This window comes from Microbacterium sp. NPDC057741, assembly GCF_042798735.1.
GTDB lineage: Bacteria > Actinomycetota > Actinomycetes > Actinomycetales > Microbacteriaceae > Microbacterium.
On record NZ_JBHVJW010000002.1, the window covers coordinates 730263 to 787311 of the forward strand.

A 57049-nucleotide genomic window follows, 5' to 3' on the forward strand; every position below is an offset into this window, starting at 1 on the left:
GAGCGGAGGCGCACGGGCCGTTGCCGGTCGTCGTGGATCGCGTCGAGGCGATCGCGGCACTGCTGGACGAGTGCCGTGCCGCGGCGACCGCGCCCGTGCTGGTCGCCGTCGTCGCCGTGCCCGGGATCGTGCGCGCCGACGGAGAGATCCGCGACGACCAGGGGCCTGACGGCGGAGCGTTCCGCGCCGCGCTGTCCGACCGGCTCGGCTGCCCGGTGCGCATCGAGAACGATGTGAACCTCGCCGCGCTCGCCGAGTTGTCCGGCCCGATCGGTGCCGAGCAGCAGGGCTTCGCGCTGCTGCTGCTCGATGACGGGCTCGGCGCGGCGTACATCATCGACGGCGCGCTGCACCGCGGCGTCTCCGGCATCGCCGGCGAGGTGAACTACCTGCCGCAGACGCCGCTGCCGACCGGGGCTCCTGTGCTCGGTCACGCTGTCACCGCCGACCTGGCGCTGGTCGCCGGGCGTGATCCGTCGCTGCCGCTGCCGGTCCATCTCGACGACGCCGCGGCCGGCGACGACAGCGCGCGGGTGATGGCCGCCGAGGTAGCGCGCCGGCTCGTGCTCATCGCCGGGTCGATCACGCTGGTGCTCGACCCGGGGCTGATCGTGCTCGCCGGCGATGCCGCGCATCCCGTGCTGTTCGAGGCCGTGCGCGCCGCCGCTGAGGAGTTCGACGCCCAGCTGCCGCTGTCGTTCGCACTGTCCGCCTTCGGTGCCGAGGCGCCGCTGGTCGGCGCCGTGTCCGAGGCCACCGACGCGCTGCGCGCCACGCTCTTCACCCGAATAGTCACACCCGAATCCAGCAGAACGTAGAGAAGCCCGTGCCCGTACCCCTCACCGATCGCCTCGGCCTGCCGGCCGGGACCCGAGCGATCATCCTCAACGCCGACGACTTCGGCATGTGCCGTGCCGCGAACCGGGCCATCACCGGCCTGCTCGCGGACGGTCACCTCGACTCGACCACACTGATGATGCCCTGCGCCTGGGCGCCGGATGCGGCGGCATTCGCGGCATCCCGCACCGACCTCGACATCGGCGTGCACCTCGTGCTCACCAGCGAGTGGACCGGATACCGGTGGCGGCCGCTGACCGGCATCCGCTCCTCCCTGGTCGACGCCGACGGGTACTTCCCGCACACGTCGCTCGAGGTCGAGCAGAACGCGACGGAGGCGGATGTCGCGGACGAGATCGCCGCGCAGCTCGCGGCCGCGCTCGCCGCAGGCATCGACGTCACGCACCTCGACAACCACATGGGCTCGGTCTACGGGCTCGAGACCGGTCGAGACTTCCTGGCGCAGGTGCTGCCGCTCGCCGCCGCTCACGGGCTGCCGTTCCGACTGCCGCGCTACGGCACGGGGCTCGAGGTCGACCCGGCCATGCAGCCGCTGATCGATGAGGCGGCGGCCGCCGCGGATGCCGCGGGCGTGGTGATCCCGGACCGCAGCTGGACCCACCCCTTCCCGCTCGCCGGCGAGGGCACCGACCAGGAGGAGACCTACGAGCAGGTGCGCGACGGGTTCCTCGAGCTGCTGCGGGCCGTGCCCGCCGGGGTGACCGAGATCTTCCTGCATCCGATGGTGGACGACGACGAGCTGCGGGCGACGGTGGACTATGCCGCGCCCAAGCGCGGACACGAACTGCGTCTGCTCACCGATCCGGCGGTCGCCGAGATGATCGTCGCCGAGGGGCTGGTGCGCGTCGGCTGGCGCGACCTGCGGGAACTGCAGCGGGCATGAGCCTCGTCGCCGGCATCCGCGATCGACGCCTCGAGGGGGCGCCGACGCGCGCGCAGAGCATCGCCTTCGGGGCATCCGGATTCCCGATCCAGTTGATGTCGCAGACGTTCTCCGCGTTCGTCGTGTACTTCTACGTCGCGCACCTGGGTGTGCCGGCGGGGTGGGTCGCGGTGGCGATGATCGCGCACGGTATCCTGAACGCCGTGCTGAACCCGGTGGTCGGCGCGCTGTCCGACCGGCTGCGCACGCCCTGGGGGCGGCGCGTGCCGTGGATCGGGCTGGGGATCGTTCCGCTCGTGGTCGCGTTCGCGCTGATCTGGATGCCGCCGGCGCTGCCCGTCGGCGGACTCATCGCCTGGTTCATCGTGGTCGTGGCCGTGTACGACGTGGCGTTCGTGGTCGTCGTGCTGAACGTGTCCGCGCTGTTCCCCGAGATCTTCCGCACCACCGCGGAGCGGGCCTCGGGGAACGTGCCGCGGCAGATCTTCGGCATCCTCGGCATGGTGCTGGGCACCGCGATCGCGCCGACGATCTACGGCTCGCTGGGCTGGTCTGCGATGGCCCTCATCCTCGGTGCGGTGTGCCTGGGCGTGCTGGCATGGTCGTTCGCCGCGGGGATGGTGGAGCGCTCCTCTCCCGCGTCGTCGTCAGACGTCGAGATGTCGTGGCGCGAGCAGCTGAAGTACACCTTCGCCAACAGGGCGTTCGTGCCTTACGTGCTCGGGTCGCTGATGGTGCAGACCTCGGTGGCGATCATCATCGCGGCGATCCCGTTCTACGTGAGGTATTCGCTGCACGCCGCCGAGGACGAGGCCAGCATCCTGCTCGGGGCGATCTTCGTGGCGGCGATCCCTTCGATCATCGGCTGGAGCTGGTTCGTGCGGCGCACCTCGCCGCGCACGGCGGTGCTCGTGGGTGTGGCGATCTTCGGGGTGGCGGTGCTGTGCTTCCTCTGGCCCGCCACCGTGATGGGCGCTGCGCTGGTCGGCCTCGCGGTCGGCGTCGGCGTGGGCGGTCTGCTGCAGCTGCTCGAGATCATGCTCGGGCAGATCATCGACGACGACGCGGCGCGCACCGGGCATCAGCGCGAGGGCGTGTACTTCGGCGTGAACGGCTTCGTGGTGCGCGGGTCCGTGGTGCTGCAGGCGATCGTGGCAGCGTGGGTGCTGACCGCCTCGGGCTTCGACGCGTCGCTGGGCGATGCGCAGCCGACGCCGGTCGATGGAGGCATTCGGGTGATGCTCGCGGTCGTGCCGCTCGGTTTCACTGCGCTCGCATGGCTGTGCTTCTGGCTGTATCCGATCCGGACGCGCGATGCTCAGGCCTCTGTGGCGGCCTGAGCGGCTCAGCCGAGCTGCTTGACCCGGCGGCGCTCGAAGAGGCGCAGGTGCGGGCGCTCCTCGACCTTCGTCGCGCCGTCGGCGATCCAGCCGTGGCGTTCGTAGAAGGTCGCGGCGCGCTCGTTGCCGTCCAGCACCCACAGGTACGCGACCGGATGCCCGTCAGCCTGCAGCGACTGCTCGACGGCGGCGATCAGCGTGTGCCCGACGCCGGTTCCGAAAGCATCGGGATGCGCGTAGATGCCCCACAGCTCACCGGCATCCGCGATCTCGTCCTCGCGCGGATCGCCGAACGACGCCCAGCCCAGGATGCGACCGTCGACCTCGGCGACGATGGTGCGGGACCGCTGGCCCTCGGCGCGCCGGTGCGGTTCGAGCAGGCGTCTCCAGCCCTTCGCCCGCTCAGTGATGGAGAGGTCATCGAGCACGGGTTGCGGCAGCAGCCCCCGGTATGCCGCCTGCCACGACCGGACGTGCACGACCGCGATCCCGTGCGAGTCGTCAGGGGTGGCGGGGCGGATCAGCACCCCGTCATCCTACGGCCGCCCCGGGCGAAGCCGTGGCCGCGAGCGGCTACGCGGCGCGAGAGCGCGCCCGCAGAGCACAGATGCACGGCCCGGGAACACCTGCACGACGGATTCCGGCGTTCGGCCGTGCATTCGTACCCGAGTCGTGCATCCGTGCCGACGCGGGCGTGCAGTTTCGGGTCAGGCGTCGCGACGCGGGCCGGCCGACGGCGCGACGGTGAAGATGTGCGGGGCCAGGTACCCGGCATCCGCGAAGGCGCGCTCAACGGCTTCCGTCACGGCCGCGACCGAAGCGTGCGCGACAAGCGCGATCGCGGCTCCGCCGAATCCGCCGCCGGTCATCCGGGCGCCGAGCGCGCCGGCATCCAGCGCCGCGGCGACCGCGGCGTCGAGCTCGGCGACCGAGATCTCGAAGTCGTCGCGCATCGACGCGTGCGACGCGGTGAGCAGGTCGCCGATCGCGCGCGGGCCCTCCGTCCGCAGCGCGGCGACCGTGTCGAGTACGCGCTGGTCCTCCGTAACGACGTGCCGCACCCGGCGGAAGGTCACGTCATCCATCAGTTCGGCCGCCCGCGGGAGGTCGTCGACCGACACGTCGCGCAGCGCGGGCACGCCCATCAGGGCGGCGCCGCGCTCGCAGGCATCCCGTCGGTCGCGGTAACCACCGGTGGAGTGCGCGTGCTTCACGCGCGTGTCGATCACGAGCAGTTCGAGTCCGGCATCAGTGAACCCGGTCGGGATCTGCTGCGTCTCGAGTGTGCGGCAGTCGAGGAACGTCGCCGCGTCGGCGATGCCGAGCATGGACGCCATCTGGTCCATGATCCCGGTCGGCGCGCCGACCGCCTCGTTCTCCGCCCGACGCCCGGCGCGCGCGAGCGCGACCGGGTCAAGGCCGAGCGACCAGAGGTCGTTCAGAGCGGATGCCACCGCCCCTTCGATGGCCGCCGAGGAGGACAGCCCCGCGCCGACCGGCACGTCGGAGGCGATCGCGATGTCCACACCGCGGATGCCGGTGGCGGAAGGGGCGATCTCCCGCAGCGCCCAGGCGACGCCGAGTGCGTATGCCGACCACTCCGGCACGCGCAGGTCACCCTCTGAGGGGAAGAGCGAGGACAGCTCGCCGAGGCCCACCTCGACCGGTTCGTCGGCGAAGGTCGACGACACCCGGATGCGGTCGTCGTCGCGCAGCCGCGCGGCGGCGAAGGTGCGGTGCGGGATGGCGAAGGGCAGCACGTAGCCCTCGTTGTAGTCGGTGTGCTCGCCGATGAGGTTCACCCGGCCTGGGGCCGACCAGATGCCGTCGGGCTCGGCGCCGAGCAGCTCGCGGGCGTCGGTCAGTGCGGACATGGGGACTCCTTGCGGGATCTTCACGAGGGGGCGGAATCTGCGGAATCCGGGGGGTGCGGATGCCGCGTCTTCCGACCCCTCGTGAGGTGGGACGAGTTTCAGGGGGCGGGAACCGAGGCGATCGCGTCGCGCAGGCGCGCGGCGGCGTCCTCGGGGAGGATCTCGGCGGTCCACGCGGCCATCGCGGCCTCGGATCCGGCGAGGAACTTCAACTTGTCCTCGGCGCGGCGCGGGCTGGTCAGCTCGAGGCGCATCCGGATCGTCTCGCGACCGACCCGCACCGGCGCCTGATGCCAGGCGGCGATGTACGGCGTGGGCGTCTCGTAGAGCGCGTCGACGCCGCGCAGCAGCCGCAGGTAGAGCGGGGCGAGCTCGTCGCGCTCAGCATCGGTCAGCTCCGAGAAGTCGGCAGCGTGGCGGTGCGGCATCAGCTGCACTTCGAGCGGCCAGCGTGCGGCGAAGGGCACGAACGCCGTCCAGTGATCGCCCTGCAGCACGACGCGCGTCGAGGCCTGCTCCGACTCGAGCACCCGGGTGAACAGATCGGGCGAAGCCACGTCGAGCAGCCGCTGCGTGCGCGGAGTCACATAGGGGTAGGAGTAGATCTGGCCGTGCGGGTGCGGCAGCGAGACGCCGATCGCCTCGCCGCGGTTCTCGAACGGGAACACCTGCTCGATGCCCGGCAGCGCCGACAGGGCGGCGGTGCGGTCGGCCCACGCCTCGATGACGGTGCGGGCGCGGACGGGGGACAGGGTGCCGAACGACCCGGAGTGCTCGGGGCTGAAGCAGACCACCTCGCACCGCCCGACGCTGGTGCGTGTGCGGCCGACGCCGATCGAAGTCAGGTCGTCGAGTCCCTGCGGCGCGTCCGCTGCTGCGGGCGCCGTGCCGACGGCGGATGCCAGGGCGGGGCCGAACGCGGGGGAGCGGTTCTCGAACACCGCGACGTCGTACAGCGACGGCACTTCGGAGGGGTTCGTGGGCGACTGCGGGGCCAGCGGGTCCGCGTCGGCACCCGGCATCAGCACCCGGTTCTGGCGCTTGGTCGCGAAGGTGATCCAGTCGCCGGTCAGCACGTCCTGCCGCATTGTCGCGGTCTCGGGGCGCGGATCGAGGCCGCGGGTGTCGATGCTGCGCGCGGCGGGCAGCGACGTGCCGGGGTCGTCGAAGTAGATCAGCTCACGGCCGTCCGCGAGGCGGGTGTCGCGCGCGATGACGCCGGCGCCCAGAGTGCGAATGTTCACGTCAACACGGTACCGTGCCCTCCGTGGTAACGTCAACACCGGAAGAAGGGGGACACGGATGCCGCAGCCGCAGCGCGTCTCGATGGCCATGGTGGCCGCCCGCGCCGGTGTCTCCGGACAGACCGTCTCGCGCGTCGCCAACGACAGCCCGAAGGTCGACCCCGAGACCCGGGTAAGGGTCGAGCAGGCGATGGCCGAGCTCGGCTACCGCCCCAATCGCGCCGCACGGGCGCTGCGCACCGGCCGCACGCACACCCTCGGACTCGTCGCGCAGACGCTCTCCACCGTCGGCAACTCACGGATGCTGCAGGCGGTGGCCGAGTCCGCGGCATCCCGCGGGTACGCGCTCACGGTCGTGACCCTCGGCGCCGCCGGGGACATCGCCGAGGCATTCGACCGCCTGCACGACCAGGGTGTGGACGGCGCGGTCGTGCTGAACGAGGCCACCGTGCTCGCCCGCGACGCGGCATCCGCCGGCCTGCGCCTGGTGGTCGTGGACTCCCCGCCCGACGACCGCTTCACCGTGATCGGCACCGACCACGCCGCTGGTGCGCGCCTCGCCACCGAGCACCTGCTCGCGGAGCACGGGCGAGTGCATCATCTGGCCGGTCCGGCCGGGTCGTACGCGGCGGACGAGCGCGAGCGCGGCTGGCGCGCAGCGGCACCGGACGCACCCGCGCCGCTCCGCGGCGACTGGTCCGCCGCATCCGGCTACGCGCAGGGTGGCGCGCTCGCCGCGGACCCGGACGTCACAGCGGTGTTCGTCGCGAACGATCAGATGGCGCTCGGCCTGCTGCGCGCCCTCGCCGAGGCGGGCCGGCGCGTTCCCGAGGACGTCGCGGTGATCGGATTCGACGACATCGCGGATGCCGCGGACTACAGCCCTCCGCTCAGTACGATCCGCCAGGATTTCGATGCGCTCGGTGAGCAGGCCGTGCGGGCTCTCGTCGCCGCCATCGAGGGGGTCGAGGCATCCGACCCGGACCTTGCGATGCCGGAGCTGGTGCTGCGCGCGAGCGCCTGATCCAGGGCCGGCCGAAGCTCAGCCGATGCGCAGCACGATCGCTCCCGGCATCCGACGCACGATCGCGCCGAAGGGCCACCTGCACAGCGCCGCCGCCTCGGAGGCATCCACGATGCGCGGGTCGATGGTGTGCACGACCCCGCCCTTCCAATCCAGGTCTGCGAATCCTGCGGCAACCACGTTGCGGGCCCAATTGGTGGTCGTGCCCCAGGGCAGTCCGATCAGGATCGTCTCGCGGCCGGGCGATGGCACGACTGCGACGGGTGTCGTGAACGCCGTTCCGCTCTTGCGTCCGCGGTGGTGCACGGTGGCGTAGAGCGGGAACCACCTGCGCCCCGACATGGCCAGTGCGAGCGGCTCGAACGCCTTCTGCAGTCCGTGACTGAATGATCGCGCCATGGTCAGAACTCGAGCATCACCTTGGTCGCGCGACGCTCATCCATCGCCCGGTACCCCTCGGCCGCCTCGTCGAACGGCAGGGTCAGGTCGAACACCGCGCCGGGGTCGATGCGGTCCGTCATGATCAGGTCGATGAGGTCGGGCAGGAACCGGCGCACCGGGGCGGGACCGCCGTGCAGGTGCACGCCGGAGTAGAACAGTTCGCTGCCGTCGATGGTCACGCCGTGCGAGACGCCGACGAAGCCGACGTGCCCGCCGGCGCGCGTGGCACGCATCGCCTGCTGCATCGACTCCTGGGTGCCGACCGCCTCGATCGTGGAGTGCGCGCCGTAGCCGCCGGTCAGCTCCTTGATGCGGGCGACGCCGGCGTCACCGCGCTCCTCGACGATGTCGGTCGCGCCGAAGCCGCGCGCCAGCGCCTGCCGGTCGGCGTGACGCGACATCGCGATGACCCGCTCGGCACCGAGCTCCCGCGCCGCGAGGACGCCGAGCAGTCCGACGGCACCGTCGCCGACGACGGCGACAGACTTCCCCGGCCCCGCCTCGGCGGCGACGGCGGCGAACCATCCGGTTCCGAGCACGTCGGATGCCGCAAGCAGACTGCGCGCCTGCGCGTCTGTCGGAGTCCCTTCGACCCGCACCAGGGTGCCGTCGGCCCACGGGATGCGCGCGTACTCGGCCTGTGTTCCGATCGAGCCCATGCCGACGACATGGATGCACCGGGACTGGTAGCCGGCCCGGCAGATCTCGCAGGTGCCGTCGGATGCCATGAACGAGCCGACCACGAAGTCGCCGACGCGGATGTCCTGCACTCCGTCGCCGATCTGCTCGACGACGCCGATGTACTCGTGGCCCATCCGCCGCGGGCCCTTCGGGGTGTCGACTCCGCGATACGGCCACAGATCCGAACCGCAGACGCAGGTCGCGGTGACGCGGATCACGGCATCCGTGGGTTCGACGATCGAGGGCTCGGCGACGTCCTCGACGCGGACGTCGCCGGGGCCGTACATGATCACTGCGCGCATGCTTCTACTTCACCACTTCCCGGGGCATTCCGGCGAGAAATCCAAAGCGAACATGATCGATCACGTTAGAACGCAAATCGCCTTGAAATGAACAGAACCCGTTGCTAATCTCCTGATCTAGACGCCCGTTCGCCCGGGTGGGTAACGCCGTTCGAAGGAGATCCCGTGACCAGTGCTGCATCACCATCGGCCAGCGCTCTGCGCAGTGGGTCCCGTGATGCGCTGATCGCGTTCGCCGACCGGCTGCTCAGCGGCGCCGCTGCATGGGCCTCACCGAACTTCGCCCGCATCACCCCACCCGGAGACGCCGGCGGCTACGGCACCGCGGTCGACGGCCTCGAGGGGTTCGCACGAACGTTCCTGCTCGCCGGGTTCCGCATCGCAGGCGCGCGCGGTGAGGGCGTCGACCACCTCATCCGCGACTACTCGCGCGGCATCGCCGCCGGCGTCGACCCCGAGGCCGAGGACCGCTGGGTGCGCCTCGACGAGCACCCGCAGGCCAAGGTCGAGGCGGCATCGCTCGCCGTCATCCTCGACATGACACGTCCCTGGATCTGGGACCGCCTCGACGCGACCACGCAACAGCGCGTGATCGACTACCTGGCCCCGGCCGTCGGCGATCACACCTACCCGCGCAACAACTGGCTCTGGTTCCGCGTCACCGTGCAGACCTTCCTGCGCTCGGTCGGCGGGCCGTGGAGCGCCGATGACATCGCGGCCGACCTCGCCCTGCACGAGTCCTTCGTGCGCTCCGGCGGCTGGCTCTCCGACGGTGACGATCGCGGCTACGACCACTACGTCGGATGGGCCCTGCACCTGTATCCGGTGCTGTGGTCGCGGATGCAGGGTGCCGATGAGCTCGGCGCGAACGAGCGCATCGGCCGTGACGTGGCCGCGCTCGACCGCTACCTGCAGGATGCCGTTCATCTCGTCGGCGCTGACGGGGCACCGCTCTTCGAGGGACGCAGCCTGATCTACCGCTTCGCCGCGGCCGCGCCGTTCTGGGCCGGTGTGCTCGCGGGTGTTCCCTCCACACCTGCCGGAACTCTGCGCGACACTGCGATGGGCATTGTCGCCCACTTCGAGGAGCACGGCAGCCCCGACGACGACGATCTGCTGACGATGGGCTGGTTCGGCCCGTGGCGCCGTCTGGCGCAGAACTACTCCGGCCCGTCGTCACCGTATTGGGCCTCGAAGGGCCTGCTCGGAGTGGCGCTGCCGGCCGATCACCCGGTGTGGGCCGAGCCCGCGCAGCCGCTGCCGGCCGCGGTCGCCGACGACCTGCGGGTCGTCGAGGCCGCGGGCTGGATCGTCTCCGGCACCGCCTCCGACGGGATCGTGCGCGTGATCAACCACGGCGCCGATCACGCCTCGCCGGGAGCGACCGTCGGTGACTCCCCGATCTACGCACGGCTCGGCTACTCGACCGTCACCGCACCACTGCACGACGGTCGTGCGTGGGGCGAGCCGCTCGAGCAGTCCGTCGCGCTGGTCGACGCCTCCGGCCGAGGCACGCACCGCGCCGGGATGACGCTGCTCGCTGCGCGCACCGATGGCGACACCGCGATCGCCGGCTCCGCCGCTCACGCGCACTGGATCGCCCCGGACGCGGTCCAGGTGCGGCACGGCTCCGGCATCACCGGCGACGTGACCCTCGCCGGGCACCTCACCACCTGGTCGATCGTCCGCGGCGCCTGGGAGGTCCGCATCGCGACCCTGCACGACCTCGAGCCGAGTGCGGATGCGCGCGAGCTGCGCGTCGGCGGCTGGCCTGTGGCAGCCGAGGCCGTCGCAGGATCCAGCACGGATGCCGCGGCCACCGCATCCGCCGACGGGATCGTGAGCACCCTCATCGCACTGTCCGCCGACGGCGCCCCCGAATTCGTGCGACGCGACGGGGCGAGCCCGCTCGGCGCCCAGGCCGTCGTCCCCGTGCTGCACTTCCCGGTCCGCGTCGGCGAGCCCGTCGTCACCGCCGTCCACCTCGGGGCCGACGCACCGGCATCCGCCCCGCGGGTGGTCGTCGACGGAGCGCAGGTCACTGTCGCCTGGCCCGACGGCGCGCGCAGCGCGCACGACCTCGCCCCGGCATCCGCCGCCTGAACAACAGCACCAGGCATCCCGAACCCCGACCCGAACACCGATTCCCTCGCGGAACATCCGCCATCGCAAAGGAGCACCACAGCATGAACCGCAAGATCCTCGCCGCGGGCAGCATCGCCGCTGTCGCGGCACTCGCCCTCACCGGCTGCAGCGGGTCCTCGGACACGCCTGCCGAGCCGTCCGGCCCGGTCACCCTTACGCTGTCGGCGTGGAGCATCGACACGACGCCCGAGTTCCAGGCGCTCGCCGACGCGTTCCACGAGAAGAACCCCGACATCACGATCAAGCTCAAGGAGTACGACGCGGCCGAGTACAACACTCTGGTCACCGCCGACCTCGCCGCCGGCTCCGGACCCGACATCATCACCCAGAAGGAGGTCAAGGCGCTGACCACCTTCCAGGAGGGCGGCCAGCTGCTCGACGTCTCCGACGTGAAGCTGCCCGACGGCATCGGCGGCGCCGACTCGTACAAGGTCGACGGCAAGGCCTACGCGGTGCCCTACCGCCAGGACTCCTGGGTGCTCTACTACAACAAGGCTCTGTTCGACGCAGCAGGCGTCGCCCAGCCCGACGGCAGCTGGACCTGGGACGACTACGCCGCGGCGGCGACCAAGCTGACCAAGGGCGACGCCAAGGGCGCCTACCTGCACCGCTGGCAGTCGACCGTGCAGGGCTTCGCCAACGCACAGGACGACGTCAGCCCGCTGAAGGGCGAGTACGAGCACATGAAGCCGTACTACGACCAGGCGCTGAAGCTGCAGAAGGAGGGCGCGCAGGTCGACTTCAACACCTCCAGCGCCAACCAGCTCACCTACCAGGGCGAGTTCGGCAAGCAGAAGGCGGCCATGATGCTGATGGGCACCTGGTACACCGGCACGCTGATCGCCCAGCAGGCATCCGGTGAGGCCGACACCTTCGAGTGGGGCATCGCGCCCGCGCCGCAGAAGGACTCGTCGACCACGGGCACCGACAACACCCCGGTGACCTTCGGAGACCCGACCGGCTTCGGTGCCAACGCCGCGCTCGACGGTGACAAGGCCGCTGCCGCGAAGAAGTTCCTCGGCTTCGCCGCCAGCGCCGATGCCGCCAAGGTGCTGGCCGGGATCGGCATCACTCCGGCGATGATCGACGACTCGATCATCGACACCTACTTCAGCGTCAAGGGCGCTCCGAGCGACGATCTGTCGAAGTTCGCGTGGTCGACCCACGAGGTCCACGCCGAGAACCCGACCTCGTCCAAGACCGCGACGGTCCAGGGCATCCTGAACGACATGCACACCGCGATCATGTCGGGCTCCACCCCGGTGGATCAGGCCATCAAGGAGGCGCAGGACCGCGTCGCCAACGAGGTCGGCTGACCCGAGGCCCCGACCGCGGGGCCGGCCCTGCAGGGCCGGCCCCGCACCATGCCCGCACTACCCGAAAGAGTCATCATGACCGCCACCGTCACGCCGGACGCCGGCAGGGCCGCGCGGCCGGGAGGCCGACCGGCGAAACGTCGATCTGCGCTGCGCCGCCGCAACACGCTGATCGGCTGGTCCTTCATCCTGCCGAACTTCCTGGGCTTCGCCGCGTTCACCCTGGTCCCCGTGATCGTGCTGTTCTACATGGCGTTCACGAGCTGGAACATCTTCGGCAAGGCGAACTGGGTGGGCTTCGCGAACTTCCAGCGGCTGTTCGGCGACGGCAGCTTCCGGACCGCGTTCTGGAACACCATCTACTACTCGGCGATGCACATCCCGCTCACCATCGTCGTCTCGCTGGGCCTCGCCCTGCTGCTGAACAACAAGCTCCGCGGGGTCGCGTTCTTCCGCACCGCCGCGTTCTTCCCCTACATCACCTCCATCGTCGCGATCGCCGTGGTGTGGAACCTGCTGTTCAGCCCCGACTACGGCCCGATCAACGCCGTGCTGCGCGCCATCGGCGTCGACAACCCGCCCGGATGGCTCACCTCGAAGGAATGGGCGATGCCCGCCGTCGTGATCGTCAGCACCTGGCGCGACATGGGCTACTACATGATCCTGTTCCTGGCAGGCCTGCAGACCGTGCCGCGCGAGCTGCACGAGGCCGCCAGAATGGACGGCGCGAACACCTGGCAGCGCTTCACCAACGTGACCCTGCCGAGCCTGCGCCCCACCATGTTCTTCGTCACGGTCATGCTGACCATCAACTCTCTGAAGATCTTCGATCTGATCCTGGTCATGACCAACGGCGGTCCCGGCCAGGCGACGCTGGTGCTCTCGCAGTTCATCTATCGCAAGGGCTTCGGTGAGAACCAGTTCGGCTACGCCTCCGCGGCGGCGGTCGCGCTGTTCTTCATCTGCATCCTGGTGACGATCGCGCAGTTCCTCTGGAACAAGAGGAGGAGCGCCTGATGACCGAGACCCAGCTCATGGTGACCGGGCAGCGCAAGCTGCGCCGGCTGTCTGACCCGGCCCCGGCGCGACGCGTCGGCGAGCGCGGCGTCGGCCTGCGCGTCGGCCGGTTCTTCGGCTACGTCGCGCTGATCGTGTTCGCGATCGGACTGCTCACGCCGTTCGCGTGGATGGTGCTCAGCTCGCTGAAGACGCCCAACGAGGTGTTCTCGATCCCGGTCGTGTGGTGGCCCGAGACGTTCGTCTGGCAGAACTACATCGACATCTGGTCGAAGTCCGACATGCTCACCTGGATCCGCAACACCCTGGTGCTGTCGGTCGTCGTCACCTTCCTGCAGGTGCTGACCGGCTCCTTCGCCGCCTACGGATTCTCGCGCATGCGGTTCCGCGGCCGCGACATCCTGTTCCTGGCCTACATCGGCACGATCGCCGTGCCCTGGCAGTCGTACATGATCCCGCAGTTCATCCTGCTGTCGAACCTGAAGGTGTCGAACACGCTGTGGGCGATCATCCTGATCCAGGCGTTCGGCGCATTCGGCGTGTTCCTGATGAAGCAGTACTACGAGACGATCCCCGAAGAGCTCAGTGAGGCCGCCCGGCTGGACGGACTCAGCGAGTACGGCATCTGGCGGCGCATCATGATCCCGCTGTCGGTGCCCGCGATCGCGAGTCTGACGCTGCTGACGTTCGTGAACACCTGGAACGACTACCTCGGGCCGCTGATCTACCTGCGGGACCCGAACCTGTGGACGATCCAGCTCGGTCTGAAGAGCTTCGTCTCGAACCTGTTCGACACGAACTATGCCCTGCTGTTCACCGGACTGACGATCTCGGTCATCCCGATCGCGATCATCTTCCTGCTCGGGCAGAAGTACTTCGTCGAGGGCATCGCGACCAGCGGCATGAAGGGGTGACCGCATGATCCGCGTCGTGCACGACACCTGGGCGTCCATCCTCGGGGTGCTCTATCTCGGGCTGATGGTGAACCTGCTCGTGCTCGTCGCGGCATCTCCGCTGGTCGTGCTGCTGATGACGACCGACCCGGTGCACTCCTGGCCGCTGCTGGCCGTGGTCGCGCCGCTGGCGGCGCCGGCGCTCACCGCCGCCTTCGGCGCGTTCCGCGCCCACGGCGAGGGCGAGACGCAGGTCGTCCGCGCGTACTGGCGCGCCTGGCGCGCCACCGTCCGGCGGGCGCTGATGATCGGCGCGATCGTGGTCGCACTGGCCGTCGTGCTGCTGGTCGATGTGCGGATGCTGGCGGAGACGGATGCCGCCGCAGTCGTCGTCCCCGTGCTGCTCCTGCTCGTCGTGCTCGCCACGGTCACCGGGCTGCTCAGCCTCGCCGCGATCTCGGAGGTGCCGGATGCCCGGCTGGTGGACGTGCTGCGCGCGTCGGCCGTGCTGGGGGTGCGCCGATGGTACTTCCAGCTGCTGTCCTTCGCGGTGCTGGGGGTGCAGTTCGGCGTGTTCGCGACGATGCCGGCGATCGCGATCGGCATCACGGCCGCTCCGGCGCTGTACGTCGTGTGGGCCAACAGCAGGCACTGCCTGCGGCCGGTGCTCGATCTCGATGAGGCCCCGGCGCCCATATCCGCTCGTTGAGCGAGGAAGCCTGCGACCGAGCCGAAACGCCGTCCCCGCCGGTCGCGTTGAGCTCGCTGCGTTCGCGGGACGACCGGGGCGGTCTCAGGCGCTGCGGACCAGGTCGGCTGCGCGCACCGAATCGCGTGGCGGCTCTCCGGCGACGTATGCCTCGAGCTCATCGAGGGCCGCGTCGGTGAGCCGGCGGGTCTCGGTGCCGAGCGAGCCCGCCAGATGCGGGGTGATCGCCACGTTGGGCAGGTGGCGAAGCCCGGAGTCCGCGGGCAGCGGCTCGGGGTCGGTCACGTCGAGGATCGCGTCCAGGCGCCCCGTGCGGCATTCGGCCAGGAGTGCGTCGTGGTCGAGGATGCTGCCGCGGGCCGTGTTGATGACGGTGGCGCCGTCCGGAAGCAGGGCGAGCTGCTCGGTGGAGATCATATGGAACGTGGACGGCAGCGACGGGGCGTGCAGCGAGAGCACGTCGGCCTGCGTCAGCATCTCGTCCAGTGGTACGAGGGTCGCCCCGGCGGCAGCGACGGTCTCGGCGTCGGCGAAGGGATCGGCGACGAGAACCCGGATGCCCGTCAGCGTGCGCAGCAGGTCGACGACGCGGCGGCCGATGCGGGAATAGCCCACGATGCCGACAGTGCGATCGAGGTTGCCGATCGAGTGCTGCCGCAGTTGGTCCCCCCAGACGGTGTCGCCGGGATCCGATGTGCACAGGCCGGGGAGGACGCGCTTGCCGGCGAACACGACGGCGGCCAGGGTGAACTCCGCGACAGGCACCGCGTTGGCCTCGGCCGCTGTGGTGATCAGGATGCCGCGCTCCCAGAACTCCTCGGAGATGTGGTGGCGCACGCTACCGGCCGCGTGGAACACCGCGCGCAGGTGCGGCATCCGCGCCAGCAGGGAGGCGTCGAAGCGCGGGGCGCCCCACGAAGTGATGAGCACCTCGATCTCGGCGATCTCGGCGCTCAGCGCGGGGTCGGAGAGGTCGGCGATGTGCATCGGCGACGGGACGTCTGCCAGGGCCGCGAAGCGCTCGCGCCGGCTGTCGTCGAACAGCAGCTCGAATGCCTCAGTGCTCATGACCGCGTGTGCCCGGGGCCGAGATGTGGCCATGTGTTTCTCTCCATCGAGTGGCGTGAGGAAGCCGCTTGCGTAGTGCGGTGTTCTCAGTGAAGACTGATTCTCGAACATTTGCAACCTGTTCGAAACCATTAGTTCTTAATCGAACATTCCTGATCATTGGCGGGAGAGGCATGCTGATCCGACGTGGGGCACTGCGCGAGCTCTGGGTGCGAAACGGCCGCGCAGATGGACCGCTGCGCGCGCCGATGGCATCCGATCGCCTGTTCTGGGATGGCGTGGACCCGGGCATCCGCTCCCTGCTTCTGACCGAGTCCGACCGCGTGCGGGCGGACACCTGGCCGCAGCCGCTGCTGTCGCAGTGGGCGGCCTACGCGCGCACGGGTGATCGATCGGTCTACGAGAGGGCGAACTTCACGCGCAACCGGCGGGTGCGTCTCGCGGTGCTCGCCGCCGCGCTCGAACCCAGCGAGGAGCGCCTCGCCGAGGCCGCCGACGGGCTCTGGCTCAAGGCCGAGCAGACCACCTGGTGCTGGCCCGCTCACGACGACGCGTTCGCCCGAGGGCTGATGGTGCCCGACGTCGGTCGTCCGTACGTCGACCTCGGCGCGGGGGAGGACGTCGCGCTCGTCGCCTGGTCGGTGCTGGTGCTGGGGGAGCGGTTGGACGAGTTCTCGCCGGGGCTGCGTGAGCGGCTGACATCCGAGGCGCGCACCCGTGTGCTGGAGCCGTTCGTCGAGCGGCGGGACTGGCGTTGGGAGGGCACCGAGGAGCACGTGCACAACTGGGCGCCCTGGATCCATGGCAACCTGCTTCCGGCCGCCGTCGCATTCGCCACCGGCGAACTTCGGGAGCAGGTCATCGCGCTGTGCGTGGACGGCCTGGATCGCTACCTGGCGCAGCTGCCCGCGGACGGCGCGATCGACGAGGGGTTCGGATACTGGTGGCAGGGCGCCGCCCGCGCATTCGACGCACTGGCGATGTTGAACGACCTCAGCGGCGGCGCGATCGCTGCGGCGATGGACTCGGAGCTCGCCGGACTCGCGGAGCTGGCCCTGTTCCCGCGGCGCATGCGACTGGGGCCCGGCTGGTTCGCGAGCTTCTCCGACGCAGCGGCCCGCGTCGAGCCGGGCGTGCCCTGGCACGCACTGTTCCGCGCGGCCCGGCTGTGCGGTCTCGACGGCGTGGCCGCTTTCGCCGCTGCGGAGCGCGTCCGGCCGCTGTGCGGCCTGGACGACGGTGTGCACGCCGGGCTGGGACGGATGCTCGCCGAGCTGGGAGATCAGGCTTGGGCCGCCAGCCACGACGGGGCCGCGGAGCCTGCCTCGGCATCTGTGGATGCCCGGGAGTCGGTGCTGCTGGAATCGATCGGCCTCGGCATCCGTGAATCCCGCGGCCTGACCGTCGTGGCCAAGGGCGGCCACAACGGCGAGAACCACAATCACAACGACCTCGGCTCCATCTCGGTCGCCGTGTGCGGCATCCCGCTGCTGCCCGATCTGGGACGCGCGACGTACAACGCGCAGACCTTCTCGGAGAGTCGCTGGGAGCTGTGGAACGTGCGCAGCGACTGGCACTCGGCACCGATGCCGCGCGGCATGCGACAGCTGCCGGGCGCGGGGTGGAGAGCGCCGCTGGCCGCTGTCGAGGACGGCTGGACGATCGACCTCGCGGACGCCTATCCGGACGGCGGGCCGTGGCTGCGCACGGTCGCGCTTGCAGACGGCGTGCTCCGCGTCGTCGACGAGGGTGGAGCGGTCGCGGATCCCGCGACGCGCATCGTGGTGGTCTGCACCGGGGTGCCGGTGCCTGACGGCGGTGGGCTGCGCGTGCCGGGCCGGGAGGGGGCGCCGGATCTGCTGCTGACCTACGACCCGGCGGGCATCGAGATCGAGACCGTCGAGGTTACCGATCCGCACCTGCGCACGTCGTGGGGCGACACGGTGTCGCGAGTGATCTTCGATCCCGCATCCGGGAGTCGATGGGAGATGAGAGGGGAGATCCGATGAGCGATGATGCATCGAAGCCCGTGTTCGGAATCGCCAGGCGCGAGCGGATCATGGACGAGCTGCGCGTGTCCGGAGCGGTACGCGTGGCCGATCTGGCACGCGAGTTCGACGTCTCGGAACTGACGATCCGTCGTGACATCGGTGAACTCGCCGATCGCGGCCTGGTCACCCGGGTGCATGGCGGAGCCACGCTGCGCAGCCGTCTCGACACGACCGTCACGCCGCGCGCGACGATCGAGGCGCCCCGGTACAGGGTCGGAATGGTCGTGCCCTCGCTGAGCTACTACTGGCCGCAGGTGGTCATAGGCGCCCGTGCCGCGGCGACCGAGCTCGGCGTGCAGCTCGTGCTGCGCGGCGCGAGCTACGAGGCCGCCGATCAGCGCCGCCAGATCTCCTCGCTGATCGACTCCGGCGGGTTCCACGGGCTGATCGTCGCGCCCGAGAATCAGGGGCCGGACGGCTATGCCCTGCTGAACTGGCTGGAGAGCCTGCCGGTCCCCGTGGTGCTCGCCGAGCGCCGAGCGCCCACCTCTCTGGCGCTGACGAGCCTGGAATGGGTCACCACCGATCACGTGTTCGGCGGAGCGCTGGCGGCATCGCACCTGGCCTCGCTCGGGCATCGGCGGGTCGGCATCCTGACCTCGCGGCAGTCGCCGACATCCTGGCAGCTGCGGCGGGGGTGGGCGCGGGCCGTGGAAGAGCTCGGGCTGGAGTCCGAGATCGATCTGGACGCATCGCTGGACTACATGGAGGGACCGGAGCGCGCCGCGTTCGCGGACGACCTGCTGGAGCGGGTCAGGAGCGCCGGAGTGACGGGCATGCTGATCCACTCCGATCCGCAGGCGCTGCTGGTCGAGCAGCACATGATCGACAACGGCCTGTCCGTGCCGGGTGATCTGTCGATCATCGCGTACGACGACGAGGTCGCCGAGAACGCGTCGCCGCCGATCACGGCGCTCGCCCCGCCCAAGCCGCACGTCGGCCGGCGCGCGGTAGAGGTGATGCTCGCGCGACTGACAGAGGGCCCCGACCGTCCGGTGGAGCGCGTGCAGGTCGTGCCCGTGCTGCATCAGAGGGAGTCGACGGCGCACGTCGAAATTCGTTGACCTGCGGCAATAGTTGAGAAAGCGCAACTAATGATGTATCGTTGACGCAGATCAACTTTCTATGCAGGAGAACCCCCTTTTGAACTCCAAGACACCACACTCCACGGCTGAGAAGCGCTCAGCCCGCGAGATCTTCACCGCGATCTCCGGCCTCATCGTCGGAATGTTCGTCGCCGTGCTCTCGGGCACGGTCGTGTCGACCTCGCTTCCCGTCATCGTTGCCGACCTCGGCGGCACGCAGGCCCAGTACACCTGGGTCATCACCGCGAGCCTTCTCGCCACCGCGATCTCCACCCCGATCTGGGGCAAGCTCTCCGACCTGCTCGACCGCAAGATCCTCGTGCAGCTGTCGCTCATCCTGTTCACCGTCGGCACCGTCATCGCGGGCTTCTCGCAGAACATCGACATGCTCATCGCCATGCGCGTCGTGCAGGGACTCGGCGTCGGCGGTCTGATGTCGCTGGTGATGGTCGCCGTCGCGCTGATCATCTCGCCCCGTGAGCGCGGCAAGTACATGGGCGTCGTCGGCGGCATCATGGCCTTCGCCACCATCGGCGGGCCGCTGCTCGGCGGTTTCCTCACCGACGTATGGGGCTGGCGCTCCAACTTCTTCGTGGGCGTCCCGTTCGCGATCGTCGCCCTGATCCTGCTGCAGTTCACGCTGCACCTGCCCAAGCCCGCGGCCAAGAAGGTCTCGATCGACTACCTCGGCGTCGTGCTGCTCGCGGTCGGCGTCGCCGGCCTGCTGATCTGGGTCTCCATGGGCGGCCAGCAGTTCGACTGGGACTCGAGCACCAGCTACGCTCTCGCCATCGGCTCGGCCGTTGCGCTCGTCGCGTTCGTGATCGTCGAGTTCTTCGTCAAGGAGCCGATCGTCCCGATGTCGCTGTTCCGCAACCGCACCTTCACGTTGTCGGTGCTCGCGTCGATCGCGATCGGTGTCTCGATGTTCGCCACCTCGGTGTTCCTCGCGCAGTACTTCCAGCTGGCGCGCGGCGCCACACCGACCGAGTCGGGTCTGATGACGATCCCGATGATCGTCGGCCAGATGGGTGCGTCGATCATCATCGGCCAGCTCGTCAGCCGGTTCGGTAAGTGGAAGGGCTGGATGCTGCTGGGCTCTGTGCTCACCCTTGTCGGCGTGTACCTGATGTCCACGCTGAAGTACGACACCCCGTACGCCCTCGTCGCGACCTTCATGTTCGTGCTGGGTGCGGGCCTGGGCATGGTGATGCAGAACCTGACCCTGATCGTGCAGAACGACACCCCGGCGCAGCAGCTCGGCGCCGCCTCGTCGGGTGTGAACTTCTTCCGCACGATCGCCGGCACCATCGGCGTGACCATCATGGGATCGGTTCTGGCCACCAACGTCAAGGACTACATCGTCGACGGCTTCGCCGGCTTCAAGCCCACCTCCCCGGAGGAGCTCGAGGCACTGAAGATGCTCGGCTCGGGCGACGTCCCGAAGATGGCGGACCTGCCCGACTCGATCCGCAACATCGTCGAGTCCGCGTATGGCAGCGGCATCGCCGACGCGTTCTTCCTGGCCGTCCCGCTGGCCGTGCTCGGCATCATCGCGATCGCGTTCATCAAGAACAAGCCGCTGTCGACCAAGAATGCCGCCGAGGAGATGCTCGAGCAGGCTGAGGAGTCGGCGATCGAGGTCGCCGAGGCCGAGGTCGGGTCGTACACCCCCACCGGCAGCATCCGCACGATCTCCGCGCAGGACGCGGCGCCGTCCACCGGCTCCGTTGCCGTCCTCCAGCGCGAGGACGAGGACCAGAGCCGCTGACATGGTCACCGCAGGCACCACGCCGGCTTCGGCTGACGTCGACGAGGCACTCGCCGAGTTCCAGGGGCAGCTGAACCTGATGTTCGCGAAGGCTCGCACTCTGTGGAAGGAGTCTGCAGCTCGGGTGCATCCCGAGCTGCAGCCCTCCGGCTACAAGCTGCTGACGTTCGTGGCCCGCTCCGGCGGCACGAACGCGCACCAGCTCGCCGAGTGCTTCGAGATGGACAAGTCGGTCGTCAGCCGTCAGGTGCGGATGCTGGAGGACCTGGGCCTGCTGGAGTCCCGTCCCGACGAGCACGACGGGCGGCTGCGGGTGCTGACTGCCACTCCGGATGCGACGGCGGCGCTCGCCGCCGTGCGTGCCGACCATGCCGAGCGGATGCGTGCGGCGATGATCGAGCTGGAGCCCGGCGAGATCGAGATCGCCTCGAAGGTGTTCCGGATCCTGGCCGAGGCCTGAGACGTAGGCGAGATCCGGTCGAGATTCCTCCGAGACCCCGAGTTCCCGGCGAGACCCGTGTTCAGCACGGGGGTCTCGCGTGGAACTCGGGGTCTCGTGCATCCGTCGCAATAAACTGGCGGGGTGAACGACCGGCTTGATGACACTGCCCTCGGCGAGGCCGTCGCGCGCATCGAGGCCGAGCTCGGGCGACTGTTCGCCCGCATCCGGGTCGGTTGGCGCGAAGCCGCCGCGACCGTGCATCCCGAGCTGCAGCCGCTCGGATACCAGGTGCTCGCGTCGATCGCGAGCGGCAAGGCGACCTCGGCAGGCGCCATCATCGAGCGCCTGCAGACCGACAAGTCGACGATCAGCCGGCAGGTGCGCCAGCTCGAGGAGCTGGGGCTCGTCGAGAGCGTTCGCGATCCCGACGACCGGCGCGCGCGCCGGCTGGTGGCGACCCCGCTCGCGCAGGAGCGGGTGACCGCGGCGCGCGCCGCCTACGAGGCGCGCCTCGCGGATCGACTGCGCGGCTGGTCGCCCGCCGACCTCGAGCGCGTCACCGAACTGCTCGACGCGCTCGGGCGCTGACCGCCGCCCGCACCGCTGCTCCGGTCGCGATCCGGCACAGGGCGCGGGCGTGTGACTGTGCTCGAATGCGACGCGAACGCGAGGATCAGCCCCGCAGCAGCGCGGGGATGCCTGCCAGGTAGCGCTCCTCGTCGAAGTCGTCGAACATCGTGCGCTGCAGCGCGAACCCAGGGATGAGCGCCAACACGACCGGCGTCACCTCGCGTGCCCAGTCGGCGGGATCGACGCCGTCGGGCAGTCGTGACGGATGCGCCCGCGCCCACGGCTCGAGGGTCGCCGTGATCGTGTCGCGCATGCCGCCGATGGTGTCCTGGATCATCGTGCGCAGCTCCGCGTCGACCGTCGCCTCCGACCAGACCTGCACCAGCGCGGGCACGGGAGCGTGCTTGCGCACCCCGTCGATGAGCAGCGCCGCGATCTCGGCTGGCCCGACGGGATGCTCGGAGGCCGCAGCCGTGAGCTCGATCTGGCGTTCGCCGATCACGAGCGCGGCGACTCCGCGGATGAGCTCGCGCTTGCTGGGGAAGTAGCTGTAGATCGCCCCGGTCGACAAGCCCGACTCGGAGATGATGTCGGCCATCGACGTCTGCTGGTACCCGGTGCGGATGAAGCAGCGCAGGGCGGCCTCGAGGATCGAACGACGTCGTTCCTCGCGTCTGCTGTCGCTGATCTTCGGCATCCCGACCTCCGTTGACAAGCCTAGGACAGCAAGCGCATCATAAAAAGAACGAACATTCGTTTTAGGAGGAATCATGTCCACGGCATCCGCACCGTCCCGCACCCCCTGGGTGCGCGCGATCGCCCTCGGAGTCGGGCTGTCGCTGATCGTCGGCGGCATCCTGCTCGCGTTCGCGTGGCCGTCGCTCACCGCGAGCGCGAAGGACCTTCCGGTCGGGATCGTCGGCCCGGACGCCTCGGTCACGCAGGTCGAGAAGGCCGTCGGCGAGAAGGCCGACGGCGCGGTCGACCTGATCCGTTACGGAGACCGCGACGCGGCCGCCGCGGCGATCGAGCACCGTGAGGCCTATGGTGCCATCGTGCTCGGCGACGCACCGACCGATGCGCCCGAGGTGCTCAAGGCCACGGCCGCGAGCTCCCAGGTCGCCGGCGTGCTGGACGGCCTCGCAGCGCAGCTGCAGAAGCAGATCGACTCGCAGATCCGCACGCAGGTCGAGCAGGGCGTGCAGCAGATGCAGACCACGATGGGGGAGGCGCTCACGGCGGTGATGGCGGGCCAGAAGCCGCAGCTGCCGCAGACACCCGGTGCCTTCGAGATCCCGACCGTGACCGTGAAGGTGACCGACCTGGCCCCCTACGCCGACTCGGATGCGCAGGGCATCGGCCTCACCGTCTCACTGTTCCCGATGGTCATCGGCGGCGTCCTCGGCGGAGTGCTGCTCTCGCTCACTGTCGCCGGCGCGTGGCGCCGGATCACAGGCGTGATCGTGTACTCGGCATCCGCCGGGCTCGTGCTCACCGGCATCCTGCAGACGTGGATCGGCGCGCTGCAGGGCGACTTCTGGACGAATGCCGGGGCCGTCGCGCTCACGATCGCCGCGATCGCGTCGACCGTGACCGCGCTCTCCGGGCTGCTCGGCCGCCCTGGCATCGCGCTGGGTGCGGTGTCGATGATCCTGTTCGCGAACCCGTTGTCGGCGGCGAACGTGCCGGTCGAGTTCCTGCTCGACCCGTGGGGCGCTATCGGCCAGTGGATGCCGCCGGGCGCCGGCGCCACGCTGCTGCGCAGCCTGTCGTACTTCCCGGACGCGGACGTCTCATTCCAGTGGCTGCTGCTCGGATGCTGGACACTCGCCGGGCTGCTGCTGACCGCGCTCGACCCCGCCGGTCGTCGCATGGCCAGGAAGGTCACCGCCGGGGCCCCGGCATCCGCTTCGGTCCCGGCCTCCGCTTCGGTCCCGGCCTCCATTTAGGTCCCGGCCCCACTTCGACGGCCGTTCCGGTCGCCGCCTGGTTGCTGCTTCTCCGGCTCCGGTCTCACTCTTCGCGGGTGTTTCGCCCGAACACCCGCAACGAGTGAGACCGGAGCGGGGGGTGATCACGTCGGCGGGAGTCGAGCTCCTCAGGACGATTCGCGGACGTTGATCGTCGGAGTGAGCTGGATGCGCTGCGCCGGTGCGCCGTCGCGATGCTCCAGGCGCAGCCGGCAGGCCTCGAGCGCCCGGCGTCCGACCTCACGCTTCGGCGGCGCGATCGCCGTCAGCGGGACGCCCGCGAACGAGGCGATCTCGTCGTCATAGGCGACGATCGCGAAGTCCTCCGGAACGCGCAGGCCGCGATCTTCGACGACCCCGAGCAGCGCGACGGCGAGATCATCCGGCAGCACGATCGCCGAACGGATGCCCTGCGACAGGCAGTCCTCGAGGAATGTGCGCAGCACGTCGGAGGTCGATCCGTCACCCCAGCGCGGCGACGGCGCCGTGGCGACGGGAGCCGTCCGCATGCCGTGCCGGCGGGTCGCGCGGGCGTGTCCGAGTGCGACCCAGGGGGCGGTGGCCGTCTCGCGCAGGAGCAGACCGACGCCGTCGTGGCCGCGCTCGGCGAGGTGGTCGACCGCCAGCTCCGCTCCGAAGCTGTGGTCGGAGCGGACCGAGTCGATGCGCAGTGACGTCGGTGCCCCCTCCGTGGAGCGCTCGACGAGGACGACGGGCGTGCGGATGCCCGAGATCGCATCCCACGTCGTGCTGTCCTCGACGCCGGGGCGGGCGGTGATCAGCATGATCGCATCGACGTCTCCGGCGGCCAGCCGGGTGAGTTGATGGATCTCCTCGCGCGGGTCGTAGTTCGTGGTGCCCAGCACGATGCGGATGCCGGCGGCGTGCGCGGCCTCGCCGGCACCACGGATCATCGGAGGGAAGTAGTAGCCGGCATCCGGCACGATCAGCCCGACGGTCGCCGCAGGGCGAGACGAGCTGCCGATGCCTCGTGATCCAACGGCCGGAGCATCGGCCGTCTCGGGCAGAACCGCGCCGCCGTGCACCCGGCGGATCAGTCCGCGGTCGGCGAGCACGGCGAGGTCGCGACGGATCGTCATGCCGCTCAAGCCGGTGCGGAGCGCGAAGTCCGCGACCTCCATGCGTCCGCGGAGGACGATCTCGCGCAGGATCCGCTCTCTGCGTTCCTCGGCGATCATCGGCTCACCATAGCGTCTTCCATCCGCTCTCCAGGGCCTCAGGGATTCCGGGCGCAGTACGGGGGCGGCCCGCATGCGAGCCGCCCCCGTGTCCAGTCGCCTCAGCGGCAGGTGACCCCGGAGTAGGGCGTCACCGTGGTCGTGCGTGCCCCCGAGCCGGTCGAGGCGACCACCGTCGCCTCGCCATCGGCGAGTCCACCGCGGATCTTGAACGATGCGCGGGTGTCCTTGCCCGGGTTGAGCTTGACCTTCAGATCGTCGCCGAGCGCGGTGCCCACCGTGACCGAGATCGGCACGGCGCCGGTGTTCGCGACCGTCACGTGCACCCACGCGTTGGGGCCGCGGCACTCGGTGAGTACGCCGGTCGTGGTCGGCACGGCGCTGCCCGTGAGCTGCATCGCGAACAGGCTGAGGCCCTCGCCGGTGACCGGGCTGCCCTGGGGCAGCGTCACGCTCGCCACGGGCTTGCCGGACAGCGGGATCCTCTGTGCGAACACCGATGCCGGGGCCTGCACGGTGGAGATCGTGCCGCCGATGTACGGCTTCGTGCGCTGCAGGTGCGTGGCACCGCTCGCGAGCAGGGTCGTGTCCGCGGCATCCGTGGTCGCATCGCTCCACAGCGGCAGCGAGATCGCGACCTTCTCGCTCGTACCGTCCTGATAGTGCACGGTCGCGGTGCCCGCGGTCGCGGTTCCGGCAGAGAAGCCGGCGACGACGAGCGCGTCGCCCTCGCCGTTCAGCGCGACCCGCTGGCCGGCGGCCTTCACCGCGTCGGGAGTGCCGACGGGCGTCGGATGCCAGCCGATCTCGGTGTCGAAGGCCGCGGCCTTCTCACCCACGACGAGACCGGCATCAGCAAGCGACTCAGCGGAGAACGCACGCAGATCGGTCGTCACGGCACCGTTGCGCGGGTTGGCCTTCGAGGCCACCGCGGTCTGGTTGACCAGCTCTCCGAACGGCAGCGGCGTCACCTCGACGCCCTCGCCCTGATAGGCGCCGATGTTCGGCGTGGTCGGGATCGGGTTGCCGAAGAAGTCTCGTTCCCCCGCATCCGCGATCTGCGTACCGGCGCCCAGCAGCGGCGAGCCGACGGCCAGACGGTATCCGGGCAGCGCGCGGGTCTGCTGGCCGCTGCCCGCGGCGATCAGCTGCGGGTCTCCGACGACCGGGTTCGTCTCTGTCGCCGCAGGCTGGATGCCGCCGAAGTACGCGTTGTTCGCATACACCGCGTTCGCGGTCTTGAGCGTTCCGCCTTGCGCGATGATGACGTTGTTCTTCACCTCGCGCGGAGCGTTCATGTCGTCTTCGAACGGCCGGTTCAGGCACGAGAACGTGTTGTTGTGGATCAGGTGCAGGCCGGGGCCGCCGCTGGAGCCGGCGAGGCGGCAGTCGTCCTGCGAGACGTTGTAGCGCAGGATCGTGTTCGTCGGCGTCGAGGCGGTGCCGCAGCCCGAGATGCAGTCCAGATAGAACCCGCCGGCGTTGCCGTAGGAGTAGTTGTACTGGAAGGTGCAGCTGCCCTTGATCTTCATGTCGCAGTCCCACGCGGTGGAGTCGTAGGTCGACCCCACGCTGTTGCCCACCACGTTGTACTGGAACAGCGGATCCACGGAGTTGTACGGCCACATGCCCGCGAAGTTGCCCTTCAGGAACGGGTACTCGCCGTGGCCGAGGTCGATCGCCGAGTTGTACTCGATCACCGGCTTGTCGGAGTTGTGGACCACGATGCCGTCGCCGCCGACGTCGCGGATGTCGTTGCGCGCGATGTAGACGTCTTCGTTGTAGTGCTTGGTGGTGTCCGGTGCCGAGAGCTTGATGCCGCCCGCGGCAGTGTCGTTGATCACGTTGTCCGTGACCGTGATGCCGTCGAACCAGCCGACGCCGTCGCCGAGCACGGAGATGCCTGCCGATCGCGAGAACGCCGTGCCCTGGGTGGTCTTGTCCGACCAGCCGGCGACCTTCTCGACGTGGTTGCGTGTGAGCACGGCCCCGCTGCGCTTGGTGCCGTCGTTGATCTCGTACAGGATGCCGACGCGACGCTGGTCTGGCGTGCCCGGGTTGATCACGTGCATGCCGTCGACGGTCCAGTTGCTGACGTTCAGCAGGTGGATGCCTGCGAGTGCGCCGCCACCGTTGATGGTCGCCTCCGCATCCCCGTCTCCGTACGGCGAGACGGTGATCGGCGCGGTGCCGAGTCCCGAGCCGGTCGGAGCGAAGGTGCCGACGCACTCGGAGCCGCGCTTGAACCGCACCGACTGCCCTGGCTGGAACGGCTGCACATCGGCGAGTCGTGCGAGCGAGGTGAACGGCGACGCCGCGGTGCCCGCTCCAGGCCCCTCAGCGGCGCAGTCCACGTAGTAGACCGTGTCCGAGACTTCGACGACGTGCGCGGCGATGCTGCCCTCGGCGGTCGCGCCGAACAGCGACTCCGCCCGGGCTGTGATCGCGTACTCGCCGGCCTTGGTCCCCGCCGGCACGACGAAGGATGCGGTCGCCCGGCCCCTGTCGTCCGCGTTGACCACGACTTCGGAGCCGGCGAAGCCGACGGTCACGGGGACCTGCGGGTTCGCGCCCTCCACGGTCACGGCGACCGGGGCCCCTGGCGCGAGCAGCGACAGGTCCACGTCGTCCGGAGTGATCGTGAGGGGCTGGGCGAGGTAGGCGTCGCTGCAGTTGATCCGCAGATCGGCCCAGTCGGCGTGGTCGTTGCCGTTGCCCTCGGGGCCGGGCTCGACGATGAGCTCGACGGTGCTCGCACCCTTCAGATCGACGTTGAGCCGTGCCGCCGGGTCGGTGCCCTTGCGCTCGATGCGGTACTTCTCGGCCCCGTCGATCTTCACCACGAAGTCGACGCGGCCCTTGCCCGCCTGACTGTCATCGATGCCGAGGTAGCCGAGCAGCTGGGTGCACTGCTCGGCGACGTCGTAGACGATGCGAGCCGGGGCGTGCGTGCCGAGACCCTTCGGGTACTGGACGCCACGGATCGACTGGATCGTCCGCGCGGTGTCCGGCACCGCCTGCGCGCCGTTGTTGTAATCGCGCTCGACGGGTCCCCAGCCGTTGGTGGCGGATGTCCAGTCGAGATCGCTGGCGTAGTGCACGGCGCCGGCGAGGCCGTCTGCACCGGCTTCCGCGGCGAGGGCGGCGGTGGCGGGGGCCGCGGTCAGGCAGAGCGCACCGACCGCTGCCGCGGCCAGCAGCCGCATCCGTTTCTTGGGCACGGGATTCCTCCTCGAATCTCACGATCCGCGGTCGGGGCGACGGCGGTTGACGCCATCGTGTCAGCGGCTGTGCTCTTCATGGGGCGAGGTGAACAGATATGAACATGCCCGCACCGGCAGCCGAGGCTTGCGCTCGCGACGGGAACCTGGTTTCATATGGGAAAGCGCTTACCCGTTCGGGTCGACAGAGCGCACGACTTCCACCGAGGACAGGACAGACACATGGCGACTCGCGAGATCGGCATCATCATGAACGGCGTCTCCGGACGCATGGGCTACCGGCAGCACCTCGTGCGCTCGATCCTCGCGATCCGCGACCAGGGCGGCATCGAGCTCTCCGACGGAACCCGCGTGACCGTCAAGCCGATCCTCGTCGGTCGCAGCGAGGCCAAGCTCGCCGAGCTCGCCGCCAAGCACGGCATCGAGGACTACACGACCGACCTCGACGCGGCGCTCGCCGACCCGCAGTGGGAGATCTACGCCGACTTCCTCGTCACCAAGGCCCGTGCCACGGCCATCCGCAAGGCCATCGCCGCAGGCAAGGCGATCTACACCGAGAAGCCGACCGCCGAGTCGCTGGAGGAGGCCGTCGAGCTCGCGCGCCTCGCGAACGAGGCCGGCGTCAAGACCGGTGTCGTGCACGACAAGCTCTACCTGCCCGGTCTGCAGAAGCTGAAGCGCCTGATCGACTCCGGATTCTTCGGCCGCATCCTCTCGGTGCGCGGCGAGTTCGGCTACTGGGTCTTCGAGGGCGACTGGCAGCCCGCGCAGCGGCCGAGCTGGAACTACCGCACCGAGGACGGCGGCGGCATCATCACCGACATGTTCCCGCACTGGAACTACGTGCTGGAGAACCTGTTCGGTGAGGTCAAGAGCGTCTACGCCCAGGCAGCCGTGCACATCGCCGACCGCTGGGACGAGAACGGCGAGCACTACGACGCCACGGCTGAGGATGCCGCATACGGAATCTTCGAGCTCGAGGGCGGCGTCATCGCCGAGATCAACTCCTCCTGGACCGTGCGCGTGAACCGCGACGAGCTGGTCGAGTTCCAGGTCGACGGCACGCACGGCTCGGCCGTGGTCGGCCTGTTCGGCGCGAAGATCCAGCCGCGCAACGCCACTCCGAAGCCCGTCTGGAACCCCGACCTCGAGGACACCCACGACTACGACGCCGACTGGCAGAACGTCCCCACCAACGACGTGTTCCTGAACGGCTTCCGTCAGCAGTGGGAGGAGTACCTGGAGTCGTACGTGCTCGGCACCGACTACCCGTTCGACCTGCTCGCCGGCGCTCGCGGTGTGCAGTTCGCCGAGGCCGGCCTCGCCTCCAGCGCCGAGGGCCGCAAGGTCGCGATCGAGAAGCTGTCGCTCTGATGACGACGCTTCGCCTGCTCTCGGCATCCGGCGAGCTGTCGGATGCCGCACTGAACGACTCCGGCGGGTATCAGCGCCCGGCCGCGCCGCTGCGCAGTCGCGTCGCCTACGCCGCCGCGCATGTGGTGCCGAAGGTGCACGCCGACAACACCCCCGGCCAGCCGGCCGACATCGACTGGGATGCCACGCTGGCGTTCCGCCGCAACGTGTACTCCTGGGGTCTCGGCGTCGCCGACGCCATGGACACCGCGCAGCGGAACATGGGCCTGGACGCCGCGGCCACGCGTGAGCTCATCGCGCGCAGCGCAGAGGTGGCCCGAGAGGAGGGTGGCTCTGTCGTCGTCGGCGTCAACACCGACCACGTCGAAGAGACGCACATCTCGCTCGACCAGGTGATCGACGCCTACATCTCGCAGCTGGAGTTCACCGAGGAGCAGGGCGCCGGTCCGGTGCTGATGGCGTCGCGTCATCTGGCTCGGGTCGCGGCGTCCGCCGACGACTACCGTCGGGTCTACCGGGCTGTGCTGTCGCGTGCGACGACCCCGGTGGTGCTGCACTGGCTCGGAACGGCGTTCGATCCCGAGCTGGCCGGATACTTCGGGGCCGACGACTGGCAGACCGCCTCGGGCGTGCTCCTCGACATCATCGCCGAGAACCCGGGCACGGTCGCGGGCGTGAAGATGAGCCTGCTGAACGCTGAGAGCGAGATCTCGGTGCGCGAGCGCCTGCCGGAGGGCGTGCGCATGTTCACCGGCGACGACTTCAACTACGTCTCGCTCATCAATGACTCGCCGGCTCCCGAGCGCCCTTCGTCTCGCGGAGCGGTTCCTGAGCGAGCGGAGCGAGACGAAGGACGCACCCACTCCGATGCCCTGCTCGGCGCCTTCGCCGCGATCACGCCGGTCGCGTCGGCCGCGATCCAGGCGCTGGATGCCGGTGACCACGCCGCGTACGAGCGCATCCTCGGCCCGACCGAGGAGCTCAGCCGGCAGGTGTTCGCCGCGCCCACGTTCTACTACAAGACCGGTGTCGCCTTCCTGGCCTGGCTGAACGGCCACCAGCCCGCGTTCCAGATGGTCGGGGGCCTGCACTCCGCGCGCAGCCTGCCGCACCTGTCGCGCATCGTCGAGCTGGCCAACGCCTCGCTCGCGCTGGAGAACCCGGAGCTGGCGCGCGAGCGCTGGCACGGGATGCTCGCGCTCAACGGAGTCCTCTCATGACGACCCCGGCGCGCCTGCAGGGCCGAATTCCGGTTGCAGGGCGACGCACCGAGGATCGTCTCGCCAAGCGCTCGCTCGCCCTGCATCCGTACCCGACGTTCACGAAGGAGGCCCGCGCATGAGCGCCGACCCGCGCCTCTCCATCAACCAGGCCACCATCAAGTACGCCGACCTCGCCACCGCGCTGCGTGTCACGGCGGATGCCGGCATCCAGTCCATCGGCCTCTGGCGCGAGCCGGTGAACGAGGTCGGCCTGGACACCGCCGTGAAGATGCTCGCCGACTCGGGGCTTCGGTTCTCGACGCACTGCCGCGGCGGATTCTTCACCCTTCCGGAGGGACCCGATCGCCGGGCATCCATCGACGACAACCGTCGGGCGATCGACGAGACCGCGGCGCTCGCCGCGGCCGGTGCCGAGGGCTCGACGGCTGTGCTCGTGCTCGTCGCCGGAGGACTGCCGGAGGGGTCGCGCGACCTCGTCGGCGCGCGGTCCCGCGTGCACGACGCGCTCACCGAACTCGCGCCCTACGCGCAGGATGCCGGAGTGACCCTGGCGATCGAGCCGCTGCATCCGATGTTCGGGTCGGACCGGTGCGTCGTCTCGACGCTCGGCCAGGCGCTGGATCTCGCGGCGGACTTCGCTCCCGAGGTCGTGGGGGCCGCGGTGGACACCTTCCACATCTGGTGGGACCCGCAGGTGTACGAGCAGATCGCCCGCGCCGGACGCGAGGGCCGGATCTCGACCTACCAGGTGTGCGACTGGAAGACCCCACTGCCCTCCGATGTGCTTCTCTCGCGGCACTACATGGGCGACGGCGTGATCGACTTCGCCTCGCTCACTCGCGCGGTGGTGGAGACCGGCTACGACCGCGACATCGAGGTGGAGATCTTCAACCAGGAGATCTGGGACACCGATCCGGTCGAGGTCGTCGCCCGCACGGCGGAGTCCTTCGCCGCGACCGTTTCGCCGCACCTCCCGTGACGCGCACCGGGTACTGAGCGAGCGCGGCGAGCGCCGTCCTGAGCGAGCGCAGCGAGACGAAGGGACGAAGTGCGTGACTTCGCGCCCTTCGTCTCGTCGCTGCGCTCCTCGCTCAGGACCCGAGCAAGGATAGGAACATGACCATGCGACCAGGGCTCTGCTCCGTGACCTTCCGGCAGCTCAGCGCCGAGGAGATCGTCGCGGCATCCGCCGCTGCCGGACTCGAGGTGATCGAGTGGGGCGGCGACGTGCACGTACCACCCGGCGACACGGCTCGCGCCGCCGTCGTCGCGCGCGCGACGACTGATGCCGGACTCGAGGTCTGCTCGTACGGCTCGTACTTCCGCCCCGGTGTGCAGGACGACCTCGAGCCCGTGCTCGACAGCGCGGCGGCGCTCGGCGCCGACCGCGTGCGCATCTGGGCCGGCGGAGTCGGCTCGGCCGACGCGTCCGCCGAGCACTGGGCGTTCATCGTCGGCCGGCTGCAGGATGCCGCGGAACAGGCCGCTGCGCGCGGGATCACCCTCGCGCTCGAGTACCACTCGCGCACCCTCACCGACAGCGCCGCCACCACTCGCAGGCTGCTCACCGAGGTGCCGGGACTCGCCACATACTGGCAGCCGAACGTCGGGGCATCCGACGAGTCTGCGATCGCCGACTACATCGCCCTGGCCGACCGCGTCAGCGCGGCCCACGTGTTCTCCTGGTGGCCCGCCGCCGAGCGGTTGCGCCTGAGCGAGCGCGACAGCCTGTGGCGTGGATTCGTCGCTGCGGCATCCCGCTCGGTGGTGCCGCCGCGCGACGCGCTGCTGGAGTTCGTGCCCGATGATGACCCGGCGATCCTGCCCGCCGAGGCCGCGACGCTGCGCGGCTGGCTCGCCGACGCCCCGTGACCGTGCTCTCCGCTGCGGCAGTTCGTCCCGCTCCGCGGCGGCCGCTGCCGCTCGGGTCGCAGCTCGTCATGCTCTGGCCCGGTCTCTCCTGGACAGAGCGTGACCTGGGCGGCGCGCCCGGCTTCTCGGCTCGGACAGTGGTCCCGGTCGCGGTTGGCCACGTTTCGGCGCACCCGATTCCGTTCCGGTCGCAGCTCGTCACGCTTCGGCGCGATCCTTCCGGGCCGAAGTGCGACCCGAGCGTGGCGGTGGGCGGGTATCCGGCACGAATTGCGACCGGAAGCGACGCGCGGATGCAGGAGACACGATCGATAGGCTCTGCTCATGACGACCGATGAGACCCGACGGGCGGGGCGCGCCTCGACTCCCACGCTGCACGATGTCGCACGGGCCGCCGGGGTCTCGCTGGCCACAGCGTCGCGTGTGCTGAACGGCTCGGAGCGCAAGGTCGCCGAATCGTATCGCGAGCGCGTCGAGCAGGCCGCGGCCGAGCTCGGGTACACCGCCAACATCTCCGCGCAGTCGATCGCGCGCGGCACCTCTCCGGTGATCGCCCTCCTCGTCGCCGACATCGCCGACCCGTACTTCGGGCTGATCGCCTCGGGTGTCGCGCGCGGCGCGGACGAGCACGGACTCGTCGTGACGGTCGCGATCACCGAGCGCGACCCCGAACGGGAATCCCGCATCCTGCGCGCACTGCGCGGGCAGCGTCCGCAGGGCGTGATCCTTGCCGCATCCCGAACCGAAACAGCGGAGGGGGATGAACCGGGCGAGCTCGCGGCGTTTCCCGCACTCGGCGCCCGCACCGTCACGTTCGGCGCGGGCGGCGATCGCAGCGTGCAGATCGACAACCGCGGCGGTGCCGAGCGGCTCGGCCGTGAGATGGCGGCGCGCGGATATCGCCGGGCGATCCTGCTCGGTGCGGCGGAGGGGGTGCGCACTTCGGACGACCGTCTCGCCGGCTTCTCCGCGGGGTTCGGAGCGGGCGGAGGGATCGTCGAGCGCACCTACCGCGGCGGCTTCGCCCGCGAAGACGGCGCGGCCTGCATGGATGAGGCGCTCGCAGACGGCGTCGAACCCGGCACACTGATCTTCGCGCTCAGCGATGTCGTGGCGGTCGGCGCGATGACCGGAATCCGCGACGCCGGGCGCACGGTCGGTGACGACATCGCGGTGTGCGGTTTCGACGACGTGCCGGTCAGCCGTGACGTCACCCCCCAGCTCACCACGGTCCGCGTGCCGCTGAGCGAGCTCGGCTATCAGGCGTTCCGGGCGACAGTAGACGCGGAGTGGCAGCAGCCTGACCTCGACCTCGAGGTCGTCGTGCGCGGAAGCACCCCGTGAGACGGATCTCGTCCCGGGGTCGGATCATCTGGCGCGTGGCGCTCATTGCGATCGCAATCGGGTTCGTCGTCCTCATCGTCCGTGCCTGCGCACCGATGATGATCGACTCGTGGACGGCCGTTCCGGCGGCGCGGGCCGTCGTCGGCGACCGTGGCGTGATCGATGTGCGGATCACCGAGCCGAACATCAACGTGATGCCGAGCTGCCAGCTGCGAGTGCAGGCGCGTGACGACATCACGGTCGACGAGCTCGGTGATCTGCTGTCCGACCTCGACGACCTCGACGCGGGACGGAACTGCCGCGTCGACGAGGTCAAGACCACGCATCCGACAGCACTGTTCGCCGAGCACTGGGACGGGGTCGACGATGCGGGTTGGGCTCTGCTCGCCGATCGGATGCTCCGTGGCGAGTGGGTCAACATCTACCGCTCGGACCCGGAGGAGAGTCTCGGTTGGGACTGGAAGGTGTCGGGGACCAAGATCGACGGTGACACGGCGGCCGGCGCGGCGAGCATCCGGCGGATGCTCGAGGGCGAGGCTCTGGAACCGGAGCTCGGCATCATCGCGTGGGATGCGCATTGGGCGCCAGACCGAGGAAAGCCCGTGCCTCATGTCATCTCGATCGTCGCCGACGAGACTCCGCCGATCGCGGTCGCGGACATGATCGACGACCTGGTTCCGATCATCGACCGCATCACCGCCGATTCCGCCGCCTACGTCGAAGACGGCGTCGCCGATGCGGACGACGCTGTGTACAACGTCAGGGTCGGTGTGGACATCGCCGACGGTGAGACCGCGGTAACGATCGGTTTGACCGTGTACGACTGGCACGACTACGACATGGTCGAGCACGAGGCGGAGTATCTCCGTGACAGCCGCGCCGCGGGATATGCCGCTGAGCTGATCGCGGCTGTGCGGGCGTCCGAGCTCGATGCGGATCGGGTGACCGTCGCGACAGGGGAGAACCTGCTCTGGGGAGACACGGAATGACTGAGCGAGAACTGGCGAGGGTCGTCCTCGCCCCGGACAGCTTCAAGGGCACGATCACGGCGGCGGATGCGGCATCCGCCCTCGCCGCCGGCTGGGACCACGTCGCCGAATTCGTCATGCGGCCGATGGCCGACGGCGGAGAGGGCACGGTCGCCGCGTTCGCCGCGGCAGTGCCCGGAGCCGAGCGGATGCCGGTGACTGTGGAAGGACCGGCGGCAACGCCGGTCGACACGTCGTGGCTGTTCCTTCCCCCTTCAGCGGATGCCCCGGACGGCACAGCTGTCATCGACCTCGCCTCGACCTCGGGCATCGAACTGCTCGCAGAGCTGCGTCCCTTCGATGCCGACTCCGCCGGCTTCGGACAGGCGATCGCCGCGGCTCTGGATCACGGCGTCTCCCGCCTGGTGCTCGGCATCGGCTCGAGCGCGTCGACCGACGGCGGCACCGGGATGCTGCGCTCCCTGGGTGCACGGTTCACCGATGCGGCCGGCATCGAGGTGCCTCCGGGAGCGAGCGGCCTGCCGATGATCGCGGCCGCCGACCTGACCGGGCTGCGCCCGGCACCGGAGACCCTCGTCCTCACCGACGTGACGAATCCGCTCACCGGCCCACGCGGGGCTGCGGAGGTGTTCGGCCCGCAGAAGGGCCTCGCCGATCCTGCGGATCGGGCGCGCGCGGATGCCGGTCTCGCGGCGCTCGCCGCGCTGCTCGGTCTCGACCCGGCGACGCCGGGAGCAGGAGCGGCAGGAGGAGTCGGCGGCGCGCTCGTCGCCTGGGGCGCGAGGCTCCTCCCCGGGGCATCCGAGGTCGCCCGCCTGATCGGCCTGGCCGAGGCCGTCGGCGGCGCCGACCTCGTGATCACGGGCGAGGGTTCGTACGACGGCCAGTCCGGCGACGGCAAGGTGCCGTCCTTCGTCGCCGGTCTCGCGGCGGATGCCGGTGTGCCCGCCGTCGTGGTCGCCGGGCGCATCACCGCGGATGCCGACACATCCATCTTCGCGGCATCCGTGTCTCTGACGGATCTCGCCGGTTCATCCGAAGCCGCTGTCGCAGACCCGGCCCGCTGGTTGCGCGCCGCGGGTGCGGAGCTGGCTCGCCGCTACGGGCGCTGACCCCGCTGGGCGCGCACCGGCACCACGGTGCTGCTGGTGACGCACTCGGTGGCCGAGGTCGTCTACCTGGCCAGCCGTGTGATCGTGATGAGCCCCAGGCCGGGGCGCATCCTCGAGGAGCACCGTGTCGACCTGCCGGCCGAGCGCGGCTACGCCGAGGTGCTCGAGACGCCGGAGTTCAACCGCATCTCCAGCCGGGTGCACGAGCTGCTCGGCTCGCCGGGCGGCGACTGACGGGTACGGACGCACGAGCAGGGAACGCCTGCACGACGGACGCTGTGATCCGGTCGTGCAGGCGTTCCGTCGTCGCGCAGGTGTTCCCCGAGCGTGGGGCTCAGTTCCCGAGTGCCGCGCTCACCACAGCCCGAGCCTCCGCCTGCACCTGGGCCAGGTGCTCGGGGCCGCGCAGGCTCTCGGCGTACAGCTTGTAGACGTCCTCGGTGCCGGACGGGCGGGCGGCGAACCAGGCGTGCTCGGTCTGCACCTTCAGCCCGCCGATGGCCGCGCCGTTGCCGGGCGCATGCGACAGCTTCGCGGTGATCGGCTCGCCCGCGAGGGCGCTCGCCGAGACCGCCTCCGGCGCCAGCTTCGACAACGCCGACTTCTGCTCCGGCGTCGCCGGGGCATCCACGCGCTGATAGGCGGATGCCCCGAACGCTTCTTCGAGCTCGGCATAACGCTCCGACGGGCTCTTGCCCGTCACCGCGATGATCTCGGCGGCCAGCAGGCAGAGCAGGATGCCGTCCTTGTCGGTCGACCACACCGTGCCGTCCTTGCGCAGGAACGACGCTCCGGCGGACTCCTCGCCGCCGAACGCGACGCTGCCGTCGAGCAGCCCGGGGACGAACCATTTGAAGCCCACCGGCACCTCGAGCAGCCGGCGGCCGAGCGACTCGGCGACGCGGTCGATGATCATCGACGACACCAGGGTCTTGCCGATCGCGGCATCCCGCGCCCACTGCTCGCGGTGCGAGAAGAGGTAGTCGATCGCGACGGCGAGGTAGTGGTTGGGGTTCATCAGCCCGGCATCCGGGGTGACGATGCCATGCCGGTCGGCATCGGCGTCGTTGCCGGTGAGCACGTCGTAGTCGCCCTTCTTGGCGACCAGGGACGCCATGGCCGACGGCGACGACGGGTCCATGCGGATCTTCTCGTCCCAGTCCAGCGTCATGAAGCGCCAGGTCGGGTCGACCTCCGGGTTGACGACGGTGAGGTCCAGCCCGTGCATCTCGGCGATGAGCGCCCAATACTCGACGGATGCTCCGCCCAGCGGGTCTGCGCCGATGCGGACGCCGGCGCGCTTGATCGCGTCGACGTCGATGATCGAGGGCAGGTCGCGCACGTAGGCGTCGCGGAAGTCATAGGTGCCGATGGTCGAGTCGTCGATGTCGGCGTGCTTCACGCGCTTCACCCCGGCGAGGCCGGCGGCGATGAGTTCGTTGGCGCGGTCGGCGATCCAGCCCGTGGCATCCGTGTCGGCCGGCCCGCCGTTCGGCGGGTTGTACTTGAATCCGCCGTCCCGCGGCGGGTTGTGCGACGGGGTCACGACGATGCCGTCGGCGCGGCCCGGGTGCTCACCCGGCCCCTGAGCCTGACGAAGGGCGTCGTTGTAGGTGAGGATGGCGTGGCTGAGGGCCGGCGTCGGCACCCACGACTCGCGGGAGTCGACACGCACATCGACACCGTTGCCGATCAGTACCTCGATGGCGGTGCGCTCGGCGGGCAGCGACAGCGCGTGCGTGTCACGGCCGAGGAACAGCGGGCCGGAGATGCCCTGACCGTTGCGGTAGTCGACGATCGCCTGAGTCGTGGCGAGGATGTGGTCCTCGTTGAAGCTCGACGTGAACGCGGAGCCGCGATGCCCGCTGGTGCCGAAGACCACCCGCTCGGCCGACACACTCGGGTCGGGGTGGCGATCGTAGTAGGCGGCGATGAGCTCGTCGACATCGATCAGGTCGCTTTCCTCCGCGGGGAGGCCGGCACGGCTGCTCATGTGCTCAGTCTGCCCCGCTCGGCGCCGTTGCGCACCTTCGGTGACGAACGGTTCCCGGCGACGCGCCCGGGACTAGGCTTGCCGGGTGACCGATCGCCGCACCTACAGCTACCTGGGCCCTGCTGGAACCTTCACCGAGGCGGCGCTCGACCAGGTGCCCGAGGCGCGGGGGCACACGTGGAAGCCGGTGCACAACGTCGGCGAGGCGCTCGGTGACGTGCTGTCGGGGGCTTCGCACGCCGCGATGATCGCGATCGAGAACTCGGTCGAGGGCGGGGTCTCGACCACCCTCGACGCGCTCGCGACCAAGCCCGGTCTGCGGATCGTCGGCGAGTACCTGGTGAACGTGAACTTCGTGCTGGTCGCGGCACCGGGCACGACCCTCGACGACGTGTCCGTCATCGCCGCGCATCCGGTCGCGTATGCGCAGTGCCACGGATGGCTCGGCGCCAACCTGCCGAAGCACTCGCATGTGCCGGCGGCCAGCAACGTGGCATCCGCCATCGGCATCCTCGATGGCACACTGCCCGCGCAGGCCGCGATCGCGGCGCCCGGCATCGTGCAGCACCACGAGCTCGAGGTGCTGGCCGAGGACATCGGCGACAACGCCAACGCGCAGACCCGATTCGTGCTGGTGACGCGCACCACGACTCCCGCGCCTCCGACCGGTGCGGACAAGACCTCGCTGATCGTCGAGCTTCCCGAGGATCACGCCGGCGCGCTGCTCGAGCTGCTCGAGCAGTTCTCCACCCGCGGCATCAACCTGTCGCTGCTGCAGTCGCGTCCGATCGGCGATGAGCTCGGCCGGTACCGCTTCGTGCTCGACGCCGACGGTCATGTCTACGACGAGCGGATGGCGGACGCACTGCTCGGCATCCGCCGGTTCAGCCCGCGCGTGGTGTTCCTGGGGTCCTACCCGCGCGCCGACCGCAAGATCGTGCAGTATCCCGAGCGCTACGCCGACGAGGTCTTCGTCGAGGCACGCGACTGGCTGCGCGGTCTGATCGGCGGCGAGCCCGAGGCGTAGCCGCTCGCGCCCGCGCCGTCGCGCCACGTGCGCTGCCTCGCGCCGCGTGAGGGCGCCCGCGCCGCGCCGCGCCGGGATGGGTTTCGTGGGTACCGGGGCTTCTGGCCGCTGAAAGGCATCCTTGGTCGTGGGAGTCGCGCAGCCAGCGACCCGCCCGTGTGGTGAGGGATGGGTTTCGTGGGTTCTGGGGCTTCTGGCCGCCGAAAGACATCCCTGTTGTGGTGGGCGTTCCGCGGGTGCCTCGCCGCCGCCGTGCAGGGATGGGTTTCGTGGGTTCTGGGGCTTCTGACCGCCGATAGGCATCTCTGGTCGTGGAGGTCGCGCAGCCGGCGACCCGCCCGTGTGGTGAGGGATGGGTTTCGTGGGTTCTGGGGCTTCTGGCCGCTGAAAGGCATCCTTGGTCGTGGGGCGCTGGGCGGGTACGTCGTCGTCGCCGCCGCGCAGGGATGGCTTTCGTGGGTTCTGAGGCTTGCGGCCGCCGAAAAGCATCCTTGGCTGTGGGGGTCGTTCCGTGGGCGCCTCGTCGCCGCCGCGCAGGGATGGCTTTCGCGGGTACCGGGGCTTCTGGCCGTGGATACACATCCCTCGTTCAGCGGGTGCGGGATGCGATCGCGCCGCGCACCCGGGCGAGGAAGGCCTGCTGGCCGGATGGTTTCAGGTCGGCCTGGGTCAGGCGGATGACGATCCACCCGCGGTCCTCGAGATCCCGCTGCCGGCGGATGTCGGCACGCCACTGATCCTTGCTGGTCCGGTGCCCGTCGCCCTCGTACTCGATCGCGATCTTGAGTTCAGGGTAGGCGAGGTCGACGCGCGCGATGAGCCTGCCGGGGTCGCGCACTTCGTGCTGGACGACCGGCTCAGGCAGCCCGTGGCCGATCAGCAGCAGACGAGTCTCGGTCTCTTTCGGGGACTCGACTCCGAGCCGGGCCAGGGGGAGGGCGGCGCGCACCTTGCCGCGTCCAGCGAAGCCGGTCCACTCCGCGAGACGTTCCTCGATCTCGGCGATGGTGATCAGCGGCTTGCCGGAGTACAGGCCGGGGTAGTTGTCGCAGGTGGTGAGTATCGCATCCAGCGCCGTGATGATTTGCGCGATCGTCAGTTCATGGGCGGTGCTGAACACGGCGGCGATCGGATCGACCACGGGCAATCCGTGAACTCGAGAGGTGCGTGCACGGTGCTTGTCAAGCCGTCTGCCCTTGACGCCCGTGATCTTCGGCGGTGTCGTCTCGCGCGGTACGGCGACGTGGATCGGTTCCTTCGCCGTCCAGGTCGATGGATGCGGGATACCCCAGACTCGCATCGCGGTTGCGCCGACATAGCGATGGCCGAGCCTCATGCGATGCGAGTAGCACTCGGCTCTGGCGAGGAACGTCTCGGGCGTCTTCTTGGACCTGACCCCGCGGAATGGCCGTTCCAGGTCCGGCGTGCTGCTGCGCCAGGCGCCGATGCCCGCGGTCTGCGCTTCGCGCACGCTGAAGTGCTCCCCGAGGTGCTGGGGAAGCTCGATCCGATGGCGCATGTCGCCCATGGTGCCCCGGCGCGCGCCCGGTCAGTTCGCGCGGTTCCTGACCTCGTGTACAAGTGCCGCGCGTCCCTGCCTGTGCACGACGGGTCGCGAGCGGATCCGGTCACGAAGAAGGCACCGAGCGCGGTGCCCAGGGATGGCTTTCGCGGGTTGGGCGAAGCTCGACCGCCCAAAGGCATCCCTGGCAGGGCGCGAGCAGCACTCGGCGAGCGGGCGACCCACCGAGGGATGGGTTTCGCGGGCTCGAGGGCGATTCACCGCCGAAAGGCATCCTTGGGCGTAAGACCGCTAAGCCCGCTAAGACCGCTAAGACCGCTCACCCGCCAGCAGCTCCAGCGTCTGCACGCGCCCTGGCGTGGCATCCGTCGGCTCCGAGGCGAATGAACCGGCGACGGGGGAGACCATGATCTCGTCCACGCCGTGCTCTGCGGCGAACGCGTTCAGCGACGCGAGCACGTCGCCACCCGTGCCGATGAACCATCCGGCCCCGACGGCGTCGAGCTGCTCCCGAGCACCGACCTCGTCGGCATCCTGCACGCCCTGCTGTGCCTGCTCGACGGTCTCGAGCGCCGTCAGTTGACGGCCGGAGCGGATGCGTGCCATCGCGCGTAGCTGCGGCAGGGCGCGGGCCTCGGCCTCTTCGGCGGTGGGAGCTGCGACGACGTTCGCGGTGAGGAAGGTCTGCGGCGCGTCCAGCCACTCCGACGCCTTGAAGCCGCTGCGGTACAGGTCGAGGGCGCGCTGCAGGCCGTGCCCCGAGAAGTGGTTCGCGAAGACGTACGGCAGGCCGAGGGATGCCGCGAGCTGCGCCGAGTAGTCGCTCGATCCGAGCAGCCACACCCGCGGGGTGCCGGTGGCGGCGGGAGTCGCCCGCACCGCGTACTCGCCGCCGCTGGTGAAGCGGACGGTCGCGCCGTCGCTCTGCAGCATGAGGGCGATGTCCTGCACATGCGACGGGAACCGCTCCACGTCGCCCGCAGTACCGGACTGCCGCAGCAGCTGCGTGATCACGGGGTCGCTGCCGGGCGCGCGCCCGATGCCGAGGTCGACACGGCCGGGCGCGATGGCCTCCAGCGCTGCGAACTGTTCGGCGACGATGAGGGGTGCGTGGTTGGGCAGCATCACGCCGCCGGAGCCGACCCGAATCCGCTGAGTGCGGGATGCGGCGGCGGCGATCAGCACCGGGGGAGTGGTGGATGCCACGGCAGGCATGTTGTGGTGCTCGGCGAACCAGTACCGGCGGTAGCCGAGATCGTCGGCGCGCTGCGCGAGCGCGAGTGAGGTTCCCACCGCCTCGGCGCTGGTCTGCCCGGTGCGCACCGGGACGAGGTCGAGGACGGAAAGCGCGACAGTACTCATCGCAGGATGCAACCAGGCATCCGTCCCTCGCATTCCTGGGCGCGCGGCGACGGATGACGAGACGGGGTCAGCCCGCGTCGATGACCGCGTACAGCAGGTGCTCGTCGACGACGCCGTCGAGTACTGCGAGGAGCGTCGCTCCCCGTGTCGTCGCGAGCGTGACCAGCGTCTCCCGCGGCTCGAACACCGCCGTGGCGGACTCATCGGCTTCGACCGCGGCGACGATCTGCCACGGCGCGGGATGTCCGATGATCTGGATCCGCAGCTGCCGGTCGCGGTTGAGCAGCCGGACGCGGATGGGCGCGCCGTCGATGCTCACCGACCGCAGGAGCCCGTCGTGGGTGATGTGCTTCTCGTACAGGGTTCATTCCCTCAGTGAAGGCCCGGGAAGTCGGTGCCCGGTACTCCATGCGCGGCCTGCTGACGCGCGGCGTCCCGCGCCTCCTTCGCGCACGCTTGACGCGCGCCGCGGCGCGGCGTAGGCCGGAGGGCATGGACCGGTTCCGGGATCGACGCGAGGCGGGGCGGATGCTCGGCGAGAGGCTGTCCGAGCACCCGCGACCGGATGCCGTGGTGCTGGGACTCCCGCGCGGCGGGGTGCCTGTGGCGGCCGAGGTCGCCACGATCCTGCACGCTCCGCTGGACGTGCTCGTGGTGCGCAAGGTCGGTGCGCCGGGTCACGCGGAGTTCGCCATCGGCGCGGTCGGTGAGGACGGCGCGCGAGTGCTGAACGATGGCGCGCATCGCTACGCCGATGAGGCCCTGATCACGGAGGGGATCGAGAGAGAGGCGGCCGAGGTCGCCCGCCGTGTCGAACTCTTCCGCGACGGTGCCCCGGCCGCTGACCTGCGCGGCCGCACAGCAATCGTCATCGACGACGGCGTCGCGACCGGCGCCACAGCGAGGGCCGGCTGCGCGATCGCACGTGCTCGGGGCGCAGCATCCGTCGTCTTCGCGACGCCCGTCGCCGCCCCGGATTCCCTGCCGGGCATCCCCGCCGACGAGGTCGTCTGCCTCAGCGCGCCGACCGGATTCATGGCGGTCGGCATGCACTACGTCGATTTCCGGCAGACCTCTGACTCCGAAGTGATCGCGCTCCTGCGCGCCGCGCGGGACTGATCCTTCTGCTGTCCGATCCATCCCCGTAGCCTGAAAAGATGGATGCCGAGGTCTTCTACGTACTCGTCGGCGCGGTGCTCGTCGCGGCCATCGCCCGCTGGAAGGGCTGGCCGGCACCGCTGCTGGTCACCGTCGTCGCGCTCGCCGCGTCGCTCATCCCGCAGGTGCCCGACCTCGACATCGACGGCCACCTGCTGCTGATCCTGGTGCTGCCTCCGCTGCTGTACTCGGCCGCGCTGGATGTCTCGTTCGTGAGCTTCAAGCGCAGCCTGCCGCAGATCCGAAGGCTCGGCATCGGGCTGGTGCTGGTGACGACCGCTGTCGTGGGGCTCATCGCGTGGCTGATCATGCCCTCGCTCACCCCGTTCGGCGCGCTGCTGCTTGGCGCCATCGTCGCGCCGCCGGATGCGGTCTCCGCGGCAGCCATCGGTCGCAAGCTGGGCCTGCCGCGCCGCATTATGTCGGTGCTCTCGGGCGAGAGCCTGATCAACGACGCCACCTCGCTGACTCTGTTCCGAGTGTTCGCCGCCGCGATCTTCAGCGCGGCGAGCTTCAGCGTCTGGGGCAGCCTCTGGCAGTTCGCGGTCGCGGTCATCGTCGGTGTCGCGATCGGAATGGTGTTCGGCGCCGTGCTGCACCTGGTGCGCATGCGCAGCGACGATCCGGTGATCAACGGAACGCTGGGTCTGCTCGCGCCTTTCGGCGCCTACGCGATCGCCGAGCACCTGAACGGCTCGGGCGTACTCGCCGTCGTCGCGATGGGCCTGTACGTCGGCTTCAACGCGCCGCGCACCAGCTACACGACCCGTCAGCAGGAGAAGCCGCTCTGGCTGTCGGCGGACTTCCTGCTCGAGGCGTTCGTGTTCGCGTACATCGGTCTGCAGCTGCCCCGCGCGATCGCGGAGCTCGGCTCCGGCAGCGTCGGCGGCGTGCTGTGGCTGTCGGTCGCGGTGCTCGTCGTGGTGCTGCTCGTGCGCCCAGCATTCGTCTACCCCGCCAGCATGTGGGGGCAGTGGTGGCAGCAGGTGCGCATCAGGCGCTGGGAGCACGCGCTCGAGTCGGGACGCTTCGCGGAGATGCAGCGCAGGGCGGACGCGGCGAAGGAGAGAGCGGAAGCGACCGCTGCGGCCACAGGTCGTCCCGCTCGCCCCGTGCGCCCGATGAAGTCGCCCGAGCAGATCCGCGCTGAGCTCACCGAGCCGGCGCTGTCCTGGCGCGACAACGCGGTCGTCTCGTGGGCGGGCATGCGCGGCGTCGTCACACTCGCGACGGCTCTCGCCGCCGCCGACCTGGCGGGTCTGAAACCGGATGCCGCGCATGCGATCGTCGTCGTCGCCTTCGTCGTCACTGTGGGCACTCTGCTGCTGCAGGGGCTGACGCTGCCTTGGCTGATCCGCCGGCTCGGGGTGGCCGACGGCGCGGAGGCGGAGGAGGATGCCGCGGAGATCGCCGCCGTCCGCGCGCGCAGCCGCGACGCAGGCAAGGCGTACCTGCGCGGCATGCGGAAGACGTGGGCGGAGAAGCACGGGCAGGATCGGGTCGCGGCGTTCGACGCGTACGCGCAGCGGCTGGTTCGGGTGGAGAACAGCACCGATCAAGCGCAGGCAGAGATGCTCCGTCCGACGCACGAGGAGTTCATGACGCTGTCGAAGGGCTGGCTCGACGTGCGCAGGCAGCTGCTGATCGCGGAGCGGGATGCAGGAAACCTGAGCGAAGAGGTCATGCGCGAACTGATCACCGCGATCGACGCCGAGGAGCTGGCCCTCGACACGAGGGCGGACACCGCGGGGCGCTGAGCGCGGGCGTGCCAGTCTCTCCTCTCGCGGAGAGTCAGGGATGGGTTCCGCGGGTTACGGGCGCGCGGCACCGACGAAAGGCATCCCTGCGCGCGGCGGGGCAGGTCTACGGGGACGGCGGGTCGCGGTCGCGGCGGGGGCGGCGTCTTCCCTGTGCGTGGGGATAGGCTCGCCGTTCGTGGGTACCGTGCCGCCGAAGGGCATCCCTGCGTGTCGTGGTCGCGGCGGGGCGGCGTCTTCCCCGCCCGTGGGGATGGGTTTCGTGGACTAACGGGCGTCGTGCCGTCGAAAGGCATCCTTGTGCGCGCTGGGCGGGCCCACCGGGGACGGCGGGGGATGGGTTTCGCGGGCTAACGGGCGTCGTGCCGCCGAATGGCATCCCTGCGCGCGCTGGGCGCGCCTACCGGGGGATGGCGGGGGATCGGTCTCGCGGGTTCGCGGGGGCAGTGCTGCCGAAAGGCATCCTCGCGGGTCGCGGGTCGCGGGTCGCGGGTCGCGGTCGCGGTCGGGCGGGGCGGCGTCGTCCTCGCGCGTGGGGATGGGTTTCGCGGGCCAACGGGTGTCGTGCCGCCGGAAGGCATCCCTGTGCGCGCTGGGCAGGCCCACCGGGAACGGCGGGGGGATCGGGTTGGCGGGTTCGCGGGGGCAGTGCCGACGAAGGGCATCCTCGCGGGTCGGGATCGTGGGCGGGTCCGCGTCTTCTCGGCACTCAGAGATGGGTATCGCGGGTTCGCGGGCGCGGTACCGCCGGAAAGCATCCCCGGCGTCGCGCCATCGGCGGGGCACCCCGAGGCGCTCAGGGATGGGTTTCGTGGGTTCGCGGGCCAGGCGCCGCCGGAAGGCATCCCTGAGCGCGGCGGGACGACGAAGGCGCCCCGGGAACGGATCCCGAGCCGCCTCCGGCAGGACAGCCGATCAGCGTGTGGAGGCCGGCTCCGCGGCATCCGCCTCTTCCGCGGCCTTCTCGGCTTCCGCGGCCGCCTCGGCGGCCTCGTGCTTCGCGTCGGCGAGGGCCGCGTGCGCTGCATCCTCGACGTCGGCGGCATCCGAGTCGTCCAGGTCCTCGGCGAACGGAAGTCCCTCGCGGGGCGCGTTGTAGAGATCGAGGTCGAGGATGCCCTCGCGCTTGGCGACGATGGTCGGCACGAGCGCCTGACCGGCGACGTTGACCGCGGTGCGGCCCATGTCGAGGATCGGGTCGATCGCGAGCAGCAGGCCGACGCCCTCGAGCGGCAGGCCCAGGGTCGACAGGGTCAGCGTGAGCATGACCACGGCGCCGGTGGTGCCCGCGGTGGCGGCGGACCCGACGACCGAGACGATCACGATCAGCAGGTACTGGAAGAAGTTCAGGTCGACGCCGAAGAACTGTGCGACGAAGATCGCGGCGATGGCCGGGTAGATCGCGGCGCAGCCGTCCATCTTGGTGGTGGCGCCGAGCGGCACGGCGAAGGAGGCGTAGGCGCGGGGCACGCCGAGGTTGCGCTCGGTGACGCGCTCGGTCAGCGGCAGGGTGCCGATCGACGAGCGGCTGACGAAGCCGAGCTGCACGGCGGGCCACACGCCCGAGAAGTACTGCTTGATCGACAGGCCGTGGGTCTTCACGAGGATCGGGTAGACCACGAAGATCACCAGGGCGAGGCCGATGTAGACGGCGCCGGCGAACCAGGCGAGCGATGCGAGCTTGTCCCAGCCGTACTGGACGACCGCGGATCCGATGAGACCGAAGGTGCCGAGCGGGGCGATGCGGATGATCCACCACAGCACCCGCTGGATGACCTTCAGCAGCGATTCGGTGAAGGCGAGGAACGGCTCGGCCTTCCTGCCCGCCTTCAGGGCGGCGATGCCGACGACGGCGGCGACCACGATCACCTGCAGGATGTTGAAGCCCACGTTCGAGGTGTAGGTGCCCTCGACGGCGCCGGGGCCGGTCGAGACGGACAGACCGAGGAAGTTCTGCGGGATCAGGCCGAGCAGGAAGTTCCACCAGGTGCCGACGGCGTACGGGTCGCTGGTTTCGAGGTCCTGACCGGCGCGCGCACCGGGCTGGATGACGAGGCCGAGCACGATGCCGATGACCACGGCGATGAACGCGGTGATCGCGAACCAGAGGATCGTCTGGCCTGCCAGGCGGGCCGCGTTCTGCACGCGGCGCAGGTTGGAGATGCTCGCGACGATCGCGGTGAAGATCAGCGGCACGACTGCGGCCTTCAGAAGCGTGACGTATGAGGTGCCGATCCTGCCGAGGGTGTCGGAGAGGACCGTCGGGCTCGTGGCGCTCGCGCCGAGATTGACGGCGATCAGACCCGCCACAACACCGAGGACCAGGGCGGCGATGATCTGGAAGCCGAACGAGGTCAGCAGCTTGCGGACCGGTCCGCGGGTGTCGGGCGCCTTCTGGCGGCGCGTCGTCGTGGTGCTCATGAAGACTCCAAGTAGGGTGCGCGCCGGGTGCGCGCCTTGGAGGTCAACGTTAGGGGCGGGAATCCATTCCCTGCGGTTCTTAACGAATGATGACGGAGGCAGTGGCCTCCGTCATCATTCCTGCTCCGCGATTACTTGGCGGTGGCGCACTTCTCCATGGAGTCGGTCAGCACGGTCTGAATGAGGTCCTTGCCCTCCTTGCTGACGGCGTCCTTCCCCGAGGCGAGGTTGGCGAGGTCGCTGTCGGAGGCCTTGGAATCGAGCAGCTCCTTCGCCATGCAGTCGGCGATCGCGTCGGTGACAGTGCTGCCTCCGACGATCTTCTGGATGCCGCTGGAGAGGTCGTCGACGCTGGGTCGTGCGGGGGCGCTGCAGGCGGCCAGCGAGAAGGCGATGACGGCGGCGGGGAGGGCGAGAAGAAGGCGCGAGGTGCGCGTGCGCAGGATCCGGTCGGAGTTCATGAGTCCAGGGTACGGGCTCCCAGCGGATCGAAAGGTTCGCGTGCATGGGCAGAACTACCCATGCATTTGTGACGCGACTACTTCGTGGTCAGGCAGGTCTTCGCAGCGTCGTTCAGCACCTTGGTGATGAGCTTCTGGTCGTCGGCCCCCTTGGGCTCCTTGCCCTCGGCGATGGTGTTGAGGGCGCCGTCGGAGATCTTCGAGTCGACGAGCTCCTTGGCGACGCAGTCCGAGACCTTGTCGGTGAAGACCTCGCTGCTGCTCGTGGACTTCGCCGCCTTCTGGATGCCGGCCGAGACGTCGTCGACGCTCGGACGCGCTGCCGGCGCGCTGCACGCCGCCAGCGAGAAGGCGATGGCCGCGGCAGGCAGGACGAGGAGGAGTCGCTTGAGGCTCATGGGCTCCAGGGTACGTGGCGGGCCTGGGCGGATGCCCGGCTCGTCACTTCGCCGGGATGATGGCGGCCTTCTCGTTCAGGCCCTGCAGCACGGGAAGCGGGTTCCGAGTCGTGCACGTGACGATGATCATGAACCCGTAGGCGGATTGCTCCAGTGCGCGGGCGGCCGCCGCCCACTTCGTGGTGCCGTCCGCGCCAGTGGCGATCAGGGCAGGAAGGATGTCGTTGTACGGGTAGGTGAACGAGAGGCGCCCCTCGGCCTTCGCGGATGCGTTCCACGAGCGCTCAGCGAGGATGGCGTCGAGCAGGTGCTTGGTGGCCACCCGATCATCGCCGGTCAGGTCGCCGGACTCGAGCCGGAACTGGTCGAACTCGGCGGTGCAGGCCTTGTCCGCGGAGGTGTACGTCCAGTAGCCCTCACCGCTGTCGGGGTGAGTGAGAGTCCAGTCCTTGCCCTGTGTCATCGACTCGTCCGACCAGGTCGTTTGCTTGGAACCGTACAGAGTGCTGCTCTCGTCGAAGTTGACGGGGTCACTCGTGTGCCTGACGTCGACCGTCAGATGATCGAGGAGAGAGTTGGCGGATGCCACGGCGTCGACCTTGGCAGGGCACGACACCTCGAGTCCGAGTGCGGTGTGCAACGGGGCGAACACCCGTCGTAGGACAGCGGCCGAGGAGCCGTCGGTGCCGGTCAGTACGAGCGAGCGGAACTGGACGCGTCTGTTCTGACCCGTGATGTCGGTGGTGCTGTCGTAGATGTTGGCGGCGGCGTTCGCCGGTAGGTCGCGGTCCTTCAGGATCGCGGCGTCGGAGAGCGCCTTGTCGTCTGTTCCGCTCTCTGTGCTCGTCTGGGTGAGCGAGATCTCGCAGGTGGACTTGTCGTCGGTGAACGTCCACAGCCCGGCATGAGTCGTTCCCGTGCTCATGCCGGGGGAGTAGCCGCCCGTCCACATCGCGAGCATGTGCCAGCCGACAGACCACTCCTCGGGGTCGAGCTTCGCGCCGGACTCGTAGTCGAGAAGCGGCGGGTGCCCCGTGGGTCGGGTGGGCTCGGCGGACTCTGTCGGGCTTGGTGACGGACGTGCGGCCTTCGCGCTGCCGGGCGCGCAGCCGTTGAGCAGCGGAACGACGAGTGCTGCCGCGATCAGCGAGACCGCGGTCGTTCGCAGCAAAGAATCGACGCCCATCAGCGTCCCTTTCCCCCGTAGACGGCTCGCCCCAGGCATCCGTCTGAAGGGCATTTTCCGCCTCGCGGCTCGTGCGCGCAAGAGGGCTTCGGGCGGTTCGGAGCGTTGTGTGAGCGAGGAACGAGCGCGACAGAACGTCTTCAGCTCACCCGTCGCCGGGCATCCGGTTTCGGAGCCGGAAGCATCTCGACGGTGACGCCGTCGAGGAGCGATCCGGGCGTGATCCGCAGCGCGTCCGCGATGCGGATCAGCGTCGGGATGTTCATCAGCGAACGCCCCTTCTCATAACCCCGGATGTTGGCGGAGTCGATCTCGCTGAGCACTGCGAGCTGGTCCTGCGTGAGCCCCCGGTGCACGCGCTGTGCAGAGATCAGCTCGCCGATGCGGACGGCAGCTGGGGAGGGGACGCGGGGCACCCATCAAGCGTGGGGAATGTCCGTGACTTGTGCCAGGGTTAACAAACCCGGGTACTAGTACCATCCTGGGTTCACCGGGGAGGTGGGGATGGGCGAGGCGCGCCTGGAATCCGAGTCGCTCGATGCGCTTCTGGCGGAGTTCCGTGAGCTGGCGGACAGCAAACGGATGGCGGGGAACTACCTCGAGCAGCTCGCACGCCACTATCTGACGGTCGAGCCGCTGTGGGCGGACCAGCTCGGCGCGGTGTGGCTCTGGAGGGACTGGCCCGGGCGAGACGGGAAGCCCGACACCGGCATCGACCTTGTCGCCGAGATCCAGGGTGGCGGGCTGTTGGCCGTGCAGGTCAAATTCTTCGCCGAGACGCACCGGATGCAGAAGGGCGATCTGGACTCGTTCTTCGAGGCGATGGGCAAGGAACCCTTCACAGAGGGGCTCGTCATCGACACGACGAGTGCGCCGTGGTCGGCCAACGCCGAAGAAGCGCTGAAGAACCGTACGAAGCCCGTTCGCCGAGTCTCCCTCGCTGAGCTCCGGCACAGCTCGATCGACTGGTCGACCTACGAGCTGCTGAAGCCCGAGGTCGCGCCGGAGCGCCATGCGCTGAAGACTCTGCGCGCGCACCAGCACGAAGCTGTGCACGCCGTCATGGAGGGCCTCGATCCCGCCGGCGAGCAGCATCGCGGCAAGTTGATCATGGCCTGCGGGACGGGCAAGACTTTCACGGCGCTCAAGCTCGCCGAGCGCTGGACCAACGAGTACGCCGGTGGCGCATCGACCGTGTTGTTCATGGTGCCGTCGCTGGCATTGCTGCAGCAGTCCCTCGACGAGTGGTCGCGCGAGCGGGACCCGGAACTGGGCTTCCGGGCGTTCGCGGTCGGTTCGGACTCGAACATCGGGCGCCGCAAGAACGACGATCTCACCAGCGTGCTCATGGAGGACCTGGGCGCGCCGGCGACGACCGACGGCAAGGCGCTCGCGAAGCTGCTGGGCGATGTGGATGAGGAGCACGAGGGTCTCACCGTCGTGTTCTCGACATACCAGTCGATCGATGCCGTGGCGGAGGCGCAGCGTCTTCGCGGTGACACCTTCGACCTGGTGATCTGCGACGAGGCGCATCGTACGACCGGCGTCACGCTCGCTGATGAGAGCGAATCGCACTTCGTGAAGGTGCATGACAACAACGTCATCCCCGCGACCGCCCGCGTCTATATGACGGCGACCCCACGCATCTTCGCGCCGGAGGTCAAGAACGCGGCCTCCCAGAAGTCGGCCGAGCTCGTCTCGATGGACGACGAGGAGCTGTTCGGCCGGGTGCTGTACCGGATCGGCTTCGATGAGGCCGTCCGCAAAGGGCTGCTCACCGACTACAAGGTGGTGGTCCTGGGCATCAGCGAGGACGAGATCGTGGAGTCGCTGCAGCAGGAGCTCGCGCACGAGGGGCGCGAACTCGCAGTGACGGATGTCGCCAAGCTCATCGGATGTTGGAACGCGCTTGCCAAGCGCAACGCGGGCACGATCGCCGAGGGCTTCGGAGTGGACGCCGCGCCAATGCGACGTGCTGTCGCATTCGCGAAGGACATCAAGACGTCCCAGGGCGTCGCGGGTGACTTCACCGCGCTGGTCGAGGGACACCTCTCGAACATCGAGAACGAAGACAAGACCGACGACCTGACCATCGAGGCCCAGCACGTCGACGGCACGATGAATGCCACGCAGCGAGGTGAGCTGCTCGACTGGCTGAAGGCCGCGCCGGAGGAGGATCAATACGGCCGCCCTGTCGCTCGCGTACTGACGAACGCTCGCTGCCTGAGCGAGGGCGTAGACGTCCCGAGCCTCGACGCGGTGTTGTTCCTCAGCCCGCGCAAGAGCCAGGTCGACGTCGTGCAGGCGGTCGGTCGTGTGATGCGTCGCTCGCCCGAGAAGAAGCTCGGCTACATCTTGCTGCCGATCGCGATCCCGGCGGGGATCGCGCCCGAGGAGGCCCTGAACGACAACGAGCGGTACAAGGTCGTCTGGCAGGTTCTGCAGGCGCTGCGTGCGCACGACGAGCGGCTGGACGCCGCGATCAACCAGGCCGCGTTCACTGGGAAGCTGCCGGAGCAGGTGCTGATCGAGCGAGTCAGCCTGACCTCGACGAAGAAGCGTGAGGGGTCGGCATTCGATGCTCCGGTCGACAAGGGCCCCGGGGATGAATCGGGCTCAGGCCCGTCGCACTTGGCACCGACGCTGCCCGGTCTCACTTCGACGGCGGATGCCTGGAAGGACTCCGTCTACGCGAAGCTCGTCGCCAAGGTCGGCGACCGCATGTATTGGGACGACTGGGCCGGTGACATCGCCGAGATCGCGCAGCGGTTCATCGCCCTGATCGCTGCGCATGTGAACGCGCCGGAGAACGACCGGTCCCCGTTCGAGAACTTCGTGAATGCGCTGCGCGCGACGGTGAACCCCGATGTCTCCGAGGCCGAGGCCATCGAGCTGCTCGCGCAGCACCTCATCACCAAGCCGGTGTTCGAGGCGATGTTCCCCGAGGAGTCGTTCACGCAGGACAACCCGGTGTCGACCGCAATGGAACACGTGCTCGAGACCTTCCACGAGAACACAGCGTTCGCCCGGGAGCGCGAGCCCCTCGACGCGTTCTACAGCCGCGTCACGGGGCGCATCCGCGGACTCGACACCGTCAGCGCGAAGCAGCAGATGCTCGTCACCCTGTACGACAAGTTCTTCACGAAGGCGTTCCCGCTGCTCGCAGACCGCATGGGCATCGTCTTCACGCCGGTGGAGGTCGTCGACTACATCCTGCGGTCGGCGGATGCCGTGTACTTCCAGCACTTCGGCAGGCATCTGAGCGACGAGGGCGTGAACATCCTCGAGCCGTTCGCAGGCACGGGAACGTTCCTGACCCGACTCATGCAGACCGGACTGATCAAGCCGGAGGACCTCACACGTAAGTACACGCAGGAGCTGTTCGCGAACGAGATCGTGCTGCTGAGCTACTACATCGCCGCGGTCAACATCGAGAGCGTGTATCGGGAGCTGTGCGCGGAGCACGGTTTCGAGCCCGCGGAAGGTGGCTTCGCCGGCATTTCGCTCACGGACACGTTCGCGATGGACGAGCGCGACAGCCAGCTGGCGGGCGGGGTGTTTCCGGAGAACACCGCGCGGCTCGAGAAGCAGCGTGCGGCGAAGGTCGACGTCATCGTGATGAACCCGCCTTATCGGGCGGGGCAGGCGAGCGCGAACGACGGCGCGCAGAACGCTAAGTACAAGATCATGGATGATCGGATCGCGGAGACGTACGCGAAGCGATCCTCTGCCGCGAACAAGAACGGACTCTACGACTCGTATTATCGGGCTCTACGCTGGGCCGCCGATCGTCTGGGCGACGAGGGCGTGATCGCATTCGTCTCGAACTCGGGCTTCATCGATGGGGGCACGGCCGACGGCGTTCGGTTGAGCTGGGGCGACGAGTTCAGCGACGTGATCGTCTATAACCTGCGTGGCAATCAGCGTGTCAAGAACTGGCAGGCCGAGGGCGGAAAGGTCTTCGGCGAGGGCTCGCAGACTGGAATTGCCATCACGATCCTCGTGAAGGATGAGGCCCCTGTCGGCCCGGTACGCGTGCACTACGCGGACATCGGCGACTACCTCAGCCGCGAGGAGAAGCTGGACCGACTACGTCTCGACCGCTCGCTTGACGGAACAAGCTTCCAGACACTCGTTCCAAACGATGCCGGGGATTGGATCAACCAGCGCGATGACCGGTATGGCATTTGGCAGCCAATCGGGGACAAGGCCACGAAAGGCCAACCAACCACGACGGGCGTTTTCCGCGACTACTCGTTGGGCATAGACACCAAGCGCGACGCGTGGGTGCTCAGCTTCAGCGCCTCTGACGTGACGCGCAACGGACGTAAGTCAATCGACGAGTTCAACGAACTCGTCGACGATGGCACCCGCCCAGTCGACTCCGCACGCATCGCCTGGTCCCGAAAGATGGAATCGCGTCGTCGCTCAGGAAAGCGACTTGAGGTCGCGATCCCGCCCACCCGGATTGCCGCCTATAGGCCGTTTCTCAAGCAGCATGTGTGGTTTGACCGACAACTCATTGACCTCCCCGGGATCTCCGAACGCGCGTGGCCGGCCAGTGCACATTCGAATCTCGCAATCGCGGTTGGCAGCGACGCCCGCAACAAGACCCTGCCGATGCTGGTCAGCACCATCCCCAGCCTGGACTTCAGCGGAGCCTCACAGCTCTTCCCCCGTTACACCTGGGAACCGGCATCCGCTCCTGACGGCGCCCTGAATCTCGAGGCTCTCGCGGCATCCGATTCCGATGAGGTCGTCGATGGTTATCGTCGCGTCGACAACATCACCGACGCGACGCTGGACACCTACCGCAAGGTTCAGGGCGACGACGTCACGAAGGACGACATCTTCTACGGGATCTACGCGCTGCTGCATCATCCGACGTACCGCGAGACCTACGCTGCTGATCTGCAGAAGATGCTCCCGCGCATCCCCCAGGTGAAGGGGTTCCTCGAGTACGCTCGGATCGGCCGCGCTCTCGCCGCGCTGCACGTCGACTATGAGTCCGTCAAGCAGGCCGATCTCGGTGAGACGATCACCTCGATCGATCCGCCAGCCGACCCCTACGAGCTGTACCGTATCGAGAAGCTGTCCTGGCTCTCGCGCAAGGACCACACGGCTATCCGCTACAACGCGAGCCTCACGATCACCGGCATTCCCGAGGACGAGGCGCTCTACAAGGTCGGCGGCCGCAGTCCGCTCGAGTGGGTTGTCGACCGCTATCAAGTGAAGACCGACAAGGCGTCCGGCATCGTGAACGATCCGAACGCGTGGCTGCGCGAGCAGGAGAACCCGCGGTACGTCGTCGACCTCATCCGCTCGCTCGTCACAGTCAGTCTGGAGACCCAGCGCCTGATCGCCGAGCTCCCCCCGTTCGAGGTGATTGAGTGACAGTGACGTGGAGCGCCTCCGCGCCGGAGTGGATCACGGCAGCGGCATGTTCTCGCACTGTTCGGCGTTGGCGCGATCGTCTGGCAGATCGCGCTTCAGAAGAAGCAGCTGATCCGTGACATCGAGAACGACTACGTGCAGCGCTACTGGCAGATCCGCGATGCGATCGATGCGGCAGAGTCAGGGAGCGCAGAGGAGCGTCGCTGGCGGTTCGCGTACATCCGGCTCTGCGAGGACGAGATCGACCTTCACGAGATGCGTGGTCGTGTGACCCGCGCGACTTGGAACCAGTGGAGCAACGGGATGAAGGCAGAGCTCCTCTCGAAGGATCTGTACGCGGATCTGGTCAAGGAAGCGCCCGCCGACTCCCTCCGGGGCGTCCGTGCTCTGCTGCCCCTCGCCGACAGTGCGCGTGCCGAGTGATCGAGCGTGAGGTCCGGTAATCGGAACGCGGAAGGGAAGGGTCGCGGTCGCGGCACTTGTCGCCGTCGGCTTGCTGGGGATCGGTGCCGCAGTCGGTATCGCCATCGGAAGTGCGCAGGAAAGTCCATCTGCACTCCAGAAGGCGTCTACAGCGCAGCTTCACGAGTCTTCAAGGTCTGCTCCGCCATCGGCTCAACCTCAGCCGTCGTCGGAGCCCGTAATGTCGACCGACTCGGACAAGGTCACGCCTCAGCCTGACCCTCGATCTGATGAGGTGCAACAGCAGCCCGCTCAGCCCCGGCCGAAAGAGCGGAGGTCGCCAGAGACCGCTCGAGTCTGTCCGGTGGGAGCCGTGGGTTGGACGTATGACTCGGTTGCGTACACCGAGTCAGCGACGTCCGTGGTTCGTAATCTAGGCAGCGGCAACGAGTACGACGTGAGCGCCACGATCAGGGTGTTCAACTCCAGTAACTGGACAGTTCATCTGAACTCATTGTCGGTGCCGATTGACTATCGGACCGCACGGGGTAACGACTCCATTCCGGTTGCCCTCGGCGAGATCACTTTGAAGCCCGAGGAAGAGCAAGTGTTGACGACGGGTTGGCGAAACGCCGTCATGGTCCGTGAGAACGAGACCTTTGACAACAACTGGTCGCCGTCGCGATTCACCCCTCCCTCGATGTTCTCGTGGGTCGATCCTCCCGCCGGCTGCGATTCAGGTGGCCCGTACAACGTCACGTTCGTGCGTTGAGCGTGTGTCCGAGTTCTCTGCCAGTATTCGGGTAGGGACACGGGCGCCAGGGAGGGCGCCCACGAACGTGGGGAGCGTCACATGGGTTATGCCGTCATCGATCTGGAGACCACTGGCTTCTCGCCGGCGCGGGGCGATCGCATCGTCGAGATCGGCGTCGTTCTCCTCGATGAGGCAGGCAACGTCGAGGACGAGTGGACCACTCTCGTCAACCCGCAGCGCGATGTCGGTCCGACGCACGTGCACGGCATCCATGCGAGCGATGTCGTCGACGCTCCGCTGTTCGGAGACGTCGCGGCTCAGCTCGTGGGCCTTCTGAGCGGTCGCACACTCGCCGCACACAACCAGGAGTTCGACCTCCGATTCCTCCGCGCGGAGTTGGCCGCACACGGATACATGCTTCCGGCAGAATACTCCGCGCTCTGCACCATGCTCTGGTCGCGCGCATCCTTCGGAGCGGCGAAGCTCAATGACGTGTGCAGCGTCCTCTCGATCGAGCACGGCTCAGCCCATGCGGCGCTGGGGGATGCGCGCGCGACAGGCGCTGTCATCGCCGTGCTGATTCGAGAACGCGGACACTCGCGACAGTGGGAATCCGACGCTCTGAGGGCAATCTTCCCCCTGGCATCTGACGGTCTGCCGGCGAAGCAGAATTCTCCGAGGGCGGCCATCGGGACTGCGACGCCCATGGCCTTCATCGACACGGCGTCGCTCCCGCTCTGGGAACGGGTCAGCATCACGCTCGACACCTCCGACGCTGCGGCCGCCGTGTACCTCGACATGTTGGCGCGCGTGCTCGAGGACGGCCTCATCTCGACGATGGAGTACTCGCGCCTGGAAGCGATCGCGGAGGTCGCCCACCTCAGTGCCGGACGCATCAATGAGCTTCACGCCGCATATCTCGAGGCGGCCACGGCCGAAGCTCTCGCTGACGGGACGGTCACCGCGGATGAGAAGCGCGAACTCGAGCAGATCGCAACCATCCTCGATCTGCCGGCGCCCGAGATCCCCGTTCCTATTCCGGTTGCGCGAGCCATCCCCGCGGAGAAGATGCGCGGAGACGCGCCAGGACCGATCGCTGCGACCGGCGCTTCCTTCACCCTCGTACTGGGAGCGCGCATCGTGTTCACAGGCACGATGAGCCGCCCGCGCGAAGCGTGGGCATACGCGATCGCCGA

At 69.2% G+C, this 57049-nt stretch carries 49 protein-coding genes (2 of these 49 only partly in view); 31 read left to right on the forward strand and 18 right to left on the reverse strand.

The window, feature by feature from the left end:
* The 3 genes in view from ACFVDO_RS10365 to ACFVDO_RS10375 are tightly spaced (at most 8 nt apart) and all read left to right on the forward strand, a layout consistent with a single transcriptional unit that may run on beyond the window.
* Positions 1–818: the 3' portion of an ROK family protein gene (locus ACFVDO_RS10365; protein ID WP_378856032.1), read on the forward strand. The gene continues 319 nt to the left of window position 1, outside the view; 818 of the gene's 1137 nt are visible here — the last part of the coding sequence; the start codon falls outside the window, past its left edge; the stop codon is at positions 816–818.
* A gap of 8 nt (positions 819–826) precedes the next feature.
* Positions 827–1741 (forward strand): ChbG/HpnK family deacetylase, encoded by a 915-nt coding sequence (locus ACFVDO_RS10370; RefSeq protein ID WP_378856030.1) that lies wholly within the window; start codon positions 827–829, stop codon positions 1739–1741.
* The gene (locus ACFVDO_RS10375; RefSeq protein ID WP_378856028.1) at positions 1738–3081 is read left to right on the forward strand and encodes an MFS transporter; all 1344 of its coding nucleotides are present in this window, start codon (positions 1738–1740) and stop codon (positions 3079–3081) included. Before ACFVDO_RS10370 ends, ACFVDO_RS10375 begins: the two co-directional genes overlap by 4 nt.
* A gap of 5 nt (positions 3082–3086) precedes the next feature.
* Here the strand turns inward: ACFVDO_RS10375 and ACFVDO_RS10380 are convergent, their stop codons facing one another.
* The 3 genes from ACFVDO_RS10380 to galT all read right to left on the reverse strand — a co-directional run bounded on the left by ACFVDO_RS10380 (position 3087) and on the right by galT (position 6199).
* A complete protein-coding gene (locus tag ACFVDO_RS10380; protein ID WP_378856026.1) occupies positions 3087–3608 on the reverse strand; it encodes a GNAT family N-acetyltransferase in 522 nt (173 codons plus the stop codon).
* A 180-nt stretch (positions 3609–3788) separates the two neighbouring features.
* Positions 3789–4955 carry a galactokinase gene (gene galK / locus ACFVDO_RS10385; RefSeq protein ID WP_378856024.1) on the reverse strand — a complete coding sequence of 389 codons (1167 nt, stop codon included), beginning with the start codon at positions 4953–4955 and terminating at the stop codon, positions 3789–3791.
* Between the two features lie 98 nt (positions 4956–5053).
* Positions 5054–6199 (reverse strand): galactose-1-phosphate uridylyltransferase, encoded by a 1146-nt coding sequence (gene galT / locus ACFVDO_RS10390; protein WP_378856022.1) that lies wholly within the window; start codon positions 6197–6199, stop codon positions 5054–5056.
* A gap of 58 nt (positions 6200–6257) precedes the next feature.
* On the opposite strand from galT, the gene ACFVDO_RS10395 reads away from it, so the two are divergent.
* On the forward strand, positions 6258–7223 hold the full coding sequence (locus tag ACFVDO_RS10395) for a LacI family DNA-binding transcriptional regulator (RefSeq protein WP_378856020.1): 966 nt from the start codon (positions 6258–6260) through the stop codon (positions 7221–7223).
* A gap of 18 nt (positions 7224–7241) precedes the next feature.
* Here ACFVDO_RS10395 and ACFVDO_RS10400 read toward each other — a convergent pair whose 3' ends face one another.
* Entirely contained in the window at positions 7242–7622 is a 381-nt protein-coding gene (locus ACFVDO_RS10400) for a nitroreductase family deazaflavin-dependent oxidoreductase (protein WP_378856018.1), read from the reverse strand.
* A 2-nt stretch (positions 7623–7624) separates the two neighbouring features.
* Positions 7625–8647 (reverse strand): zinc-dependent alcohol dehydrogenase family protein, encoded by a 1023-nt coding sequence (locus ACFVDO_RS10405; RefSeq protein ID WP_378856016.1) that lies wholly within the window; start codon positions 8645–8647, stop codon positions 7625–7627.
* Between the two features lie 165 nt (positions 8648–8812).
* On the opposite strand from ACFVDO_RS10405, the gene ACFVDO_RS10410 reads away from it, so the two are divergent.
* The 5 genes from ACFVDO_RS10410 to ACFVDO_RS10430 all read left to right on the forward strand — a co-directional run bounded on the left by ACFVDO_RS10410 (position 8813) and on the right by ACFVDO_RS10430 (position 14727).
* Entirely contained in the window at positions 8813–10750 is a 1938-nt protein-coding gene (locus tag ACFVDO_RS10410) for a DUF2264 domain-containing protein (protein WP_378856014.1), read from the forward strand.
* Between the two features lie 83 nt (positions 10751–10833).
* A complete protein-coding gene (locus ACFVDO_RS10415; protein WP_378856012.1) occupies positions 10834–12108 on the forward strand; it encodes an ABC transporter substrate-binding protein in 1275 nt (424 codons plus the stop codon).
* A gap of 75 nt (positions 12109–12183) precedes the next feature.
* Positions 12184–13125, forward strand: coding sequence for a carbohydrate ABC transporter permease (locus tag ACFVDO_RS10420; RefSeq protein WP_378856010.1), 942 nt, complete (start codon positions 12184–12186; stop codon positions 13123–13125).
* Positions 13125–14039, forward strand: a complete 915-nt coding sequence (locus ACFVDO_RS10425; RefSeq protein ID WP_378856008.1) for a carbohydrate ABC transporter permease — start codon at positions 13125–13127, stop codon at positions 14037–14039. The genes ACFVDO_RS10420 and ACFVDO_RS10425 overlap by 1 nt, the downstream gene beginning before the upstream one ends.
* 4 nt (positions 14040–14043) lie before the next feature.
* Positions 14044–14727 (forward strand): DUF624 domain-containing protein, encoded by a 684-nt coding sequence (locus tag ACFVDO_RS10430; protein ID WP_378856006.1) that lies wholly within the window; start codon positions 14044–14046, stop codon positions 14725–14727.
* Between the two features lie 84 nt (positions 14728–14811).
* On the opposite strand, the gene ACFVDO_RS10435 is transcribed toward ACFVDO_RS10430, so the two are convergent.
* Positions 14812–15795, reverse strand: coding sequence for a hydroxyacid dehydrogenase (locus ACFVDO_RS10435; protein ID WP_378856004.1), 984 nt, complete (start codon positions 15793–15795; stop codon positions 14812–14814).
* A gap of 173 nt (positions 15796–15968) precedes the next feature.
* On the opposite strand from ACFVDO_RS10435, the gene ACFVDO_RS10440 reads away from it, so the two are divergent.
* The 5 genes from ACFVDO_RS10440 (at position 15969) to ACFVDO_RS10460 (ending at position 21732) form a co-directional block, all read left to right on the forward strand.
* Positions 15969–17804, forward strand: coding sequence for a hypothetical protein (locus tag ACFVDO_RS10440; protein ID WP_378856002.1), 1836 nt, complete (start codon positions 15969–15971; stop codon positions 17802–17804).
* Positions 17801–18910 (forward strand): substrate-binding domain-containing protein, encoded by a 1110-nt coding sequence (locus tag ACFVDO_RS10445; RefSeq protein WP_378856000.1) that lies wholly within the window; start codon positions 17801–17803, stop codon positions 18908–18910. The genes ACFVDO_RS10440 and ACFVDO_RS10445 overlap by 4 nt, the downstream gene beginning before the upstream one ends.
* Positions 18911–18971: 61 nt before the next feature.
* Positions 18972–20702 carry an MDR family MFS transporter gene (locus ACFVDO_RS10450; protein ID WP_378855998.1) on the forward strand — a complete coding sequence of 577 codons (1731 nt, stop codon included), beginning with the start codon at positions 18972–18974 and terminating at the stop codon, positions 20700–20702.
* Between the two features lies 1 nt (position 20703).
* Complete coding sequence (locus ACFVDO_RS10455; RefSeq protein WP_378855996.1) at positions 20704–21162, forward strand: MarR family winged helix-turn-helix transcriptional regulator; 459 nt, start codon at positions 20704–20706, stop codon at positions 21160–21162.
* Positions 21163–21285: 123 nt separating this feature from the next.
* Entirely contained in the window at positions 21286–21732 is a 447-nt protein-coding gene (locus tag ACFVDO_RS10460; RefSeq protein WP_378855994.1) for a MarR family winged helix-turn-helix transcriptional regulator, read from the forward strand.
* A gap of 85 nt (positions 21733–21817) precedes the next feature.
* On the opposite strand, the gene ACFVDO_RS10465 is transcribed toward ACFVDO_RS10460, so the two are convergent.
* A complete protein-coding gene (locus ACFVDO_RS10465; RefSeq protein ID WP_378855992.1) occupies positions 21818–22411 on the reverse strand; it encodes a TetR/AcrR family transcriptional regulator in 594 nt (197 codons plus the stop codon).
* Positions 22412–22484: 73 nt separating this feature from the next.
* Between ACFVDO_RS10465 and ACFVDO_RS10470 the strand changes: the two genes are divergently transcribed.
* On the forward strand, positions 22485–23663 hold the full coding sequence (locus ACFVDO_RS10470; protein WP_378855990.1) for a hypothetical protein: 1179 nt from the start codon (positions 22485–22487) through the stop codon (positions 23661–23663).
* A gap of 149 nt (positions 23664–23812) precedes the next feature.
* Here ACFVDO_RS10470 and ACFVDO_RS10475 read toward each other — a convergent pair whose 3' ends face one another.
* Positions 23813–24883: a substrate-binding domain-containing protein gene (locus ACFVDO_RS10475; RefSeq protein WP_378855988.1), complete on the reverse strand. Its 1071-nt coding sequence runs from the start codon at positions 24881–24883 to the stop codon at positions 23813–23815.
* Between the two features lie 101 nt (positions 24884–24984).
* Positions 24985–28104, reverse strand: coding sequence for an NPCBM/NEW2 domain-containing protein (locus ACFVDO_RS10480; RefSeq protein ID WP_378855986.1), 3120 nt, complete (start codon positions 28102–28104; stop codon positions 24985–24987).
* 222 nt (positions 28105–28326) lie between these two features.
* Between ACFVDO_RS10480 and ACFVDO_RS10485 the strand changes: the two genes are divergently transcribed.
* From ACFVDO_RS10485 to ACFVDO_RS10525, 9 genes are all read left to right on the forward strand, one after another.
* The gene (locus ACFVDO_RS10485; protein ID WP_378855984.1) at positions 28327–29478 is read left to right on the forward strand and encodes a Gfo/Idh/MocA family protein; all 1152 of its coding nucleotides are present in this window, start codon (positions 28327–28329) and stop codon (positions 29476–29478) included.
* Positions 29478–30698, forward strand: a complete 1221-nt coding sequence (locus ACFVDO_RS10490) for a dihydrodipicolinate synthase family protein (RefSeq protein ID WP_378855982.1) — start codon at positions 29478–29480, stop codon at positions 30696–30698. Before ACFVDO_RS10485 ends, ACFVDO_RS10490 begins: the two co-directional genes overlap by 1 nt.
* Positions 30695–30820, forward strand: a complete 126-nt coding sequence (locus ACFVDO_RS10495; protein WP_378855980.1) for a hypothetical protein — start codon at positions 30695–30697, stop codon at positions 30818–30820. Before ACFVDO_RS10490 ends, ACFVDO_RS10495 begins: the two co-directional genes overlap by 4 nt.
* The gene (locus ACFVDO_RS10500; RefSeq protein ID WP_378855978.1) at positions 30817–31680 is read left to right on the forward strand and encodes a sugar phosphate isomerase/epimerase family protein; all 864 of its coding nucleotides are present in this window, start codon (positions 30817–30819) and stop codon (positions 31678–31680) included. The genes ACFVDO_RS10495 and ACFVDO_RS10500 overlap by 4 nt, the downstream gene beginning before the upstream one ends.
* Positions 31681–31817: 137 nt before the next feature.
* Entirely contained in the window at positions 31818–32573 is a 756-nt protein-coding gene (locus ACFVDO_RS10505; protein ID WP_378855976.1) for a sugar phosphate isomerase/epimerase family protein, read from the forward strand.
* Between the two features lie 324 nt (positions 32574–32897).
* Positions 32898–33917: a LacI family DNA-binding transcriptional regulator gene (locus ACFVDO_RS10510; protein ID WP_378855974.1), complete on the forward strand. Its 1020-nt coding sequence runs from the start codon at positions 32898–32900 to the stop codon at positions 33915–33917.
* A 35-nt stretch (positions 33918–33952) separates the two neighbouring features.
* Positions 33953–34906, forward strand: a complete 954-nt coding sequence (locus ACFVDO_RS10515) for a hypothetical protein (RefSeq protein WP_378855972.1) — start codon at positions 33953–33955, stop codon at positions 34904–34906.
* Positions 34903–36018 carry a glycerate kinase gene (locus ACFVDO_RS10520; RefSeq protein WP_378855970.1) on the forward strand — a complete coding sequence of 372 codons (1116 nt, stop codon included), beginning with the start codon at positions 34903–34905 and terminating at the stop codon, positions 36016–36018. The genes ACFVDO_RS10515 and ACFVDO_RS10520 overlap by 4 nt, the downstream gene beginning before the upstream one ends.
* A 36-nt stretch (positions 36019–36054) precedes the next feature.
* A complete protein-coding gene (locus ACFVDO_RS10525) occupies positions 36055–36252 on the forward strand; it encodes a hypothetical protein (protein WP_378855968.1) in 198 nt (65 codons plus the stop codon).
* Between the two features lie 100 nt (positions 36253–36352).
* On the opposite strand, the gene pgm is transcribed toward ACFVDO_RS10525, so the two are convergent.
* Complete coding sequence (pgm, locus tag ACFVDO_RS10530) at positions 36353–38011, reverse strand: phosphoglucomutase (alpha-D-glucose-1,6-bisphosphate-dependent) (protein ID WP_378855966.1); 1659 nt, start codon at positions 38009–38011, stop codon at positions 36353–36355.
* Between the two features lie 85 nt (positions 38012–38096).
* On the opposite strand from pgm, the gene pheA reads away from it, so the two are divergent.
* Positions 38097–39038: a prephenate dehydratase gene (pheA, locus tag ACFVDO_RS10535; RefSeq protein WP_378855964.1), complete on the forward strand. Its 942-nt coding sequence runs from the start codon at positions 38097–38099 to the stop codon at positions 39036–39038.
* A 589-nt stretch (positions 39039–39627) separates the two neighbouring features.
* Here pheA and ACFVDO_RS10540 read toward each other — a convergent pair.
* From ACFVDO_RS10540 to ACFVDO_RS10550, 3 genes are all read right to left on the reverse strand, one after another.
* On the reverse strand, positions 39628–40557 hold the full coding sequence (locus ACFVDO_RS10540; RefSeq protein WP_378855962.1) for an endonuclease domain-containing protein: 930 nt from the start codon (positions 40555–40557) through the stop codon (positions 39628–39630).
* 312 nt (positions 40558–40869) lie between these two features.
* Positions 40870–41922 carry an LLM class flavin-dependent oxidoreductase gene (locus ACFVDO_RS10545; RefSeq protein WP_378855960.1) on the reverse strand — a complete coding sequence of 351 codons (1053 nt, stop codon included), beginning with the start codon at positions 41920–41922 and terminating at the stop codon, positions 40870–40872.
* 67 nt (positions 41923–41989) lie between these two features.
* Positions 41990–42241 carry a hypothetical protein gene (locus ACFVDO_RS10550; protein ID WP_378855958.1) on the reverse strand — a complete coding sequence of 84 codons (252 nt, stop codon included), beginning with the start codon at positions 42239–42241 and terminating at the stop codon, positions 41990–41992.
* A gap of 173 nt (positions 42242–42414) precedes the next feature.
* Here ACFVDO_RS10550 and ACFVDO_RS10555 point away from each other — a divergent pair, with 173 nt between their 5' ends.
* Complete coding sequence (locus tag ACFVDO_RS10555; protein ID WP_378855956.1) at positions 42415–43041, forward strand: phosphoribosyltransferase; 627 nt, start codon at positions 42415–42417, stop codon at positions 43039–43041.
* 38 nt (positions 43042–43079) lie between these two features.
* Positions 43080–44837, forward strand: a complete 1758-nt coding sequence (locus ACFVDO_RS10560) for a cation:proton antiporter (protein ID WP_378855954.1) — start codon at positions 43080–43082, stop codon at positions 44835–44837.
* 915 nt (positions 44838–45752) lie between these two features.
* Here ACFVDO_RS10560 and ACFVDO_RS10565 read toward each other — a convergent pair.
* From ACFVDO_RS10565 to ACFVDO_RS10585, 5 genes are all read right to left on the reverse strand, one after another.
* On the reverse strand, positions 45753–47258 hold the full coding sequence (locus ACFVDO_RS10565; RefSeq protein ID WP_378855951.1) for a dicarboxylate/amino acid:cation symporter: 1506 nt from the start codon (positions 47256–47258) through the stop codon (positions 45753–45755).
* A 131-nt stretch (positions 47259–47389) separates the two neighbouring features.
* The gene (locus tag ACFVDO_RS10570; RefSeq protein ID WP_378855949.1) at positions 47390–47719 is read right to left on the reverse strand and encodes a hypothetical protein; all 330 of its coding nucleotides are present in this window, start codon (positions 47717–47719) and stop codon (positions 47390–47392) included.
* A 77-nt stretch (positions 47720–47796) separates the two neighbouring features.
* On the reverse strand, positions 47797–48117 hold the full coding sequence (locus ACFVDO_RS10575; RefSeq protein ID WP_378855947.1) for a hypothetical protein: 321 nt from the start codon (positions 48115–48117) through the stop codon (positions 47797–47799).
* Between the two features lie 43 nt (positions 48118–48160).
* Complete coding sequence (locus ACFVDO_RS10580) at positions 48161–49303, reverse strand: hypothetical protein (protein ID WP_378855945.1); 1143 nt, start codon at positions 49301–49303, stop codon at positions 48161–48163.
* Between the two features lie 140 nt (positions 49304–49443).
* Positions 49444–49719 (reverse strand): helix-turn-helix domain-containing protein, encoded by a 276-nt coding sequence (locus ACFVDO_RS10585; RefSeq protein ID WP_378855943.1) that lies wholly within the window; start codon positions 49717–49719, stop codon positions 49444–49446.
* An 88-nt stretch (positions 49720–49807) separates the two neighbouring features.
* Here ACFVDO_RS10585 and ACFVDO_RS10590 point away from each other — a divergent pair, with 88 nt between their 5' ends.
* From ACFVDO_RS10590 to ACFVDO_RS10605, 4 genes are all read left to right on the forward strand, one after another.
* Positions 49808–54697: a type ISP restriction/modification enzyme gene (locus ACFVDO_RS10590; RefSeq protein WP_378855941.1), complete on the forward strand. Its 4890-nt coding sequence runs from the start codon at positions 49808–49810 to the stop codon at positions 54695–54697.
* A 135-nt stretch (positions 54698–54832) separates the two neighbouring features.
* Positions 54833–55120 (forward strand): hypothetical protein, encoded by a 288-nt coding sequence (locus tag ACFVDO_RS10595; protein ID WP_378855939.1) that lies wholly within the window; start codon positions 54833–54835, stop codon positions 55118–55120.
* Positions 55121–55556: 436 nt separating this feature from the next.
* Positions 55557–55871, forward strand: a complete 315-nt coding sequence (locus ACFVDO_RS10600) for a hypothetical protein (RefSeq protein WP_378855937.1) — start codon at positions 55557–55559, stop codon at positions 55869–55871.
* 81 nt (positions 55872–55952) lie between these two features.
* Positions 55953–57049: the 5' portion of an exonuclease domain-containing protein gene (locus ACFVDO_RS10605; RefSeq protein WP_378855935.1), read on the forward strand. 181 nt of this gene lie beyond the right edge of the window; 1097 of the gene's 1278 nt are visible here — the first part of the coding sequence; its start codon is at positions 55953–55955; its stop codon lies off the right edge, out of view.

What these genes read in the sequence shown, in the direction of transcription:
- ACFVDO_RS10375 (WP_378856028.1), top strand. Translation starts at nt 1,738, where the DNA reads ATGAGCCTCGTCGCCGGCATCCGCGATCGACGCCTCGAGGGGGCGCCG.
- galK (WP_378856024.1), bottom strand. Translation starts at nt 4,955, where the DNA reads ATGTCCGCACTGACCGACGCCCGCGAGCTGCTCGGCGCCGAGCCCGAC.
- ACFVDO_RS10395 (WP_378856020.1), top strand. Translation starts at nt 6,258, where the DNA reads ATGCCGCAGCCGCAGCGCGTCTCGATGGCCATGGTGGCCGCCCGCGCC.
- ACFVDO_RS10400 (WP_378856018.1), bottom strand. Translation starts at nt 7,622, where the DNA reads ATGGCGCGATCATTCAGTCACGGACTGCAGAAGGCGTTCGAGCCGCTC.
- ACFVDO_RS10405 (WP_378856016.1), bottom strand. Translation starts at nt 8,647, where the DNA reads ATGCGCGCAGTGATCATGTACGGCCCCGGCGACGTCCGCGTCGAGGAC.
- ACFVDO_RS10415 (WP_378856012.1), top strand. Translation starts at nt 10,834, where the DNA reads ATGAACCGCAAGATCCTCGCCGCGGGCAGCATCGCCGCTGTCGCGGCA.
- ACFVDO_RS10420 (WP_378856010.1), top strand. Translation starts at nt 12,184, where the DNA reads ATGACCGCCACCGTCACGCCGGACGCCGGCAGGGCCGCGCGGCCGGGA.
- ACFVDO_RS10425 (WP_378856008.1), top strand. Translation starts at nt 13,125, where the DNA reads ATGACCGAGACCCAGCTCATGGTGACCGGGCAGCGCAAGCTGCGCCGG.
- ACFVDO_RS10430 (WP_378856006.1), top strand. Translation starts at nt 14,044, where the DNA reads ATGATCCGCGTCGTGCACGACACCTGGGCGTCCATCCTCGGGGTGCTC.
- ACFVDO_RS10435 (WP_378856004.1), bottom strand. Translation starts at nt 15,795, where the DNA reads ATGAGCACTGAGGCATTCGAGCTGCTGTTCGACGACAGCCGGCGCGAG.
- ACFVDO_RS10440 (WP_378856002.1), top strand. Translation starts at nt 15,969, where the DNA reads ATGCTGATCCGACGTGGGGCACTGCGCGAGCTCTGGGTGCGAAACGGC.
- ACFVDO_RS10445 (WP_378856000.1), top strand. Translation starts at nt 17,801, where the DNA reads ATGAGCGATGATGCATCGAAGCCCGTGTTCGGAATCGCCAGGCGCGAG.
- ACFVDO_RS10450 (WP_378855998.1), top strand. Translation starts at nt 18,972, where the DNA reads ATGCAGGAGAACCCCCTTTTGAACTCCAAGACACCACACTCCACGGCT.
- ACFVDO_RS10455 (WP_378855996.1), top strand. Translation starts at nt 20,704, where the DNA reads ATGGTCACCGCAGGCACCACGCCGGCTTCGGCTGACGTCGACGAGGCA.
- ACFVDO_RS10465 (WP_378855992.1), bottom strand. Translation starts at nt 22,411, where the DNA reads ATGCCGAAGATCAGCGACAGCAGACGCGAGGAACGACGTCGTTCGATC.
- ACFVDO_RS10470 (WP_378855990.1), top strand. Translation starts at nt 22,485, where the DNA reads ATGTCCACGGCATCCGCACCGTCCCGCACCCCCTGGGTGCGCGCGATC.
- ACFVDO_RS10475 (WP_378855988.1), bottom strand. Translation starts at nt 24,883, where the DNA reads ATGATCGCCGAGGAACGCAGAGAGCGGATCCTGCGCGAGATCGTCCTC.
- ACFVDO_RS10485 (WP_378855984.1), top strand. Translation starts at nt 28,327, where the DNA reads ATGGCGACTCGCGAGATCGGCATCATCATGAACGGCGTCTCCGGACGC.
- ACFVDO_RS10490 (WP_378855982.1), top strand. Translation starts at nt 29,478, where the DNA reads ATGACGACGCTTCGCCTGCTCTCGGCATCCGGCGAGCTGTCGGATGCC.
- ACFVDO_RS10495 (WP_378855980.1), top strand. Translation starts at nt 30,695, where the DNA reads ATGACGACCCCGGCGCGCCTGCAGGGCCGAATTCCGGTTGCAGGGCGA.
- ACFVDO_RS10500 (WP_378855978.1), top strand. Translation starts at nt 30,817, where the DNA reads ATGAGCGCCGACCCGCGCCTCTCCATCAACCAGGCCACCATCAAGTAC.
- ACFVDO_RS10505 (WP_378855976.1), top strand. Translation starts at nt 31,818, where the DNA reads ATGACCATGCGACCAGGGCTCTGCTCCGTGACCTTCCGGCAGCTCAGC.
- ACFVDO_RS10510 (WP_378855974.1), top strand. Translation starts at nt 32,898, where the DNA reads ATGACGACCGATGAGACCCGACGGGCGGGGCGCGCCTCGACTCCCACG.
- ACFVDO_RS10520 (WP_378855970.1), top strand. Translation starts at nt 34,903, where the DNA reads ATGACTGAGCGAGAACTGGCGAGGGTCGTCCTCGCCCCGGACAGCTTC.
- pgm (WP_378855966.1), bottom strand. Translation starts at nt 38,011, where the DNA reads ATGAGCAGCCGTGCCGGCCTCCCCGCGGAGGAAAGCGACCTGATCGAT.
- ACFVDO_RS10540 (WP_378855962.1), bottom strand. Translation starts at nt 40,557, where the DNA reads ATGCGCCATCGGATCGAGCTTCCCCAGCACCTCGGGGAGCACTTCAGC.
- ACFVDO_RS10545 (WP_378855960.1), bottom strand. Translation starts at nt 41,922, where the DNA reads ATGAGTACTGTCGCGCTTTCCGTCCTCGACCTCGTCCCGGTGCGCACC.
- ACFVDO_RS10555 (WP_378855956.1), top strand. Translation starts at nt 42,415, where the DNA reads ATGGACCGGTTCCGGGATCGACGCGAGGCGGGGCGGATGCTCGGCGAG.
- ACFVDO_RS10560 (WP_378855954.1), top strand. Translation starts at nt 43,080, where the DNA reads ATGGATGCCGAGGTCTTCTACGTACTCGTCGGCGCGGTGCTCGTCGCG.
- ACFVDO_RS10565 (WP_378855951.1), bottom strand. Translation starts at nt 47,258, where the DNA reads ATGAGCACCACGACGACGCGCCGCCAGAAGGCGCCCGACACCCGCGGA.
- ACFVDO_RS10570 (WP_378855949.1), bottom strand. Translation starts at nt 47,719, where the DNA reads ATGAACTCCGACCGGATCCTGCGCACGCGCACCTCGCGCCTTCTTCTC.
- ACFVDO_RS10575 (WP_378855947.1), bottom strand. Translation starts at nt 48,117, where the DNA reads ATGAGCCTCAAGCGACTCCTCCTCGTCCTGCCTGCCGCGGCCATCGCC.
- ACFVDO_RS10580 (WP_378855945.1), bottom strand. Translation starts at nt 49,303, where the DNA reads ATGGGCGTCGATTCTTTGCTGCGAACGACCGCGGTCTCGCTGATCGCG.
- ACFVDO_RS10590 (WP_378855941.1), top strand. Translation starts at nt 49,808, where the DNA reads ATGGGCGAGGCGCGCCTGGAATCCGAGTCGCTCGATGCGCTTCTGGCG.